This window comes from Acidaminococcus fermentans (assembly GCF_009696675.1).
Lineage (GTDB): Bacteria > Bacillota > Negativicutes > Acidaminococcales > Acidaminococcaceae > Acidaminococcus.
On sequence record NZ_VULN01000003.1, the window covers coordinates 57,672 to 115,221 of the forward strand.

Consider the following 57,550-nt stretch of genomic DNA (forward strand, 5'->3'; position numbering starts at 1 on the left):
ACCACCCGGAATTCTGGCAGGTGGATTACGACTGGACCGGCTTTGAGTGGATCAGCTGCGACGACCGGGACAACAGCGTCATTGCCTTTGTCCGGAAGGGACAGGATCCGGATGCGGAAACCGTTGTGGTGTGCAATTTCACCCCGGTGGTACGCCGGGAGTATCGGATCGGGGCCCCGGAACCGGGGGCCTGGGAAGAAGTGTTCAACAGTGACGCCGAAGAGTTCGGCGGCAGCGGAGTCCGGTGCGGGACGCTCCGGGAGGACGGCCGGGTGCTGGTGGAAACGGAAAAGGTGCCTTTCCACGGCCGGGAACAGTCCCTGGTGCTGACCCTGCCGCCTCTGGGTGTGCTTTATTTGAAAAAAATCAGGAAAACCGAAGGGGACGGAACCAAGAAAGTCAATCTCCCGGGTAAAGAAAGAAGAAGGTGATTCCCATGAAAGTGTTATTGGCAGCTTCAGAAGCCGTGCCCTTCATCAAAACCGGGGGCCTGGCGGATGTAATGGGGGCCCTGCCGGCCAAACTCCGCCGGGAAGGGGTGGAAACAGCCCTGGTGATCCCCAAATACGCCCAGGTGGCGGAAAAATACGGTGGCCGGATGGAACAGGTGTGGCAGGGAACCGTGGATCTGGCCTGGCGCCGGCAGTACGTAGGGGTGGAAAAGATTACCCTGGAAGACGGGGTGCCGGTGTTCTTCATCGACAACGAATATTATTTCAAACGGGAGGGCCTGTACGGGTTCTTCGACGACGGGGAGCGGTTCGCCTATTTCTGCCGGGCGGTGCTGGCCATGCTGCCCCATATCGGGTTCCGGCCGGATATCATCCACAGCAACGACTGGCATACGGGGCTTATGGGAGTGTACCTGAAGGAGGACTTCCAGAAGGATCCCTTCTACCAGGGCATCAAAAGCCTGTTCACCATCCACAACATGAAATACCAGGGCATCTACGGGCCGGAAATCGTGGAGGATGTACTGGGGCTGTCCCGGAGCCTGTTCGACAGTGGGAAAATCGAAAACGGCGGCTGCGTCAACTACCTGAAGGCCGGGATGGAATATGCGGACGCTGTGACCACCGTAAGTCCCTCCTATGCGGAAGAGATCCGGTATCCCTATTTCGGGGAAGGACTGGACGGCTATGTGCGGCTGTGCCAGGGGAAGATCACCGGGATCCTCAACGGCATGGATGAAAAGGCCTATGACCCGGCGGAGGATCCCCGGATCCCCTATGGCTATACGGACAAAGACGTGTTCATCCGGAAGCCCCTGGACAAGGAAGCCCTCCAGAAGGAACTGGGACTGCCGGTGAGCCGGCGAGTGCCGGTGTTTGCCATGATCTCCCGTCTGGTGGAAGCCAAGGGGCTGGATCTTCTGACCTGCATTATGGACGAACTGCTCCAGGAGGACATCCAGCTGGTGATCGTGGGCACCGGGGACAAAGCCTATGAACAGGCCCTTACGGACCTGGCCTCCCGGTATCCGGACAAAGTGTCCGTGAACATCCTGTTCAGCGAGGATCTGGCCCACCGGGTGTATGCCGGGGCGGATTTTTTCCTGATGCCCTCCCGGTACGAAGCCTGCGGCCTGAGCCAGATGATCTCCATGAAATACGGCACCATTCCTGTGGTCCATGCCACCGGAGGCCTGCGGGATTCGGTCCAAAACTTCGAAAAGTTCTCCGGGGAAGGGAACGGCCTGTCCTTTGCCCACTTCAACGCCCATGAGCTGCTGTTCACCATCAAACGGGGGCTCAGCGACTATGAGGAGGACACGGTGTGGGAAAAGCTGGTGCTCAATGCCATGCACAGTGACAACAGCTGGGACAAGTCCGCCCGGGCCTACAAGGCTCTGTATGAAAAAATCGCCGGACCGGAGGAAGCCCCGGCCCCGGCTGTGAAGCTGACCCTGGGAGATGTGGCGGTAAAACTGCCGGAAGAGGCACCGGGGGAAGGGCTGCGGACCAAAGCTGCCGGCACCCGGAAACGGGCCCTCCGGAAAACCGCCGCCCACAAGAAGACGGCCCGGAAGACGCCGGTCCGGAAAGCCGTCCGGAAAAAACCGGAGTTCCGGTAAGGGACTCCGGGAATCCGGCTGGAGCAGAAAAGGACGATTATCGTGGAAATTACAGCCTATCATGATTCTCATCAGACAGCCTGCCGTTTCCCCTTCGGAGCGGTTCCGGGAGGGACTGCCGTAACCCTGCATCTTGTGGTGCAGGGACGGGGGACGGAGGCTGTCTTTCTGCGTCTCTGGGAACAGGAACGGGAAATCCTCCTGCCCATGGACTGCACAGAGAAAGAACAAGAAGCCCCGGAGAGGGCGGAAGCCCGGCAGCCGGGGGAGGAACCGGAAGTCAGGTCCCGCCGGTACGGAATCACCTTCACCGTGCCGGAACGGGGCTGCCTGGTGTGGTATTATTTTCTGATCCGACAGGGAGAGGAAACCTGCTGGTACGGCAACAATGAGGCCCAACAGGGAGGAATGGGCCAGCTGTGGGACCGGGAGCCCCCTTCCTTCCAGATCACCGTCTACGACCGGGACTCGGTGACGCCGGCCTGGCTGAAACAGGCGGTGGTGTACCAGATTTTTCCGGACCGGTTCTGCCGGGGAAAGGTGCCGGCGGACCGGTTCCAGGGAAAGCCGGGAGCCCTGATCCACAGCGCCTGGGAAGGGAATCCCTGCTATGTAAAGGACAAAGAGGGCCAGGTGGCCTACTACGACTTCTACGGAGGCACCTTGGAGGGAATCCTGGAAAAGCTTCCCTATCTGGAAAAACTGGGCGTGAACTGTCTGTACCTGAACCCCATTTTCCAGGCCCGGAGCAACCACCGGTACGATACTGGGGACTACAAGGCCATCGATCCCTTCCTGGGTTCTGAAGAAACCTTCCGGATCCTGTGCCGGGAAGCACGGCACCATGGGATGCGGATCCTCCTGGACGGGGTGTTCAGCCACACCGGGGCCGACAGCCGGTACTTCAACCGGGCCGGGACCTATAAGGGCCTGGGCGCCTGGCAGGGATCCGCTTCTCCCTATTACAAGTGGTACCATTTCCGGGAATATCCGGAAGACTATGGCTGCTGGTGGGGGGACCGGTCCCTGCCGGAAGTGACGGAAACGGAGCCTTCCTACCTGGATTTCATCATCCGGGACAAAGACAGCGTGCTCCATCACTGGCTGAATGCCGGGATCAGCGGCTGGCGGCTGGATGTGGCCGACGAACTGCCCGACGGGTTCCTTACCTGTTTCTACCAGGAACTGAAGGCAAAGGAGCCGGAGGCGGCCCTTATCGGGGAAGTGTGGGAAGACGCCTCCAACAAGGAAAGCTACGGAATCCAGCGCCAGTACCTGTCCGGGGGGAAACTGGACAGCGTGATGAACTATGTGCTCCGGAACCTGATGCTGGATTTTGCCCTGGGGAAAACGGACGCCCAGGGAGCGGACCGCCGGTACTGGCAGCAGGTGGAGAACTATCCCCGGGAGAACCTGTATGCCATGCTGAATCTTTTGGGGAGCCATGATGTGGAGCGGCTCCGGACTCTGTTGGAAGCCCGGTATGAACCGAAAAAGGCCCGGGCGCTCAACGGACTCCTCCGGGCCTGGCAGATGACCCTTCCCGGGGCTCCGGCAGTGTATTACGGAGATGAAGCCGGGCTCACCGGGGGCAGGGACCCGGAGAACCGGAAGCCCTTCCCCTGGGGGAAGGAGGACAAACAGCTGGAAGGCTGCTGTCGGAGCCTGATCCAGCTCCGCCGGTCTCATACTGCCCTGTCCACCGGACGGTTCCAGACCTTCCGGGCCCAGGGAGACGGGTATGTGTATGGAAGGTTCCTGGAAGGGGGCCGGGACGTGTTCGGCCAGCCGGGTGAAAACGGAGTCTTTGTAATCGCCCTGAACCGGGGAGACCAGCCTCTCCAGGCGGAAGTGGATACGGAAGGCCTGGCGTACGGAGAACTGGAACCGGTATGGAACCTGGGGGACTGGCTGGAAGCAACGCAGACGGAAAGAAAACCGGTGCTGGTTACGGGAGGTTCCTTTGTACTGGAACTGCCGCCCTGGAGCGCTGTAGTGTACCGGTGCCGGGAAAAAGCCCCGGAGAAGGCCCCTGGCAGGCCGGTGGAACGGGGAGCCGGGGTGCTCCTCCATCCCACTTCCCTGCCCGGGGAAAACGGCCGGGAGATCCTGGCTTCTGCTCTTCGGTTCCTGGATTTCCTCCAGGCTGCCGGCCAGAAGATCTGGCAGATCCTGCCCCTCAATCCGCCAGGGCTGGGAGATTCTCCCTATTTGTCCCAGTCTGCTTTCGGAGGTCAGGAAGCTCTGTTTGCCGGGGCCTTCCCGCTGCCTCGGAAAGAGGACCCGGAATTTGCCGTATACTGCCGGAAGAACCGGTACTGGCTAGAGGATTATGCCCTGTTCCGGGCTCTCCAGGGCAGGTTTCCCGGGCAGTCTTGGCAGACCTGGCCGGAAGAACTGAAAAACCGGGAGCCGGAGGCCCTGGAGAAAGCCCGCCGGGAGCTGGCAGACCAGATGACCAGGGCCGCCGGAGGGCAGTTCGTGTTCTGGAAAGCCTGGCAGCAGATCCGCCGGGCCGCCCGGGACCGGGGCATCACCCTCCTGGGGGATATGCCTCTCTTTGTGGCACCAGACAGTGCTGATGTGTGGGCTCACCGGGAACTGTTCCAGCTGGACGGGGACGGATATCCCACGGAAGTGGCCGGAGTACCCCCGGATTATTTCAGCCGGACGGGCCAGGTGTGGGGGAACCCTTTGTACAACTGGCAGGCTATGGAAAAGGAAAACTGGCGCTGGTGGCAGGAACGGTTCCAGGTGCTGGCCACAGAGGCAGACTGGGTCCGGATCGACCATTTCCGGGGGTTTGCAGCGGTTTGGGGGGTGAAAGCCGGTGCGCAGGATGCCCGGGAAGGCCGGTGGATCCCGGGGCCGGGAGCGGCTCTTTTTGAAGCCGTGGAGCAGGCCGTGCCGGACCTGGGCTTTGTGGCGGAAGACCTGGGGATCATCACCCGGGATGTGACAGAGCTCCGGGAAAAACTGGGGTTGCCGGGAATGCGGATCCTCCAGTTCCACAGCCGGACCCGTGAGGACGGAATCAGGGATTTTGCCACGGAACCCGGGTGCCTGGCCTATACCGGAACCCATGACAACAACACCCTGGTGGGGTGGCTCCAGGAAGACCTGGAGGAGGATGACTTCCAGAAAATCTGGGCCATGGTAATGCCCCGGGAAGCCGGAGTGTCGGACCGGAAGCGGGCTGCAGAACTGGTGGAGCCCCTGATCCGGTATCTGTACAGCCGGAACGCCCGCTGGACCATCGTCCCTGCCCAGGACCTGCTGGCCCTTCCGGGAAAATACCGGATGAACACCCCGGGCACCCCCACCGGGAACTGGCAGTGGAAGCTGGAAAAAGGCCAGCTGACAGAGAAACTGGCAGAGCGGCTGAGGAAGATGGTAAAGGAATGGGCCCGCTGAGGCGGGCCCATTCTGTCAACAGACAGCTGACAAAAAAACCACCCCCGAAGGGGTGGCTTTTTTGTATGAATCTTACAGATGGAACAGACCCAGCATCAGGCCGCAGGCCAGGGAGATCCAGGACAGAACCCACAGGCGGGGAGCACAGAAGGTGAGCAGTTCTTTGATGGAGATGCCAGCCAGGCCGCAGGCCAGGAAGGTGGTGGCAGCGTGAGGAGTAACCATAACGCCGTAGTTCTTCCCGATCAGCATGGCCATAGCCATGTTGTGAGGATCAACGCCGAACTGCTGGCCAACGCCGATGGCCAGAGGCAGCAGGCCGAAGAAGTAGGAGTCGGTACCCAGCATCATGCCGATGGGTACGGCGAAGAATCCGAACACATCCTGCAGATGGGGCCCCAGAGCTGCGGGAACAATGGCAATCAGCATCTGGGCCATAGCCTTCATCATGCCGGTCTTGGAGAGAACCCCCAGGAACACACCGGATGCCAAGAGGATCATGGGCATGGTCAGAGCGGTGGCAGCGTGCATCTTAATGGCACGAGCCTGGTCTTTGGCGGAATGGAAGTTGGCAACCAGGGCCACGGCCAGACCGAACATGAAAGCACCGTACAGAGGAATCTTGGTGAAGCACAAGAGGCCGATAACGAACAGGGTCAGGATGCCGTTGAACCAGATCATCTTGGGACGGCGCATGAATTCAGCATCTTCAGCGGACAGGTCATCGTCAGCGGATTTGTCTTCGTCGTCGTCAGACAGCTGAGCCGCTTTGCCGGTAGGATTCAGACCAGCTCCACGGCGTTTTTCCATAACCCCCATGTAAGCGGCGAATACCAGCAGGATGATCAGACCAACGCCCTGCAGGGGCAGCAGTTCCTGCCACAGAGCGTTTACGTCAGCATTCAGCACCACGCCGGTACGGGCTACAGGACCGCCCCAGGGCAGCAGGTTCATGATGGACATGGCCGCGCCGATGATGCACACCAGCACCACAGGACGCATGTGGAGCTTTTTGTAGATGGGGAGCATGGCGGGGATGGTGATCAGTAGGGTGGAAGCCAGAGCGCCGTCCAGGTGGGAAATAACAGCGATGCAGGCGGTGGCCACCGTAACCATCACAATGTTGGAACCGGCTTTTTTCACCAGCCAGTTCACCATGGGATCAAACAGACCCATATCACCCATCATGGAGAAGTAAACGATGGAGAAGATGAACAGTACAGCCGTAGACCAGGTCTTGCTCACCCCGGCTTTTACAAAGCCAAAGATTTCCGTAGGGGAGAACCCGCAGATGAGAGCCGCAATCACAGGTACCATCACAAACAGAGGTACCGGGTTGGATTTACCGCGGATCAGAGCGGCCACGATAATCACAACCATCAGGAAACCAACAATGCCCAAGAACATAATGCATTTCCTCCTTTGAATGGATTTTTGCCTCCGGAGCGGGCAGGCATCCGGGAGCGGATGAAAGATGAATCCTTTTCCTTACGCCACCATGGTAACATATGAACTTTCTGAAAACTAATATAAATATGAATATGCGATATATAAGAAAATTCTTATAAAACAGGCCAGAAACAAGGTGCCATGAGGGGCTCGGGGAATGGATATAATTTTCAGACTTTCACAGCAATAAAAACTTCTTGGGAAAACGCGGACCAGTAACAAAAAAACCACCCCCGAAGGGGTGGCTTTTTTTATGAATCTTACAGATGGAACAGACCCAGCATCAGGCCGCAGGCCAGGGAGATCCAGGACAGGACCCACAGGCGCGGTGCGCAGAAGGTGAGCAGTTCTTTGATGGAGATGCCAGCCAGGCCGCAGGCCAGGAAGGTGGTGGCAGCGTGAGGAGTAACCATAACGCCGTAGTTCTTCCCGATCAGCATGGCCATAGCCATGTTGTGAGGATCAACGCCGAACTGCTGACCAACACCGATGGCCAGAGGCAGCAGGCCGAAGAAGTAAGAGTCGGTACCCAGCATCATGCCGATAGGCACGGCGAAGAACCCGAATACATCCTGCAGATGGGGCCCCAGAGCGGTAGGAACGATGGCAATCAGCATCTGAGCCATAGCCTTCATCATACCGGTCTTGGACAGCACACCCAGGAATACGCCGGAAGCCAGCAGGATCATGGGCATGGTCAGAGCGGTGGCAGCGTGCATCTTAATGGCACGAGCCTGGTCTTTGGCGGAATGGAAGTTGGCAACCAGGGCCACAGCCAGACCGAACATGAAAGCACCGTACAGAGGAATCTTGGTGAAGCACAGCAGGCCGATGACGAACAGGGTCAGGATCCCGTTGAACCAGATCATCTTGGGACGGCGCATGAATTCAGCATCTTCAGCGGACAGATCATCGTCAGCGGATTTGTCTTCTTCGTCGTCAGACAGCTGAGCGGCTTTGCCGGTAGGGTTCAGACCAGCTCCACGGCGTTTTTCCATAACGCCCATGTAAGCGGCGAATACCAGCAGGATGATCAGACCAACGCCCTGCAGGGGCAGCAGCTGCTGCCACAGAGCGTTTACGTCAGCATTCAGCACTACGCCGGTACGGGCTACAGGACCGCCCCAGGGCAGCAGGTTCATGATGGACATGGCCGCACCGATGATGCACACCAGCACCACAGGACGCATGTGCAGTTTCTTGTAGATCGGCAGCATGGCGGGGATGGTGATCAGCAGGGTGGAAGCCAGAGCGCCGTCCAGGTGGGAGATAACGGCGATGCAGGCGGTGGCAATGGTAACCATTACGATGTTGGAACCGGCTTTTTTCACCAGCCAGTTTACCATAGGATCGAACAGGCCCATATCACCCATCATGGAGAAGTAAACGATGGAGAAGATGAACAGTACTGCGGTGGACCAGGTCTTGGAAACACCGGCCTTTACGAAATCGAAGATCTGTACAGGAGTGAACCCGCAGATCAGAGCAGCGATGACGGGAACCATCACGAACAGAGGAACCGGGTTGGATTTACCACGGATCAGAGCTGCCACAATGATGACAACCATCAAGAAACCAACAACGCCCAAAAACATAGTGCAATTTCCTCCTTTGGAAATAAAATGGGGTGTTCCCTGGACGGGCAAGTCCGGGAACCGGAAAATAGTGCATAACACTCATACATAGTAACATATGAACATATTGAAAACGAATATAAAAATCGGAATAAATCCCATAAGCATATACTTATAGAAACGGTGCAACCCTAGGCTGTATGCGGGTTTCAGAAGAAAAGCGAAATTGTTTCATTTGAACATAAATAGAGATAATTTAAGAATATTTTAAAAAAGGGGGTGAGGGATCGGAGAATAAAAAAAAGCCATCCCCGAAAGGATGGCTTTTTCACTTATGGAATTAGAATTCCGCTTTCTTAACCTGACGGACTACGTCCATAACGGAACCGTCACGGGCTTCGATGATGCCCACGATCCGGTCGCCGAACTGTACAGGGTCAGGAGTGCCTACCATCTTGTATGCGGTATCCCGCAGTTCTTCGATGGTGCAGATGGGCAGATCGGTGTCTTTTACAGCATCGATGATATCCTGACGGCGGGGGTTGATGGCAATGCCGTAGTCGGTGACAACCACGTCAACGGTTTCACCAGGAGTGGTGACCGTGGTGCATTCGGTGCAGATAGCCGGGATACGGCCCTGGAGCAGCGGAGCGATGACGATGGTGCATTTGGCACCGGCAGCGGTATCCGGATGGCCGCCCTGAGCCCCGGTGATCACGCCGTCAGAACCTACCACAACGTTGACGTTGAAGTGGGTATCCACTTCAAGTGCGCCCAGGATTACATAATCCAGCTTGTTCACATAAGCGCCCTTGTTGAAGGGATCGGCATACTGGGAGGTGGTGATTTCGTAATGGTTGGGGTTGGTTTTGATGTCTTCGATGGAAGCCATGTCAAAATCCTGGGTGTCGGCAATCTTGTCGATCAGGCCTTCATGCTGGAGTTCGCAGATGGCCTGGGCAATACCGCCCATGGCAACCCCGATGTGGATGTTGTCTTTCCGCAGATGTTCTGCCAGGAATTTGGTGGAGGCAATGGAAGCACCGCCTACGCCGGTCTGGTAGATGAACCCGTCTTTGTACCAGGGAGTGTGCACCATGAAGTCAGCGGCATACTTGGCCATCAGGAGCTTTCTCTGGTCGGTGGTGGGTTTGGCAGCACCGGTGGCAATCTTGGTGGGGTCGCCGATGGCGTCCACTTTGACCACATAGTCCACGTTGGTCATGTCGATGGAAGCAGGCACGTTGGGGAAGGGTACCAGGGTATCGGTAACCACAACCACTTTGTCCGCATACTGGGCGTCTACGGCAGCATAGCCCAGCACGCCGCAGTCAGCGCCGTTCTGGCTGCCTACTGCACGGCAGTTCCCCATGTCATCAGCGCTGGGAGCACCGATGAAGGAAATGTCGATGTGGGTTTCGCCGGATTCGATGGCACGGACACGGCCGCCGTGGCTGCGCATGATGGCCAGGCCTTTCAGTTTGCCGTTGGAGATGGCTTCACCGATCTTGCCCCGTACGCCGGAAGCCTGGATGTTGGTGATGGTGCCGTCTTCGATCATGGGAACGATGGCGTTCTGAGCCTTGCCCAGAGAGGTGGCGCAGATGGTCAGGTCTTTGATGCCCATTTTGTGGACAGCTTCCATAACCATGTTCACCACATAGTCCCCTTCACGGAAATGATGGTGGAAGCCCAGGGTCATGCCGTCTTTGATGCCGCATTTCTTCAGGACTTCTTCAATGGAATCCACTACTTTGCTGTAGTTGGGGTCAATCACAGGGGCAACTTTGTGGGTTGCGGCCTGGTATACTTTCTGATGTTTGGCATAGCTGCCGGCAAAAGCGTCTTTCCCGGTCAGCTTCAGGATTTCTTCAGGAATCTCTCTACCTACTGCGTTCTTCATCTTATAAATCCCCCTTGTACACACCGGCAGCCTTGGCCATGGAAATGGTTCTCTTGGCGCCGTCATAGAAGGCGATATCCAGCATCTTGCCGTTCAGCTGGAATACACCGATACCCATGGCTTTCTTGGTATCGATTTCCCGTACCACAGCTTCCGCCCAGCGGATCTGTTTTTCAGTCGGGGTGAACACGTCATGGCAGACAGGGATCTGACGGGGGTTGATGATGGATTTCCCATCGAAGCCCATTTGTTTGATCATTTCCACATCCTTGCGGAAGCCTTCCATGTCGTCCAGGTCGGTGTACACCGTATCGAAGCACATACGGCCGGTGGCACGGGCGGTGATTACCATCTGCTGACGGGCGCCCATCAGTTCCACACCGCTCTTGGAAATGCTGGTCTGCAGGTCACGGGTGTAGTCCCCGCCGGACAGAGCAATCCCGAACAGACGGTCGGAAGAGGTGCAGATGTCATACAGGTTCAGCATCCCTTTGGTGGATTCGATGGCAGCCATGATCAGGGTGCTGCCGATGGGACGGTGGAATTCCTTTTCAGCGGCCAGGATGTGTTCTTCCACAGTCTTGATGTCCTTGCCGGATTCAGTCTTGGCCAGACGGATGGCGTCGCAGCCGCCGGCAACGGAAACACGGATATCTTCTTTCCAGTGAGGAGTTTCCAGACCGTTGATCCGGACCACTCTTTCACAGCCATGATAATCGATTTCTTTCAGGGCATGGAACAGGGAGTACCGGGCAGCATCCTTCTGGTTTTCTGCAACGGCATCTTCCAGGTCCAGCATAATGGAATCGGGTTTGTATACATACGGGTCTTTGACCAGGCTCGGTTTTTGAGCGTTCAGGAACATCATGGATCTTCTCAGACGCTTGAAGTTCGGATTCGTATTGATAACCATCTTACAGCACCTCCCAGGGATTCGGCGTATCAGGATCCTCGTTGACAGAACGGAACACTGCGCCTTCCACGCGTGCTTTTAAAGTGCAGTCCAGAGCGCCCTTGTCCACAACAGAAACCTTTGCATTGGTTACGTCCAGTTTCTTCAGGGTATCCAGGACAACAGCCTTGATCTGCCGTCCATACTGATGGATGACGCTGCTTTCAATGGTGAGCTCAATGCCGTTGGTCCCGGGTTCTACCGTGATCTGGGCATCGGAAGACTCAACAGTGCCAGCCATGGCTGCCTTCTTCAATTCCATTAAAATCACTCCTTCTGAAAATCGTACATTGTACATTATGATGCACTTTGATAGTATCACAGGAAAAATTGGAAATCGAATATAAATAATGATATAATCTGTATAAGTCATTCCTTATCAAACGGCAGAAACTCCCACTCCATGCGGGGTACGGGGATTTGTGCAATTGTGTCAAAATATAAGAAATTAAAACTTCTTTGGAAATAGGGGAATTTTTGGGAAAAAAAAAGGAAACGGAGGGTGTTATGAACCTGAAACATGCGCAGTATATTATGGAAATCATCAAGGAAGGGAGCATCACCAATGCTTCCAAGACCATGCACGTATCCCAGCCGGCCCTGAGCCAGACCATCAAGGCGGTGGAAAAATACCTGGGGGCTCCCATCTTCCTGCGGAACACCAATCCCATTGTGCTCACGGAAGCGGGGAAAAAATACATTGCAGCGGTGAAACAGGTGATCACCATCAGCTCCAATCTGCTCCATGAGGTGGCGGATATCCAATATGAAGGGTACGGCACCCTGCGGCTGGGAATCCCGGTCCAGCGGGCCATGCAGATGCTGCCCGCAGTGATGCCGGTGTTCCGTCAGCGGTATCCCCATATCAAGCTCCAGATCCATGAAGCGGGCAGCAACATTACGGAAAACGAAGTCCTCAACGGGGGCGTGGACCTGGCTGTGCTCACCACCACGCCCACCAACGACGAACTGAAGTATGAACTGGTGGAAACGGAAGACGTGGTGCTGGTAGCCAACAAAATGACCACCCTGGCCCAGCGGGTGAAGCCCGGGACCCCCATCCACATCACCGAAGCCAAGAACGAGGAATTCGTCTCCATTACCGAAGGCCACAATGTACGCCGGGTCCAGGATACCCTGTTCAGCGTCTATGAAATCAAACCCAATGTGATCCTGGAAACCTCCAGCATCGAAGTGGGGAAACGGCTGGTATCCGCCATGGAGGCAGTGTTCATCTGCCCGGATGTGTATCTGGACAATTACTTCTTGTCACAGGACAAGTGTGTGTTGTATCCTTTACTGGGCGTGGCCAACAAACGGTACTGCTATGTATGCTGCCGGAAGGACGCCTATCTCAGCCCCTATGCCCGGGCCTTCATCGAACTGATCCGGACCCTGGGGAAAACAAGGAAGGAACCATGACTCTATGAAAGAACCTGTAATCCATCTGGCCGGCCCGGCTGTGGAAGTGCCGGATATGCTCCTGGCCCGGGACGGCCGTGCTGCCGCCCAGAAAAAACTGCTGGAGCGGTATCACAAGCCGCTGCTGTTCTTCACCCAGAACATCCCGGGGCCGGTGAAGACTTCTGTCCTGATCCATCTGGGGTTCCTGGAGGGAATCCGCCGGTTGGAAAAGGCCCTGGCAGAAGCCGGGATCCCCATCCTGTTCCAGAAGATCATTGACTGGAAAACCGGCTATGAAAAATACTATGTACTGGACGGGGATGCCCTCCGTATCAAGAAAATCGCCTGCACCATGGAAGGACAGGACCGGCTGGGCCGGCTCTATGACATGGATGTGCTGGCAGAAGACGGGCACAAGATTTCCCGGACGGACATCGGGCTCCCCGGCCGGCTGTGCCTGGTGTGCTCCCAGCCGGCCCAGGCCTGCGCCCGGAGCCGGAAGCACAGTGTGCCGGTGCTGGTGCGGAACATCCACCGGATATTGGAAAATTTTCTCATGGACCGGGTGGAACAGGCACTGCGCCAGGGACTCCAGGGAGAAGTGGATGCCACTCCCAAACCGGGGCTGGTGGACCGGGACAATCCGGGCGCTCACCGGGACATGGACTGGCACACCTTTGCCCGGAGTACTGACGCCATTGTGCCCCATCTCCGGCAGATGGCTGAAAAAGGCTGGAACTGGGAAGGGGAGGACGAAGCCCTGTTTGCCGCCCTCCGGCCCATGGGGGCGGCGGCGGAAAAGGCCATGTTCCGGGCTACCGGGAATGTGAACACCCACAAGGGAATCATCTTTTCCCTGGGCCTTGTGACCAGCTTCACCCTCCGTCACCTGGCCCGGACCGGAAAGGTGGAAAGCGAGGCGGTGCTCCGGGAAATCGGAGCGGCGGTGACACCTCTTCTGGAACGGGATTTTGCCAAAATCGACCGGTACCATCCCCACACCCACGGAGAAGTGCTCTATGTGGAACAGGGGTGCCGGGGAATCCGGGGGGAAGCCATGGACGGGTTCCCGGCGGTGGCAAAAATCGCCCTGCCGGCTCTGCGGAAGTTTCGGCAGGAAGGGAGACCGGACAACGAGGCCTATATCCAGACTCTGCTGCTGCTCCTGAGCCAAGTGGAAGACACCAACATCCTGAGCCGGTCCGATGCCGCCACCCTCCGGCAGGCCCAGGAAGAAGCCCGGGCTGTATTGGACCGGGGCGGTGCCTTCACCCCGGAAGGGATCCAGGCGGTGTGGGATCTGAACGCAAGCTTCGTGGAGAAGAACATCAGCCCCGGCGGCTGTGCCGATCTGCTGATCCTGGCCATCTTCCTGGAGAAGATGGAGGGGCTGGGTCCAGCTGACCGTTGACTGCTGACAAAAATGGACCGTGAAAAAATGAGAAATCATTTTTTTACGGCCCATTTTTTTCTTGACAAATTCCCACCAATTAACTATACTTTCCCTATGCAGAGAAATGCATATTGAAATCATAGGAATTACAAATCTGGAAATGGGGAGAAGAAATCATGGGAATTCTGAACATGTGCTGCTGTTGTTGCCGAATGTGCAGCCACAGCGGAACGGGAGGCCGGTAACCGGCATCCGGACAAGTGAAAAGACTGCACAGAAAATCATCCGCAGCGGAGGGACTGGCCCCTGGGAAGCTGCCGCCGATGGAACATGGTTCCGATGGTGCTGCCAGCGGGAAATAGCCCGGCAGATGAGTCTGTGCAGACCCATGGTTGATTTTTTTGCGCGCCATCTGTCGGACAGGTGGCGCATTTTTTACGCCTCCTGAAAAAAATGCAGATGAGGTGGTTCATGATGACAAACGAAAAAACGATTCCGGCGGTCCGTCCCACGGGACTGCTGGGCAGCGAAGACTGGTGGGCGGTATGGCTGGGCCTGTTCATTACCCTGTTGGGCCTGGGGAAGATCTGGGGCTTTGACCTGCTGGGCTGGGCCGCCACTTTCGGGGTGTGGATCGATCCCGCCAAGGCGGTGGGCACCGGATCCAAGGCCTATGCCTGGCTGGGCAGCGCCGGAGCGCTGGCGGCCACCTGGCTGTTCACCCTGGGGGTCACTTCCCTGGGCGCCCATTTCATGAAGGCGGATGTGAAGAAGTTCGCCGGGGGATTCTCCGTGATCTACTGGATCACCATCCTGTCCAACATCCTGGGGAATTACGCCTATCTGGCCGCCACCCCCAACAAACGGGAAGCCTTCCACATCGGCTGGTCCCTGAGCCTGGGGGAACTGGGCTTTGTGTTCGCCCTGCTGGCCGGACTGGTGATCGGCAACTTCTTCCCGGGTCTGGCCCGGTACCTGTCCCATGCGGCCAAACCGGAGTGGTACATTAAAACCGGCATCGTGATCCTGGGGGCCAACATCGGGATCCAGGCCATCAGTGCCCTGGGCCTGGCCAGCACCGTCATCCTCCGGGGGCTGTGCGCTGTGGTGGAAGCCTATCTGATCTACTGGCCGGTGGTGTATTTTGTGGCCCGGAAATTCTTCAAATTCACGCCGGAATGGGCCGCTCCCATGGCTTCCGGCATCTCCATCTGCGGGGTGGCTGCCGCCATTGCCACCGGCAGCGCCATCAAGGCCCGGCAGATCATCCCCACCATCCTGGCGTCGGTGATCATCGTCTTCGTGGCGGTTGAACTGCTGATCCTGCCCTTTGCCGCCGCCTATTTCCTGCCGGGGGATCCCATGGTGGCCGGCTCCTGGCTGGGGCTGGTGGTGAAAAGTGACGGCGGGGCCGTGGCCTCCGGGGCCATTGCCGACAGCCTGATCCGCAGCCGTGCCCTGGAACTGTTCGGGGTCCGGTACCAGGAAGGATGGATCCTCATGGCGGCCACCACTTCCAAAGTGTTCATCGACATTTTCATCGGAGTCTGGTCCTTTATCCTGGCGGTGGTCTGGTCCGTGTACCATCTGAATGATCCCAAGGCTGCTGCCGGCGGCGGAAAGGTATCCAAAAAGGAAATCTGGAACCGGTTCCCCAAATTCATCCTGGGCTTCGTCCTGGCTCTGGTGGGGATCTTCCTGGCGGGCTGGGCCCATCCCTCCATTGTGGCCGGGGCCAAAGCCGGTGCCGGTCAGGCCAACCTGCTCCGGGCGGTGTTCTTCGGCCTGTGCTTCTTCTCCATCGGCCTGGTGACCAATGTGCGGAAGCTGTGGAAAGCCGGCCTGGGCCGGGTGATCGGGGTCTATTCCGTAGCCCTGGCCGGGTTCATCATCTGGGTGGGCCTGGGCATCTCCTACATTTTCTATCACGGCATCCTGCCGCCTACCCTGTAAGATCTTTTTGTGAGAAAGAAGGGATATAATATGGAAAGCGAAATCCTTACCAACGTCCATTCCACCGCCGATCAGTATTATGAAAGACAGGTGGTCCGTCCCACCGGGGCCAAAGTCCATGCCGCCCAACTGGAGGCTGACGAAGAAGAATACTTCCCCCTCCAGCCCATAGAGAAAAAACTCTGCGCCTGGTCCCTGGGAGTGGGACTGACGTTGATGGCCGTGTTCATCGGGGTGTTTGAGAGAATATAAAAAAAGAGCTGTTGCATGCGCAACAGCTCCTTTTTTTATTCCTTCCCAAACACCTGCTCTTTCAATCTCTTCCCTGTCTTGGTGACGGCCAGGCCGCCGCCGGCGGTTTCTCTCAGGGAGGCGGGGAGAGCGCTGCCCACAGCCCGCATGGCTTCTACACATTCATCCACCGGGATACAGGAACGGATCCCGGCCAGGGCCATGTCCGCTGCAGAGAAGGCGATGACCACCCCGCTGGCGTTCCGCTTGATGCAGGGGATTTCCACCAGTCCGGCCACCGGATCACATACCAGGCCCAGCTGGTTGGCAATGGCCATGGCACAGGCGTCCGCCGCCATCTGGGGAGTGCCCCCGGCCAGTTCCACCAGGGCTGCCGCTGCCATGCCGGAAGCACTGCCGCATTCTGCCTGGCAGCCTCCCTGGGCCCCGGCGATGCAGGCGTTCTGGGCGATGACCATACCGAAAGCGCCGGCGGTGAAGATGGACATGATCACATTCTTCCGGTCCATGCCCTTTTCTTCCATCATGGTCAGGAGACAGCCAGGGAGGATGCCGCAGCTGCCGGCGGTGGGGGTGGCCACGATCCGGCCCATGGAGGCATTGCAGCCTGCTACGGACAGGGCCCGGGCAATGGCGTGGTCGATGATGGTGCCGGAGAGGCCGCCGTTGGTCCGGGCGGTGTAGTCGTTCATTTTCCAGCCTTCCCCGCCGGTGAGTCCGGAAGTGGACTTCTGGTCTTTCTTTTCTCCGAATTTCACCGCATCGATCATTACGTCCAGATCGGTGGACATCCGGTCGAATAGTTCTGCCTGGCTTTGTTCCATGGATTCCGCCTGGTCAGCCAGGACCAGTTCGCTGATTTTTTTGCCGCTTTTTTCTGCGGCTTCCACCAGTTCAGCAATGGATGTATAGGTAAACATGGTTTCCTCCTTAAATGGCACGGATCAGGATTACGTTGGTAACGTACTGGACGGAACGGATGGCGTCGATTACATCCGCCGGGGGCATCCCGTCCACTTCGATGGTCATCATGGCAATGCCGCCCTTGACGGGACGGGTGAGCCGGAAGCTGCCGATGTTGATGTCCTTGTGTTTCTGCCACATAATATTGGTTACAGCCGCAATGACCCCCGGCCGGTCGTAATGGGGCACCAGGATGGTATTCCGTTCCCCGGTGAAGTCCACCTTCATGCCGTCCACATAGTCCACCCGGATGTTGCCGCCGCCGATGCTGGCTCCCTGGACCGTGTGCTGGCTGCCGTCAGCACAGGTCACCTGGATCCGGGCGGTGTTGGGATGGGAATTGGGGATCTCCGTGGGGATGTAGGTGTAATGGATGCCTTTTTTGTCCGCAATGGAGAAGATGCTGCGGATCTCTTCAGAATAGCTGTGGTACCCCAGGATCCCGGCCAGCAGGGCCTTGTCCGTGCCGTGGCCTTTGTAGGTTTTGGCGAAGGAACCGGACAGTTCGATTTTAATGTCCTTGGGCTCGCTCTGGAGCAGCTTGTTGGCCACCCGTCCCAGACGGACGGCACCGGCAGTGTGGGAACTGGAAGGACCGATCATCACCGGCCCGATAATATCGAAAATGTTCATGATGAACCTCCTGAAAGTGAAATAAAAAAACGTTCCATTCTCTCTGTCTGACCGGAACCGGACGCAGGGAGCAGGCTGTCAGGGAAATCCGGTAAAACAGGAAGGATTGTCGGATGTTTCCCTGACAGCATACCCATGGTGCCTGAATCTTGTCAAGCAGACAACTGCAGAAGGGGATCAGATGGAGATGGAACGCTTTTGACGGAAATTATTTTTTGATCCAGGTTTTGTAGATTTTGTCCACCACTACGGCGATGGCATTGTCCCCGGATACGTTGCAGGCGGTCCCGAAGGAATCCTGGGTAATGTACAGGGCAACCATCAGGGCGCAGATGGGGCCGTTGGGGTCGCCCTGTTCTTTCCCGAAGATCATCCACAGGAAGGGCAGGGCCGTCATGATGGAACCGCCGGGAGCACCCGGAGAAGCCACCATGGCAACCCTCAGGGTCATGATGAAGGGAATGACCGTGCCCAGGTGGATGGGGATCTGGTACATAAGGCAGACCGCCGTGGCACAAGCAGTAATGGTGATCATGGAACCGCACATATGGATGTTGGCGCACAGAGGGATCACGAAGTTGCGGATCTGTTCGCAGACGCCGTCAGCCTTGGAGCATTCCAGGTTGACCGGAATAGTGGCTGCGGAAGACTGGGTCCCCAGGGCGGTGGTATAGCCCGGGATCTGGTTCTTCATCAGGGTGAAGGGGTTTTTCCCGCTGAAGGAACCGGCAACCATGAACTGTACGAACAACAGAATCAGATGCATGGCGATGACCACCAGGAAAACTTTCCAGAGAACACTCAGGATCACGAAGGTCTTGCCGGAACGGGTCATGTCCACAAAGGTGCCGCAGATGTACAGCGGCAGGAAGGGAACAATGGCATGGGTCAGGACCTGGTCGATGATCTTGGAGAAATCTTTAAAGCAGTTGTACAGGGTATCCCCGATTTCCTTGCCCCGGAGGGAAGACAGGCACAGGCCCACGATGAAGGCCAGCACCACAGCAGAGATGGTGTCCAGGATGGGCGGAATGGAAATGGAGAAGAAGGGCGGCAGGCTCTTGCCGGCAGTCTTGGCCAGTTCTTCCAGCACCCCGGCGCTGATGAAGGACGGGAACAGGGTGTCTGCTACGGTAAAGGAGAAGGTCCCGCCAATCAGGGTGGAACCGTAGGCGATAATGGCGGTAATCAGGAGCAGCTTGCCTGCGCCCTGGCTCAGATCTGCGATGCCCATGGTCACATAGGCCAGAATCATCAAAGGAATGACGAATTTCAGGAAATTGCTGAAGATGCCGGAAAGAGTAACGACGGTACGGCAGACATCTTCCGGCAGATACTGCCCAATAAGGATACCAATGATAATGGCGATGATGATTTTTGGTACAAGACCGAGTTTCATGAAAACTAACCTCCCCTGAACTTGACAAACCGCTTCCCGCCGGCTGGGAAGCTTGCGTTTGACTTTTCTGTTTATTCAGTGTACTATGGTTGTACTCATAAAGCAAATTAATAAACTCGATTTAATCGATGAAAATTTTTAATAACAACAAGGGGCTGTTGACAAAATGGAACTAAGAGAATTAAAAAGCTTTCTGAAAATTATGGAACTGGAAAGTTTCTCCCGGGCGGCGAAGGAACTGGGGTACTCACAGTCCGCCCTCAGTGTACAAATTCATTCTCTGGAAAATGAGCTGGGGGTCCGTCTTTTTGACCGGCTGGGCAAGCAGGTAACTCTGACTCCTCCTGGCAGGCAGCTGGCCCGGCGGGTACTGCCCATTCTCCAGGAGGTGGAGGAACTGGAGAATGTGATGCACAACCGGCCGCCGGCAGAAGCCCTGCGGATCGGCATGATCGAAAGCCTGTGCAAGGCCCACATGCCCCAGGTGATGGATTACGTATGCCGGAACCTGCCCCAGCTCCATATCACCATCACCATCGATTCGCCCAGTGTGCTGCTGGACGCCCTGAACCACAACAAGGTGGATCTGGTGTATGTACTGGACAAGCCTTTATATGATGGAAAATGGGAAAAGGTTTTCCAGAAACAGGAGAATATTGTGTTTGTGTGTTCTGTGGATTCTCCGCTGGCCCGGGAAAAAGACCTGAAACTGGACCAGGTGATCCGCCAACCCTTTTTCCTGACGGAAAAGGCAGACAACTACCGGCTGAGCCTGGACCAGCAGCTGGCGGCCCGGCAGCTGGCCCTGAACCCTATATTGGAAGTCAGCGATACCGGATTCATCCTGGATATGGTCCAGCGGGGACTGGGCCTGTCCTTCCTGCCCCAGTACGTGGTGGAAAACAGCCCCTACCGGGACCGGCTGCAGATCCTCCAGGTGAAGGATTTCCACATGCACATGTACCGGCAGCTGTTCTACCACAAGGACAAATGGCTGACCCAGGCCATGAAAGTGTTCCTCCGGCTGGCACTCCGGGAGAATCCTCCGGACAAAGGGGAGAACCCCCCGGATTTTTCCTGGAATAGGGAGAAGGACTCTTGCACGGACAAGGGGAGTATGATATAATTGTCAAGCGTTAATGTCGGGATATATTAATGCAATTTCAGAAAGAGGTGTTTCATAATGAAAAAGGGTATCCATCCTAACTACGGTGAATGCACCGTGATTTGTGGCTGTGGGAATACATTCAAAACTGGCAGTGTGAAAAAGGAACTGCGGGTGGACGTTTGCTCCAAATGCCATCCTTTCTTCACTGGTAAGCAGCGTGATATGTCTGCCAGAGGCCGGATCGAAAAATTCAACAAACGGTACGGCAAAGACGCAAAATAAAAAATGCGCTTGAACAGGGAGTGACTTGCAGACATTGCAGCACTCCTTTTCTTGTATCCAGGGAGTCATGGTATGACCAAAAAATTAAGTGTCGGTGGCCAGGCGGTCATCGAAGGAGTGATGATGCGGGGACCGGGGAAGATTGCCGTAGCGGTGCGCAAACCCAACGGAGAGATTACCGTGGACCTGAAGCCTGCAGGAAGCATCAGCGACCGGTATCCCATCCTGAAGAAGCCCTTCCTCCGGGGGGTGGTTTCCCTGGTGGAATCCCTGGGGTACGGCATGAAGGCTCTGTCTTTTTCCGCCCAGGTATCCGGGGACGAAGAGGACGGGGAAGAATCCATGAGCAGCCTGGAAATGGCAGGGACCATGGCGGTTTCCATCGGACTGGCGGTGCTGCTGTTCGTGGTGCTGCCCACCGGGGCCATGAAGCTGCTCCAGAACCAGGGAGTGGGGCCCATGGTCCTGAACCTGTGCGAAGGGCTTATGCGGCTGGCCATTTTCCTCCTGTACATCTGGGGGATTTCCCGGCAGAAAGACATCCAGCGGGTGTTCCAGTACCATGGGGCGGAGCACAAGACCATCTATACCTATGAACACGGGCTGCCTCTGCGGGTGGAGAACGTACGGCCCTTTTCCACTCTCCATCCCCGGTGCGGCACCAATTTCCTGATGATTGTCATGCTCATCGGGATCTTCATCTTTGCCTTTCTGGGCTGGCCCAGCCTGTGGGAGCGGATCCTGTCCCGGATCCTCCTGATGCCGGTGGTGGCCGGGATCAGCTACGAAATCATCCGGTTTGCAGGAAAGCATATGGACAAGGCCTGGGTACGGGCCGCCATACTGCCGGGGCTGGCCCTCCAGAAACTGACCACCCGGCAGCCGGACGACGACCAGATCGAAGTGGCCATCGCTTCCCTGAAAGCGGTGCTGCCGCCGGAAGAAATCATTGAATGACGGGGAACGCCTATGTTTGAGAATTTGGATAAACTCCAGGACCTGGAAGACCGGTACCTGGACCTGGAAGCCAAGATCAGCGATCCGGAAGTGATCGCCCGGCAGGAGGAGTGGCTGAAATACACCAAGGCCCATTCCAAACTGACGGAGATCGTCACGGTGTACCGGGACTACAAAAAACTGGTGGACACCTGGAAGGACGATGAAGCCATTGTCAAAGCCAGGGAAGACCAGGAACTCACCGCCATGGCGGAAGAGGAAATGAAGGAACTCCAGCCTCAGCTGGAGGCCTATGAGGAAAAACTGACCCTGCTGCTTTTGCCCAAGGATCCCAACGATGAAAAGAACATCATCATGGAGATCCGGGCGGGAGCCGGGGGAGACGAAGCGGCCCTGTTTGCCGGGGACCTGTTCCGGATGTACACCCGGTATGCAGAACAGAAAGGCTGGAAGGTGGAACTGATGGATTCCAGTCCCACTGGCCTGGGGGGCTTCAAGGAAGTGGTGTTCATGGTGTCCGGCACCGATGTGTACAGCCACATGAAGTTTGAAAGCGGGGTCCACCGGGTCCAGCGGGTGCCGGATACGGAATCCCAGGGCCGGGTCCACACCTCCACGGTGACCGTGGCGGTGATGCCGGAAGCCCAGGAAGTGGATATCGAACTGAACCCGGCGGATATCCGGGTGGATACCTATCGGGCCGGAGGGGCCGGGGGCCAGTACGTGAACAAAACCGAATCCGCCGTCCGGATGACTCACATCCCCACCGGGATCGTGGCCCAGTGCCAGGACGAAAAATCCCAGGCCAAGAACCGGGAAAAGTGCCTGCGGGTGCTCCGGTCCCGGATCCTGGAAGCGGAACAGGAAAAACAGCGGGCGGCCACCGCGGCGGAACGGAAAAGCCAGGTGGGCACCGGAGACCGGAGTGAACGGATCCGGACCTACAACTATCCCCAGGGCCGGGTCACCGACCACCGGATCGGGCTCACCCTCCACAAGCTGCCGGACATCATCAACGGGGACCTGGATGAACTCCTGGATGCCCTGATGATGGCGGAACAGGCCAAGAAACTCCAGCAGGTGAAATAAGATGCAGGAACAAAGAACCGTTTGGACCATATTGAAAATCCTTCAGTGGACTCAGCAGTACTTCAGCTCCAAAGGCGTGGAAAATCCGCGCCTGGATGCGGAAGTGCTGCTTTGTGCTGTGCTGGACAAAAGCCGGATCCAGCTGTACACCAATTTCGATGAGCCCCTGGAAGAACAGGAACTGAAACAGTACCGGAGCTATGTGGCCCGGCGGGCGGCCCGGGAGCCGGTGGCCTATATTCTGGGACACAAAGGGTTCCTCCAGTATGATTTCAAGGTGACCCAGGACACCCTGATTCCCCGTCCGGAAACGGAGCTTCTGGTGGAACAGCTGGTGAGCCTGACCAAAGACCGGGGTCCGTTACGGATCCTGGATCTGGGCTGCGGCAGCGGGGCCATTGTCGATTCCCTGCTGGCAGAACTGCCGGAGGCTCATGGCACCGGGGTGGACATCAGCCCGGGAGCCGTGGAAGTGACCCGGGAAAACGCCCGGAGCCTGGGGGTGGAGGACCGGCTGGATACGGTGGTGTCCAACCTGTATGAAAAGGTCCCGAAGGAACCGAAGTTCCAGGTACTGGTCTCCAACCCGCCCTACATCCCGGAAGGGGATCTGGCCGGGCTCCAGGCGGAAGTCCACCGGGAACCCCGGCGGGCCCTGGATGGGGGCCGGGATGGCCTGGACTTTTACCGGCGGATCCTGAAGGATATCTGGGAGTATCTGGATCCCCAGGGCCTGGCGGCCTTCGAGATCGGCCAGGACCAGGGAGAGGACGTGGCCCGGCTGTGCCGGGAAGCGGGCCTGGATTGTGTGAAAGTACGGAAAGATTACGGGGACAAGGACCGGATGGTCTTTGCCGCCAAAGGGGGTTCTGTCTATGGAAACGCAGTGCTGGAAATTAAAGAACGATGAACCGCTGGATTCCCAGCTGGAACCGGCGGCTGCCCTGCTCCGGCAGGGAGAAGTGGTGGCCTTTCCCACGGAAACCGTGTACGGCCTGGGGGCGGACGGGCTGAACGGAGAGGCCTGCCGGAAAATCTTTGCCGCCAAGGGACGTCCGGCGGACAATCCCCTGATCCTCCACATCAGCGAAATGGAAGAGATCCGGCCCCTTACGTCCGGGCTTTCCCCCATGGCGGAAAAACTCATGGCTGCCTTCTGGCCCGGACCCATGACCCTCATTGTGCCCAAGTCGGAGATCATCCCGGATGTGGTCACTGCCGGTCAGGAGACGGTGGCGGTCCGGTTCCCCAGCAATCCTGTGGCCCGGGCCCTGATCCGGCTTACCGGACGGCCTCTGGCGGCTCCTTCCGCCAACAAATCCGGGAAGCCCAGCCCCACCAACGCCCAGGATGTGCTCCAGGACATGGAGGGCATCATCGGAGGAGTGGTGGACGGAGGCCCCTGTGACATCGGGGTGGAAAGCACCATCATCGACACTACCGGGAAAGAACCGGTGATCCTCCGTCCCGGGGGCATCACCGAAGAGATGATCCAGCAGGTGATGGGGGCCGTGGAACTGGACCCGGGACTGGTGAGCCCGGACCAGAAGCCCAAGGCTCCGGGAATGAAGTACCGCCATTATGCGCCCAAGGCCCCCATGGTGCTCATCGAAGGACCGGATGCGGGAGCAGGGGTGATCCGGGCGGCCATTATGGGGGAAGCCTGGGGACTGAAAGTGGGGGTGCTGGCCCTGGACGAAACGGTCCAACACCTGCCCCATACGCCCCATCTGGTGATCTGTGATGCCGGAAAGGATCTGAAGGATCTGGCAGAGAACCTGTACACGGAACTCCGGGAATTCGACCGGCAGCAGGTGGACATCATCCTGGGAGAAGGGGTCTCCACCCAGGGACTGGGCCTTGCCATCATGAACCGGATGCGGAAAAGCGCCGGTCACAACATCCTGGTCTACGACCGGGGGCTGTACAAAAAACAGAGCGGCCAGGTGCCGGAGTTTTTACAGGGAATGGTAATAGAATAACAGGTGTGTTACAATAAATATGATATGCGGCGAACGCATTTTACTTTGGAGTAGGGAGGCAAAACTTATGAAAATCATGATCGGCTGTGACCACGGCGGTTTTGAATTGAAGGAAGTTTTGAAGAAATATCTGGCGGACAAGGGCTATGAAGTGGAAGATGCAGGGGCTTACACCCCGGACCGGGTGGACTATCCGGACTACGCCAAGAAGGTGGGCGAAGGGGTGGCTGCCGGCAAGGCGGACCAGGGCATCCTGATCTGCGGCACCGGCCTGGGCATGTCCATTGCCGCCAACAAGATCCACGGCATCCGGGCCGCGGTGTGCGGAGACTGCTACAGCGCGGAAAAGGCCCGGGAACACAACAATGCCAATATCCTCTGCCTGGGGGCCCGGGTGCTGGGCACCGGCCTGGCGGAACAGATCGTGGATGCCTATCTGGGGGCTTCCTTCCTGGGCAGCTACCATACCCAACGGGTACAGAAGATCATGGACCTGGAGAAATAAGGTGAGACCATGAATCTGGAGGCACTTGCACAGGAAATCGAGGAAGATGCGGAAGAACTGATCGGTGTGGCCAAGGGCAGAGCCGGTCAGGTACTGGTGGTGGGCTGCAGCAGCAGCGAGGTGCTGGGAAACAAAATCGGCACCGGTGGTTCCATGAAAGTGGCCAAGGTGCTCTACACCACCCTCCGGAAAGTGTGCCGGAAACACAAGATGATCCTGGCCGCCCAGTGCTGCGAACATCTGAACCGGGCCCTGGTGGTGGACCAGAAGGCCATGGAGAAATTCGGCTGGCAGCAGGTGACGGTCCGTCCCATCGAACATGCCGGCGGGGCTTTTGCAGCCACGGCCTACAATGAACTGAAGAACCCGGTGGTGGTGGAAGAAATCCAGGCGGACATGGGGCTGGATATCGGCCAGACCCTGATCGGCATGCACCTGAAACGGGTGGCGGTGCCGGTGCGTCTGTCCCGGAAAAAACTGGGGAATGCGGTACTGACGGCAGCACGGACCCGGCCGCCTCTCATCGGTGGGGAACGGGCTGTGTACAAATAAGCGGAAGACCCTGAAAAGAGCCGATCCGTATCAATCCAGCGAGGAGAAAACGAGATGAACAACCAGAAACTGGGCCTGGCAGATCCCCAGGTGGCGGCGGCCATCGGGGAGGAACTGGGCCGGCAGCGTCACAAAATCGAACTGATTGCTTCGGAAAACTTTGTGTCCCCGGCGGTAATGGAAGCCATGGGGACCGTCCTCACCAACAAGTACGCGGAAGGGTATCCCGGCCACCGGTATTACGGGGGCTGTGAATACGTGGACAAGGTGGAAGAACTGGCCCGTCAGAGAGCCTGTGAGCTGTTCGGGGCGGAACACGCCAATGTGCAGCCTCACTGCGGGGCCAATGCCAACCTGGCCGCCTTCTTTGCCTTTGTCCAGCCGGGAGACACGGTGATGGGCATGAATCTGTCCGAAGGGGGCCATCTGTCCCACGGATCCCCGGTGAACATCTCCGGGAAGTATTTCCACATCGTCCCTTACGGAGTGGATCCTGAAACAGAACGGATCGACTATGACAAGCTGGAAAAAATCGCGGAAGAATGCCGACCCAAAATGATCATCGGCGGGGCCAGTGCCTATCCCCGGATCATCGATTTCGAACGGATGGCGGCCATCGCCCACAAGGTGGGGGCCTTCCTGATGATCGACATGGCACACATTGCCGGTCTGGTGGCGGCAGGACTCCATCCCAGCCCGGTGCCCTATGCGGATGTGGTGACCACCACCACCCACAAGACGCTTCGGGGACCCCGGGGCGGCATGATCCTGTGCCCGGAAAAATACGCCAAACAGATCGACAAGGCGGTGTTCCCCGGCACCCAGGGCGGCCCTCTCATGCACATCATCGCCGCCAAGGCAGTGGCTCTGGGCGAAGCCCTGAAACCGGAATTCAAGGATTACCAGAAACAGATCATCAAAAATGCCGCTGCCCTGGCGGAAGAACTGACCAAACAGGGTCTGCGGCTGGTTTCCGGCGGTACGGACAACCATCTGGTACTGGTGGATACCCGGTCCAAAGGCCTTACCGGCAAGGACGCGGAACACATGCTGGATGCCATCGGCATCACCTGCAACAAGAACACCATCCCCAACGACCCGGCCAGCCCCTTTGTGACCAGCGGCATCCGTCTGGGTGCGCCGGCTGCCACCACCCGGGGATTCCTGGAAGAAGACTTCCGGGAAGTGGCCCGGATCATCGGCCTGGTGCTCAGCAATCCTGGGAAAGAAGAAGCTCAGAAAGAAGCCGCTGCCCGGGTGGCTGCCCTGTGTGAAAAATACCCTCTCTATCCGAATCTGTAATTGGGAAAGGAACCTGAAACCATGCAAATCCATGTTGTGAACCATCCTCTGATCAAAGAAAAAATGACCCACTTGCGTGACAAAAAGACGGCTCCCCGGAATTTCCGCCGGTTGCTGGATGAAATCGCCCAGCTGCTGCTGTTCGAAGTGACCCGGGACCTGCCCATCCGGGAAGTGCCGGTGACCACTCCCATTGCGGAAACCACCGGGTATGCCTTGGACATCACCGGTATCACCGTGGTGCCCATCCTCCGGGCGGGGCTGGGATTCCTGGATGCAGTGCTGGACCTGATCCCGGAAGCACGGGTGGGGCATATCGGCCTGACCCGGGATGAAAAGACTCTGGAGCCCATCAAATATTACTGCAAGATCCCCAAGGACAAGGATGCGGAAATCATCCTCATCGACCCCATGCTGGCCACCGGCGGCAGTGCCGCTGCAGCCCTGTCCATGCTGAAGGCCGATGGCTACAAGCACTTCCGGTTCATGTGCCTGGTGGCCGCTCCGGAAGGGGTGGAACTGGTGAACAAACTGCACCCGGATGTGCCCATCTATACAGCGGCCCTGGATGATCATCTCAATGAGCACGGGTACATTGTGCCCGGGCTGGGGGATGCCGGGGACCGGGTGTTCGGGACGGTGGAATAAGGTATGGACAGACCTGACTGGGACAGTTATTTCATGGAAATCGCGGAAGTGGTTTCCAAACGGTCCACCTGCCTGCGGAGAAAGGTGGGGGCCGTGCTGGTGAAGGACCGGCAGATCCTGGCCACCGGGTACAACGGGACTCCAAAGGGGCTGCCCCACTGTGAAGTGGTGGGATGCCTCCGGGAAAAGCTCCATGTGCCCAGCGGTCAGAACCATGAGCTGTGCCGGGGCATCCATGCAGAGCAGAACGCGGTGATCCAGGCGGCGGTGAACGGGGTATCCACCCTGGGCGCCACCTTGTACTGCACCCATCAGCCCTGTGTGGTGTGTTCCAAGATCCTGATCAACGCCGGGATCAAGCGGATTGTCTACGCCAATCCCTACCCGGACAAACTGGCACAGGAAATGCTCCACGCGGATACTTCCCTGGAGCTGGAAGAGTTTCATAAGAAGTGAAGGGGGGCTTTGCCCCGGTCACTAGTCTCTAGTCTCCAGCCGCGAGACTCACGACTCGAGACCTCAAAAGGGGCTGTTGCACATGCAACAGCCCCTCTTTTATTCTGGAACCTGCCAAACGCAGGTTCCTTCCATTGGCTAGTGACTAGTGACTAGTGACTGATTTTATTGCCCCAAAGGGACAATAAAATCCCCACATTTTCCGTATCATACTCGATTTGCTCGGACCAGCGGCGGGGGGCTTCCAGCAGGTCTCCGGTGCGGGCGGCCTGGAGCAGGATAAACTGGGTGCTCTTTTGGGCGTAACGGGCCAGGATATCCATGCCGTAAGAGGCTTCCTTGTCCAGCTGCCGATAGAAAATGTACTGGTACAGACGGTCGAAGAAGAGCAGGGGAGCATTCTCCGCAAAAGTATGGTACCGGTCCAGGGCCCCCTCCAGGTCCCTTTCAATTTTCTGGAGGTCCCGGGTCCAGGCTTGGTCGATGGGCTCTGTGGCGGAAAGTTCCCGGATCATTACTTCCAGCTCTTTCCGGGTCAGATCCGGAGAAAAATGGAGCTTTGCTTCCGGCAGGTCCTCCAGCCCCATTTCTTCCAGCAGTTCCGGAAAGGTGAAAACATCTCCGGTTTCTTCCTGGGTAAAGTGGAGGGGCCCCGGAAGCGCCGCCATGACCTCGCAGGTCTTCTCACAGCACAGGCCGGTGCCGCAGAGAATGTATTCATACACATAGGTGAAGAACCGGGGATGGACGGTGCAGATATCGCAAAGGGCGTCTTCCCCCAGTTCCTTGATCACCCGGCACAGTCCGTCCGGATCCAGCAGATGGCAGTATCCCTGGGGATTCAGCCGGAAATGCCAGGTGCCGTCTTCCCGGACCATGGACCGGCGCAGGTCGTCCCCCAGCTTTCCGGGCAGTTGCCGGTAGTATTCCGCCGTGTCTTCATCGATGTCGATTTCCCACACCTGGCAGCAGGTATGGCGGCAGGACCCTCCTTTGCAGGCAAAATCGTTGAACCCTTCCGGGATGATGGAAATCATGGAAACCCCTCCTTTTGACATGACATCATTATAACACGGAAGTTTTGCTGAAAAAATTGGAACACTTTCACAGTTTATGGTAAAATATAAGCTAGGTTTGTGTGTGATTTTAGCGTGCGGCTCCTGGGAGAGCTGCAAAAGAAGTTCGAGGGGATTGACCATGATCAAGAGAGAAAAAACCGCAGTGGAAGCAGCCAGACACCCGTACAAGACCCGCAACGGCGGGGCCACGGTCACTGTTTTTGTGCCTTATGACTGCCGGAACCACTGCCCGTTCTGTGTGAATAAAGAAGAGTATGCCGATATGACGGGATTTTCCCTGGAGGCCATCTGTGAAAGCATCCGGAAAATGGATGCCCTGACTCCTTACTGCGACTTTGTCTTTACCGGAGGGGAGCCCCTGGCCAACCTGAAAAGTCTCCAGGTGATGCTGGACCAGGTGTCCGATACCCATAAAGTGTACATCAACACCACCCTGCCGGTAAGCCGGGAACAGAGCGAAGAGGAAGTGCTGGCCTTCCTGGAGAAGAATGCCGGGAAAATCACCTGCCTCAATATCAGCCGGCACATGCAGCACTATGTGGAGGAATCCAATGACGGACTCCTGGCCCGGCTGCCGGTCCGGTTCCGGATCAACTGCGTCCTGTACAAGAAGTATCCCAAGGATCAGCTGATTCCCTTTATGGAACGGTTCCGGAAGGTCCACGCCCCTTCCATCCAGTTCCGGTTCGACTATACGGAGACCACCCCGGAAAACCTGTATGACGAACCCCATGACCAGATTCTCCGGGACCTGAAGCAGGTGGCCTGTTACACCGGTCTGGACGGCTGCCGGATGCGCTGCGGGTTCCATTTCAAATACAAGGATCTGGAGCTGGTGTACCACAAGACCCTGCCCTACAGCACCATTGTGGAAAAGGATCCGGCAGACGGGGAAACCTATGCCATCCTGTACGATATCCTGATCAAGCAGAATGGACGGATCGATTCGGACTGGGATGGCACGGTAATGGATCTGGACGCCTACGCCCGGTGCAAGTTCGAGCCCTACGATCTGAAATGGCTGGAACGGGTGCCCGCCCGTCAGGTGGAAGAAGAGAAAGAAGAACTGTTGGGGGCCCAGCCCTGTACGGCAGTGTGAAAGAGGGGTGTTGCGCAGGCAACACCCCTTTGCTATAATGGGGAAAAATCCAAGAAGCATGGTAGGAAAGGAAGATTGTTATGAAACTTGACCAAGTGCGTGCCAAAATCGATGCCATCGATCCTCAGATCCGGGCTCTTCTCATGGAGCGGCTGGACTGTTCCAAACTGGTGGCGGAAGCCAAACAGGAAGCCGGGGAGACCAACATTTACCGGGCGGACCGGGAACAGGCCATTCTGGAAAAACTCTCCCAGGGCGTGCCGGAAGACCGGCTGCCGGAATACCTGGCGGTGGTCCGGAAGATCATGGAAACCAGCCGGATGTACCAATACGGCATGCTCTTTGACTGGAATCCCCAACTGTTTGCTCAGCTGGCCAAAGACATTGACATCCACTCCGGAGGCACCCGGGTGGTGGTCCGGCTCACCCGTCCGGATCAGCCCAATGCCATGAGCAGTATCCTGAACATGGTGGGGGATTACGGGTACAACATGCAGTACATGGAACTGCTCCATTTCAATAAACCGGAAAAAACCGTCACTTTCGACCTGACCATCCTGGGGGATCTCAGCGAAACCAACATGCAGAAGCTTATGTTCCAGCTGTCCAAGGAAAGCCAGGATTTCCGGATCCTGAAAAACGAATAAGAGGGAATCATGACTAAATCCCAAAAAGATCTGTTCTGGCTGGCGGCTTCCCTGGCCGCCGGCTTTGCCGTAAGACTGCTGCCGGCACCGGCTCCCTTGACCCAGGAGGGGCTGGCGGTGCTGGGCATCTTCCTCACCTCCCTCATGATGTGGATCACCATTTCCATTGACTGGCCCAGTCTGATCACCGTGTTCCTTCTGGGCTTTTTGCCCCATTTCGGGTTCGGGAACACCCTGAAGGGAACCTTCGGGAACACCACCGTGGCCTTCCTGCTGTTCACCTTCATGCTGGTGTATCCCCTGTCCCAGACCCATTTTGTCCGGCGCTGCACGGTGACCTTCATCACCAACGCCATTGCCCGGCGGGGCCCCTGGTCTTTTGTCACCTTCCTGTTCTTTGCGGTGACTTTCATGGGGCTGTTCATTTCTCCTTCCGTGCTGTTTGTGGCCTTCATGCCTTTTCTGGAAGACATTTTCCAGGTGCTGGAGCTGAAGAAGGGGAGCCCTTCTGCCAATATGATCATGCTGGGGACGGCCTTCTGCATCAGCCTGTCCTCTGGGATGACCGCCATCGGCCATGTGTGGCCCACTATGGCCATGGGGTACTATACGGCAGCCACCGGACGGGATGTGAACCAGTTCCAGTACATGGCCATGGGGATCCCCACCGGGGTGCTGCTGGTGATTTTGCTGCTGCTGGTGTTCAAGTTCCTGTACCGGCCGGCGGATATCCAGGCCATCGACCCTCAGAAGGCCATGGGACTCCGGGGCACTGTACCCCGGGCGGACAACCGGGAAAAGATCATCCTGGCCACCATGGCCCTGACGGTGCTCCTGTGGGTGGGGCCCAGCCTGGTAAAAGGCTGGAATCCGGGCCTGTATAAAATGATCAGCAGCTGGACCACTGCCATGCCGCCTCTTCTGGGGTGCATCATCCTGTTCATTGCCCGCCATGAGGGGAAACCCATTATGAACTTCAAAGAAGTGATGACCAAAGGGGTGCTGTGGGCTTCCATCGTCATGACCGGGGCCGCCACCATGCTGGGGTCCGCCCTGACCCACAACGAAATGGGCATCAAGGCCTGGCTCAGCGGCATGCTGGCGCCGGTAGCCAGCGGACTGCCGGTCCTGGGGCTGATTTTGTTCTTCTTTGCCTGGTGTGTACTGGAGACCAACTTTTCCTCCAATATCGTCACTACCACCGTAGTCAGCGCCGTGGCCCTTTCTGTGTGCCAGGCTCTGCCGGCGGGAGTGATTTCCGTAGGGGCGGTAGTGTGTCTCATCGGTTTCGGGGCCGGGATCTGCAACATGACCCCGGCGGGCCAGTCCACCATCAACACCGTGGCCATCGGGTCCGGCTGGACCACCGCCCGGGATATGTTCATCTGGGGAGGCATCTTCGCCCTCCTGGCCATTCTGGTGATGACCTTTGTGGGATATCCCATCGGGAGTGTGGTTCTGGGGTAAGAGGGGGGTGTGAAGAAATTCACACCCCCGGTCACTCGGCCAGTGACCAGTGACCGCTGACCAGTGACAGAAAGGGGCTGTGAAAAAATGATTTCTCATTTTTTCACAGCCCCTTCTTTTTGCTATAATAAACAGTATGGATAAGACAGGAGGTTGGAAAAGATGATCAGATTTTGTCCTCACTGCGGGAAGGAACTGGAGCCCGGGGTACGGTTCTGCCCTTCCTGCGGGAAAGCGGTTCCGGAAATACAGAGCCAGGGAGCAGAGAGCACCCGGCCGTCTGCACCGGCGGGAGGGAACCCTGCCTCTGCCAACAGGAACAGGATCCTGGCAGGAGGGCTTGTCGTCCTGCTGCTCCTGGGCGGAGGAGCCTTTTACTTCCAGCATCAGAAATCCCAGGAAGCGTCCCAGGCAGCAACTATGGCGGCTCAGGAAGCCAAAACGGAAAAGACGGAAAAAACGGCGGAGCCACAGGAAACCAAAGACCCTGTCGGGACCGTCCAGAAAATCCTGGATCAGGAAGGTCTTTCCGGAAAGGTGATGGCCACCTCCTATGGTCATGATCCCAACGGCAGTCTGAGCCTGATCGGGGGCAAGGGACGCCGGCTGCTGGTCATTGATGAAAAAAATCACCAGAAGGCTTTTGTGGATGCCACGTCCAGGCTGTACCAGTTCATCAATCATCGTACCGGGAACCTGCCTCCTGTCACCTTTCAGATGCGGGTCCTCAGCGAGCAGCCAGGCGACGATGAAAAAGCCGGGTATTGGGATGGAACCAGCCATGTAATTCCCGTTTATGCCCAATATTCCTTCGATGGGGAGGGAAAAGTGGTCCCGGGGATGCTGAATACGGGAGCTGGCGCCAGACCGTCCCATTACCATGACTATCTCAAAGAACAGCGCCATGTGGATCTGGCCAATCTGGTCCTTACAGAAATGCAGGCCCTCCACGAAAACGCCGATGCCAATCATGTGCAGCTGTAATCCCTGCAAATTTTCAAGAAAGAGGTTTTGACCCTATGGAATTTTTTCTTTTTGTACTGCTTCTGACCCTGGTTTCTTTTTCCATGGCTGTGCTCTGCTATGGACTGACCATGCGGTTTTTCAACGGATCCAAACTGGCCCGGTACATTCTGACCCCTCTGGCAGTGGTGGGGTGGGACTTCCTGGTGGTAATCCAGGACCAGACCATGCGGTGGGTTTTGGGGCTTCTGCCCATTGCTGCCCTGGCGGCCCTTTTCCTCTACGCCCGGAAAAAGTATGCGGAGGATCCGGAACCGCTGGAACTGGCCCGGAGACAGAACGGCTTTACCCCGGATCGGAAAATGCGCCGGTACCAGAAAAGAAATCAGAAAAAAAGCAAAAAATAAAAGGGATTTTTCGCAAAAAGGCGAATAATATCCATAAAGAGCAAGGAAGGGGATGAATGTATATGTTCCAAAAAATCTTGGTGCCGGTAGATGGATCGGATACGGCGTGGAAGGCCCTGAAAACAGCGGCAGCGCTGGCGTCCAGATTTCAGGGAGAAATCCGGGTATTCACTGTTATGGAACCGTACAACAGCCTCAGCCTGTTCCAGATTACCCTGGATCAAAACCTCATGGACCGCAGCAACCGGGAAATGAAAAAAGCCAGTCTGGCGGTCCTGGATACGGCCAAAGAAAAACTCACGGAATATGGCTTCCATGGCAAGGTTTCCTATGAAGACGGTGAAGGAAATCCGGCAGAACTGATCCTGGAGAAGTCCCGGGAAGACGGCTGTGACTCGGTGGTCATCGGCAGCCGGGGCCTCAGCGGGATCACGGAATTCCTGTTGGGCAGTGTCAGCTCCAAAGTGTCCCAGTATGCGGAAGTACCTGTATTCGTAGTGAAATAAAGGGGGAGATTCTATGTTCAAAAAAATCCTGGTGCCGGTGGATGGTTCCCAGACTTCTTGGAAGGCTCTGGAAACGGGGAAATCCCTGGCGGAAAAATATGACGGCGTCCTGGTGGTCATTACGGTGATGCTGCCCTACGGGGCCGGCGGCCTGCTCCAGATGTCCCTGGACCAGACCCTGATCGATCAGAACAATGCAGCTATGAAAAAAGCCGGTTTTGCCACCCTGGAACTGGCCAAGGAAAAACTCAGCGGCTATAAGGGTGAAGTGGAATATGTGGAAGAAACCGGGAACCCGGCGGAACTGATCCTGGACGCCTGCAAGAGCAAGGGCTGCGATACCATCGTCATCGGCAGCCGGGGCCTCAGCGGAGTGGAGGAATTCCTGTTGGGCAGTGTCAGCAGCAAGGTGTCCCAGTATGCCAAAGTCCCTGTTATGGTAGTGAAATAACCTGACAAAAAAATTGCTGCTTCGGCAGCAATTTTTTTTCGGAAAAAGCAGGAATTTACAATCTTTCGGTGAATATACTCTATAAGAAAGAAAAAATTGTAACGAAAAATGCGTTGGAGGTGGTTGTATGTTTGAAAAAATCTTGGTTCCGGTGGATGGGTCTGAAACGTCCTGGAGAGCCCTGGCGGAAGCCCGGGAACTGGCGGAAGCCTTCAAGGGAGAACTGCTGGTGGTGAACGTAATCCAGCCCTACAACAATTCGGCCATGCTGGTGGTGCCTTTGGATCAGGCAACCATCAGTCAGGGAAATGAAGAACTGACGAAAATCGGCAACAGTGTCCTGGATACAGCCAAAGAAAAGCTGAAGGACTTCAAAGGCAAGGCAGAATTCGACCTGGAAGTGGGCCATCCGTCTGAACGGGTGCTGGCCGTATGCAAGGACAAGAAATGTTCCGCCATCGTCATCGGCAGCCGGGGCCTCAGCGGCATTGCGGAATTCTTCCTGGGCAGCGTCAGCAGCAAGGTGTCCCAGTATGCCGATGTGCCGGTGCTCATTGTGAAATAACCCAAGATTGTTCCGGAAAAGGGGGAATATCTTATGATCAACAAAATCCTGGTTCCTGTAGACGGTTCGAAAATTGCCCTCCGGGCTCTGGATTTTGCCATGGAACTTGGCAGCAAATTCGGATCCCAGATCATTGTGATCAATATTGACGTGCCTTATGACCTGAGCCGGATCAAACCTCCCCGGAAGGACAAAAACGGCAATATCATCCCGCTGGAAGCGGCTGCTCCCACTCCGCTGGAAGAAGCAGAACGGGAAGCCAAGAAAGTTTCCTACAGCACCATCACCTTCAAGAAAGTGGTTGACATCGATCCGGCAGAACGGATTTGTGGGGAAGCCGAGAAGGATGATGTGGACATGATCATCATGGGCAACCGGGGTATGGGTGTACTGGCAGGGTTCTTCCTGGGCAGTGTCAGTACCAAGGTATCCCAGAGCGCTCATTGCCCGGTGACCATCGTAAAGTAAGAAGGAACCGGCCACAACTCCAAACGCGGGAATAAAAAGGGGGTGTTGCACATAAGGTGCAACACCCCCTTTGGTTACAGGTGTGAATTTTTTCACACCCCTTTTTTCTTCAATCTCATTCTGGCCCGTCTGTGGAGCAGGAACAGGGCCAGCAGCAGAAGACCGATGCCGGTGATGAGGGTCAGGACCACGCTGCCCCCGGAGAAACCGGCGGCCAGGTAGGCCATGAAACAGCAGGCGGCCACCAGGCAGGCGTAGGGGATCTGGGTTCCCACATGCTGGATGTGGCTGCATCCGGCCCCGGAAGAGGAGAGGATGGTGGTGTCAGAAATGGGGGAGCAGTGGTCCCCGAACACGGAGCCGGCCAGGGTGGCGGACAGGGTCACGGTCATGATGGTGGGAGTGGCGGACTGGCAGATGAACACCACAATGGGGATGAACAGACCGAAGGTGCCCCAGGCAGTACCGATGGAGAAGGAAAGCCCGGCTGCCACCAGGAATACAATGGCCGGCAGCAGTTCCATGGGTAGATGGCTGGTCTGGACCAGCATGCCAATGTATTTCCCGGTGCCCAGGTAGTTCTGGCACAGGGTGCCGATGGTCCAGGCCAGGGTCAGGATGATGTAGGCAGGGACCATGGTGTTGATCCCGGCACCGATGCTGTCCATGAACTGCCGGAAGCTCAGGAGCCTGCGGGGAACGAACTGGACAAAGGCCACCACCAGGGCCCAGAACCCGCCCAGCACCAGCGCGGCGGAAGAATTGCTGTTGCCGATGGCGGCCTGGAAGGAGAGCCCTTTGGACCAGTAGCCTCCGTTGTACAGCATGGCCAGGATGGTAAAGACGATGAGAGCGGCAATGGGGATCAGCAGGTCATACACGGTGCCTTTGGCAGTCACCGGCTGCTGCTGTTCCCGGGCTTTCTGATCAATGGCGCCCAGTTCTCCTTTGGTTTCCGCCAGGTCTTCCACTGTGGCCATGGGCCCGAATTCCAGGTCCGTAACGGACAGGACGGTGACCATCAGGATGGACAGGATGGCGTACATGTTGTAGGGGATGGTGGCGAAGAAAGCGGACATTTCATTGGGGAAGGCGCCGGTTTCGTACAGGGTGGACCCTACGGCAGCAGCCCAGCTGGAAATGGGGGCGATGATGCACACGGGGGCGGCGGTGGTATCGATGATGTAGGCCAGCTTGGCCCGGGAAATCCGGTACTTGTCCGTTACCGGCTTCATGACCGTACCTACGGTGAGGCAGTTGAAATAGTCATCGATGAAAATCAGGATCCCCAGGATGCTGGTGGCCAGTTCTGCAGCCCGGCGGCTGGTGATTTTTTTGGTGGCCCACTGACCGTAGGCCTGGGAACCGCCGGCCTTGTTCACCACAGCCACCAGGGAGCCCAGCAGGGCCAGGAACAGGATGATGTTGAACTTGTCCGGAGTACCGACGGTTTTGGACATGATCTCAAAGGCGGCGGAGCTCATGTCCACCAGGCCTCCGCCGGAAGCGGCCGCATAAATCAGACCGCCGGACAGGATCCCCAGCATCAGGGAGGAAATCACTTCTTTGGTGATGAGCGCAAGAGAAATGGCAATAATCGGGGGCAGCAGGGACAGGATCCCCACATCTACAGGTTCCATAATTGACTCCTTTTCTTACAGGGTATAGATTGATTTTGGAAAAAATATGTTTTATTTTATCATATTTCTACCGTCATTTCACAAAGACGACGAAATTTGTTGAAAAACTTTCAGACTATGTTATAGTAAAAGAATAAAAATATGAATGAGGGAGATGCTTATGGAGAATTTGTTTGCATGGATCAACTCTGTCCTGAAGTTCGTCGGCCCCCTGTCCGACTTCTTCTGGGACATTCCTACCCAGTTTGCATGGTACAAAAACCTGCCCCTGTTGGGAAGCTTTTCGTTCGCCATTATTGTGCTGGTAGGATCCGGCATCTATTTCACCTGCCGGCTCCACTGTATCCAGCTGACCCATATGGGAACGGCCATCCGGCTGCTGGTCCACCGGCGCAGTGCCGCCACCGGGATCTCGCCGCTGGCGGCCTTTATGCTCAGTTCCGCCATGCGGGTGGGCCCCGGGAACATCCTGGGGGTCACCGGGGCCATTTCCGTAGGGGGACCGGGAGCCCTGTTCTGGATGTGGGTATCTGCGTTCTTCGGCATGGCTACCGCCTTTGTGGAAGGGACCATGGCCCAGCTGTTCAAGGAAAAACGTCAGGGACAGTTTGTAGGGGGACTGCCCTTTTACGGACGGGCTCTTTTCGGAGGCAGCCAGGGTGTGGGCATCTTCCTTTCTCTCCTGTACATCTTCTATGCCCTGGGATGTCTGCCGGCCCAGGGATACAATGTGGTTTCTTCTGTAGGGGCCATCGGGTCCATGGTCAGCGGTACGGAGATTCCCACCAACTCCCTCTTCTATTACGGCACGGCAGCTGTGGTACTGGTCTTTACTGCCCTGCTGGCCTTCGGGGGCATCAAAAAGGTGACAAAGGCCACCAATGCCATGGTTCCGGTGATGGCGGTGGTATACGTGGCCACTACGGTGCTGCTGATTGTGGGCAATGTACGGTCCGTTCCTTACTTTTTTGAAGCGGTGTTTGCGGGAGCCTTCCGGCCGGAAGCCTTTTTCGGCGGGGTGTTCGGTACCGTCCTGGTCCAGGGAGTGAAACGGGGGCTGATGAGCAACGAAGCGGGCCAGGGGACCATTACCATGTCCGCCGCATCCGCCGATGACGAACATCCCTGCGAACAGGGGCTCCTGTCCGCTGCCGGGGTGTTCCTGGACACTCACATCATCTGCACCATGACCGGGTTCATTGTGATCATGGCCCATGCCTGGACCCAGGATCCTGCCGCCTGGAAAGCCGCCGGGAAGCTGCCCAAATATCTCCTTTCCGTGACCCAGCTGACGCCCACTGCCGGGATCAATACGGCGGTGAACCTGGCCCTTACCCTGTGCTTCTGCCTGTTTGCCTACACCTGTCTCATCGGAATGGTGTCCTTTTCGGAAATCGCCGCTGCCCGTCTGAGCAAAAATCCCCAGGTGATCGTCACTGTCCGGTGCCTGTGCCTGCTGGTGGCCGCCTTCGGCATCCTGGTGAACATTGCCGGCTATGACCTGAGCAACCTGTGGGCCTTCTCCGACCTGGCCAACATCATCATGGTCTACTGCAACGTGCCCCTTTTGTACAAGGGATTCCAGTACGTGCTGAAAGCCCAGCGCCACTTTGTCAGCGAAAGCCCTGAACCCTTCGACGGAAAAAAGATCCTGGGCATTGATACCCCCTGTTGGCCGAGAAAATAAGGGGGTGAAAGATTCGCGACCCGCGACCCAAAAATGGGGCTGTTGCTTATGCAACAGCCCCATTTTTTACTTCCCTTCTTTGATCTCCTTCAATGCTTCAGCCATCCGTTTTACCCCTTCCACAATCCGGTCATCAGGCATGTTGGAGTAGTTGATCCGCATGTGCCGGTCGTTCTTGATGTTGGGGTAGAAGAATTCGCCCAGTACACCGGCCACGTTCTTTTCGATGCACTTGTCGAACACCTTCCGGGCGCTGACCCCTTCCGGGAAGGTCAGCCACAGGAACAGGCCCCCTTCCGGATGGGTCCAGGTGGTGCCGTCGGTGAAGGTTTCTTCCATGGTCTTCAGCAGCAGGTCACGGCGGTGCTTGTACAGCTTGTTGATTTCCGCCACATGGTCATCCAAGCTGTATTCATCCATGTACCGGTCGATGATGGCCTGGTCAAAGGCGGAGGTGTGCAGGTCGGCACTCTGTTTTACCTTGACGAATTCCTTCATCAGGGTGGTGGGAGCGGCCAGCCAGCCAATCCGCAGCCCCGGGCAGAAGGTCTTGGAGAAGGTCCCCATGGCCATCACCAGGTCTTTGGTGTCCATGCTCTGGAGGGAGGGGAGGGTTTCCCCTTCATAGCGCAGTTCCCCGTAGGGATTGTCTTCCAGCACCGGGATATTGTATTTGTTGACGATTTCCATGAATTTCTGCCGCCGTTCCAGGCTCCAGCAGATGCCGGTGGGGTTCTGGAAATCCGGGATCACATAGATCAGTTTGGCCCGGGGCGTTTCCGCCAGGATCTTGTCCAGTTCTTCCGGGATCATGCCCTTTTCGTCAGTGGGGACTTCCTTGAACACCGGCTGGTAGGCCTTGAAGGCATTGATGGCAGCCAGGTAGGTGGGGCTTTCCATCAGCACCACATCCCCTTCGTCAAAGAAAATCTTCCCGGCCATGTCCAGGTTCTGCTGGGAGCCGGTGGTGATCAGGATGTTTTCCGCTTTCAGATGGGATTTGTATTTCCGGTTCATCCGGTCGGCAATCTTGGCCCGGAGGGTGGGACGGCCTTCTGTGGTGGCGTACTGGAGCACCTTGTGGCCTTCAGCGGCGCAGACTTCCTGACACACCTTGCCGATTTCTTCCACCGGGAACAGTTCCGGTGCCGGCAGCCCCCCGGCAAAAGAAATCACTTCCGGACGCTGGGTCACTTTCAGGATTTCCCGGACCGCAGAAGCCTGCATCCCGGCCATCCGTTTGGCAAATTTGTATTCCATAATAAAAACCTCCCCCAAAATCAGCTGTCTTTTCAGGACAGTACCAATTTCATTGTATCCTAGAAAATGCTATCACTATTGATTTTTACCGTCAAGAAAATGCATTTAATATATTGTATACAAAAGTCCTAAAGAGTTATTTCTGTACAGTTCTATACAAAAACAGAAGAATAGAAAAAATACAGTAATGTAGTATGGATTTATCAGCAGGCAACGGCCGCTGACCGTTGACGGGAACTGCTGCCCCCGCAACAGCTCCCCCTGTCCCTTTCAAATATGGTATAATAATATGATTAGAATAACACTGAGGATGGTGCGCAATGGACGAAAAATTCCTTCTTATTGACGGCAGCAGTCTGATCCACCGGGCTTTCTTTGCTCTGCCGCCTTTGACCAATAAAAAAGGGGTCAACACCGGGGCGGTGTACGGCCTGTGCAATATGATCCTGAAGCTGCTCCAGGAGATCAAACCCAGCTACATGCTGGTGGCTTTCGACAAATCCCGGAAAACCTTCCGAACGGAAAAATTCCCGGACTATAAGGGCCAGCGGAAGGCTACGCCTCCGGAACTGAAGGAACAGTTCCCTCTGTCCATCCGACTGCTCCAGGCCATGGGGATCCCCACCCTGGAAGTGGACAACTACGAAGCGGATGATATTATCGGCACCCTGTCCAGCGGGGCTCCGGACAGTGTCCAGGTCCGGATCGTCACCGGGGACCGGGATGAATTCCAGCTGATCAAAAACAATGTCCAGGTGCTGTTCACCAAAAAAGGGATTTCCAATATTGCCGTCTATGACGAAAAGGCCTTCGGGGAAGAATACCAGGGACTGGAACCCCGGCAGATCATCGACCTGAAAGGGCTCATGGGGGATACCAGCGACAACATCCCCGGGGTACCGGGAGTGGGCCCCAAAACGGCCCTGAAGCTGATTGCCCAGTACGGCACCGTGGAAAACACCCTGGACCATGCGGAAGAAGTGAAGGGAAAAGCCCTTCAGGAGAAGCTCCGGAACAACCGGGATCAGGCCCTTTTGTCCAAAGACCTGGCCACCATCTGTCTCCAGGTACCCATTGAAAAGGATCCGGCGGCCTATCCTCTCACAGGTCTGACGGAAGAAAGCCGGAAACTGATGCAGGAACTCCAGTTCAAGAACCTGTGGGACCGGTTCGTACCGGTACTGGGCTGCGCAGCAGGCACGGAAGGGGCCAACGATGATCCTCTGTCCCTGTTCGGTCAGCCGGTAGCTGCAGATACCCTGGAAAGGGTGGAAATCAGCGACGATGCCCAGGGAGACAGGCTGGTGGAAGAAATCCGGGCCAAAGGGGACCAGGTGGCCCTGGCCTATGTTCTCCAGGGCAATCTGCCCAGCCAGCGGCTGGAACAGCTGGACCTGGTCTTTGCCGGAAAGCATTATGTCTTCCACCCGGAACAGGCGGGGAAACAGGCGGTGCTGGCACTTCTTGAGAATCCGGATCTGCCCAAGGCGGTGGCAGATCCCAAGGAGCTGTACAAATATATGATGGGACAAGGGAAAGCCCTTCAGGGAGTCACCGACGATCCTTCCCTGGCCGGCTATCTTTATGAACCGGGAGCCAGCAGCTACGGGATCCAGGGTTTGGGAGAAGAATTCCTCTCGGCGGCCAGCGGAGAAGCCGCCCAGGATACAGCGGCCCTGGTGCCGGTGCTCCGGGACAGGCTCCAGGAACGGGGACTTACCCGGCTCTATGAAACCATCGAACTGCCCCTTACGGAAAACCTGGCGGAAATGGAATGGAACGGGATCACCATCGACCAGGCCATGCTGGACGAAGTCACCGAAGAAATGACCAAAAAGGTACAGGCTCTGGAACAGCAGGCTTTTGACCAGGCAGGGGAACAGTTCAACCTGAATTCTCCCAAACAGCTGGGGGCCCTGCTCTTTGAAAAACTGGGGCTGCCCGTTATCAAAAAGACCAAGACCGGCTATTCCACTGATGTGTCGGTACTGGAAGCTCTCCAGGGGGAACATCCCATCATCGAGACTCTGATCAGATATCGGCAGCTGTCCAAACTCCTGTCTACTTATCTCCTGGGTCTCCATCCCCTGATCAACCCGGCCACCGGCCGGATCCACACCCATTTCAACCAGATGGCCACAGTGACCGGCCGGCTGTCCAGCACGGAACCCAACCTTCAGAACATCCCTACCCGGACAGAAGTGGGGAAACGGATGCGGGAAATGTTCGTGCCCGGGAAAGATTACGATCTGCTCATGAGCTGCGATTATTCCCAGGTGGAACTCCGGGTGATGGCCAGCATTGCCCAGGATGAACTGCTGCTGGATTCCTTCCGTCACGGCCAGGATGTCCATGCCCGGACCGCTTCGGAAATCTTCGGGGTGCCTCTGGACCAGGTGACACCCTACATGCGGAGCAAGGCCAAGACTGTGAATTTCGGGATCATCTACGGGATCAGCGATTTCGGCCTGGCCCGGCAGCTGGGGGTGCCCCGGGGAGAGGCGGCCCAGTATATTGAAAGCTATTTTGCCCGGTACACCGGGGTGAAGGATTATATGGAACGGGAAAAACAGAAGGCTCGGGAAATGGGCTATGTGGAGACCCTGTTCGGACGCCGCCGGTACCTGCCGGACATCAACGCCAAGAATTTCAACCGCCGGAGCTTTGCGGAACGGACTGCCATCAACACTCCCATCCAGGGAACGGCGGCGGACATCATCAAGGTGGCCATGCTGAAAGTAGCGGAAAACCTGAAGAAAGCCCAGGTGAAAAGCCGGGTGCTGCTCCAGGTCCACGACGAACTGGTGTTGGAAGTCACGGAAGAAGAAAAGGACCAGGTGGCCCAAATCGTCAAGGACACCATGGAACACGCGGTGGAACTGGCGGTACCCCTGGTGGCGGATGTAGCCACCGGGAAAAACTGGGCTCAGGCCAAGTAAGGAGGAACCATGCCGGAACTGCCGGAAGTGGAACAGGTACGGATCAGCCTGCTTCCTCATATAACAGGAAAAACCATCGAAAAGGTCCGGGTGGATCTGCCCAAAATGATCCTCCATCCGGATCCGGGAACTTTTGTCCAAAAGCTCCAGGGAGCCCGGTTCACCGGAGTGGAGCGCCGGGGAAAATACCTGCGGCTGGACCTGGAAAAAGGGGACTGGCTGCTGATCCATCTCCGGATGACCGGAGCTTTGCTGGCCCTGCCCAAAACCGCTCCGGAACCGCCCCATACCCGGATGGCTTTTTATCTGTCCGGAGACGAAAACCTGTACTTCAGTGACATCCGTACCTTCGGAGTGGCAGCCCTGGTGGGGGAAGATGAATGGAAGGACAAAGGGTACGAAAGCCTGGGACCGGAGCCTCTGGATCCGGTTCTGACTCCGGAGTATCTCCGGGAAAAGGCACGGGGAAAGACCGCCGTAGTGAAAGCCTTCATCCTGGACCAGACCATTATTGCCGGCCTGGGAAACATCTATGCCGATGAGGCCCTGTTTGCTGCCGGGATCTGCCCCACCCGCCGGGTGAACCGGATGACCCGGAAGGACTGGGAAGCTCTGGCTATGGCCATCAAAGGGGTGATCCGCCAGGGGCTGGAACACCATGGTACCACCTTCCGGAACTACCAGGATGCGGACGGGCACATGGGGGACAACAGCCTGTATCTCCAGGTGTACCATCGGAAGGGCCTGCCCTGCAAACACTGCGGTACCCTGCTGAAGCAGATCAAAGTGGCCGGCCGGGGCAGTGTTTACTGTCCCCGGTGCCAGAAATAAGGAGGAACCATGAAGGTAATCGGACTCACCGGAGGCATTGCTTCCGGGAAGAGCACGGTCAGTGCCTATCTGAAAGAAAAGGGAATCCCGGTGTTCGACGCGGATGCGGCCGCCTGGGAAGTGGAAAAGGCCGGATCCCCCTGTCTCCGGCAACTGGTGGAGGTTTTCGGGCCGGCCATCCTGACGGAGAAAGGGGAATTGGACCGGAAGGAAATGGCCCGGCTGGCCTTCCATGACCCGGCGGTGCTCCGGCAGCTGAATGCCATTGTCCACCGGGCCGTGGAGGAAAAACGGGATGCTTTTCTGGCTGCCCACCGGCAGGACCCCGTGGTGATTTTGGATGCCCCTCTCCTCCTGGAATGCGGCTGGGAAAAGGTGACGGATACCGTATGGCTGGTGTATATTCCGGAAGAGGAGCAGATCCGCCGGGCCATGGCCCGGTCCGGCATGACCCGGGAAGAGGTAAAAGACCGGATCCGGAAGCAGCTGTCCCTGGAAGAAAAACGGAAACAGGCCCAGGTGGTGCTGGACAATCGGGGTACCTTGGAAGATTTGTACCGGCAGGTGGACCGGGAACTGGACCGGCTCTCTCTCTGAGTTTGCCGTAATGTTGCAAAGAACAGTTGAAACACCGCCGGCAGATTTGATATGATAGTAGGAAAAAAGAAATGGACGCCTTCCGGAAGAGCAGGGACTTTTCCGGAAGAGCGCGGAAGATAGATTTATTGTGAGGGATTGTTTTGGAACGGAAGAGAAAGACAAAGCGGCCCGGGTGTCTGCCGGTGGTGCTGGTGTTCCTGCTGCTGATGGTGGCTGGGTATTTTGGCTGGAAGACGGATACTGCCCAGCGGAAGTTCGTCTACAACTGGCCTTATGCCCGGGAAATCCATCTGTACAGCGCCCAGTACCGGGTGGATCCCTTCCTGGCGGTGGCTGTGATCAAAAACGAAAGCAACTTCAAACCGGAGGCACAGTCCAAAGCCGGAGCCATGGGACTTATGCAGATCACCCCGGAAACCGGGGCCTGGATCGCCAAATGCACGGATTTTCCCAATTTCCGGGATTCCATGCTGCTGAAGCCGGAGCTGAACATCAAATTCGGCTGCTGGTACCTGGCGGAACTGGAAAGCGAATTCCACGGCAATGAGGTGCTGATGCTGGCCGCCTACAACGCCGGCCGGGGCACGGTGAAGGAATGGATGAAGGATTATGGATGGGATTATGATTTCAACAATCCTGCCCAGATCCCCTTCAGTGATACCAGGGCCTATGTGCAGAAGGTTTTGAACGACAGGGACAACTACCAAAATTTATATAAAAAAACATTAAAAAACTATTGACGAAGATTCCTGATTGTGGTATTATTTCTTTGTTGCCGATTGAGAAACAGACAAGCGGGCATGGCGGAACTGGCAGACGCGCTAGCTTCAGGAGCTAGTGGGGGCAACCCCGTGGAGGTTCAATTCCTCTTGCCCGCACCAAACTTTTCACCTCAGCAATCACACAACTTTGCGGTTGTGGCGGAAAGGCAGACGCGTCAGCTTGAGGGGCTGGTGAGGGAAACCTCATGCGGGTTCAAGTCCCGCCAACCGCACCAACTTTCCAATACCGGGGGAAAAGCGAGAGGGCTCGACAACAAATTTCATATGCGGGCATGGCGGAACTGGCAGACGCGCTAGCTTCAGGAGCTAGTGGGGGCAACCCCGTGGAGGTTCAATTCCTCTTGCCCGCACCATTCAAAGAATGAGCACACTGTGGAAACAGCGTGCTTTTTTTGTTGTTGCATAACGGGACGGGCGTACCCCGGCCCGCTCTTTCTGTTCAAAGGCAAATGGGGCGCATTTGCCTTCCTTCGGCCGCTGACTGTTGACAAAGAGGGGGCGCCTGGCGCCCCCCCTCTACTTATACACTCCCAAAATCCGCTCCGCTTCCTGGGCCATCTTTTCCCTGACCCATTCCGGCCGGGTGATTTCCACCCCCGGGCCCAGGGCCATGATCCACCCCAGGAACTGGGCACTTACGTCCACCTTTACCGTAAGCCGTACCTGATCTGGTCCATCCGGGACCAGCATGATGTTCTGACCGAACCGGTCGATGAAGATCCCCACTTTCTCATTGTGAATCTTCAGCTCCACTTCCGTTTGTTCTCCGTTGAACATGCCGAAATGCACATCGGTGTATTTGGGGATATCCAGCTGGTCATAGGCTTCCTGTCCTTCCCGGGGCTGGCCTTCCAGCAGTTCCAGGTCCGTGATCTTGTCCACCCGGTAGTGGCGGATTTCCCCGGTTTCCGCATAGTAGGCGGCCAGGTAGTAGTTTTCTTCCGACAGGATCAGCAGCCAGGGGCTGACCTGGAACCAGTTCCCGTTGTTCCGGGGCACCAGCTGCTTTTTGGCATTCCACCGGTTGTAGTGGAACCGGACCTGGACATTGGCATTGATGGCCTGGTTGAGCCGGTCCACAGTCAGGTAAACAGTCTCGTTGGGGGTCTTGACCCGTCCGGCGATCACCACTTGGCACTGGAGACTTTTCCCCTGTTCCCGGCTGGCCAGCCCTTCCAGCTTGCCGATGAGCTTGTGGGACTTTTCGTCGGACAGGAACCGGGCCGCCTGGACGGAATCCACCAGCAGCTTCAGCTCGGGGATCTGGAACCGCCGGTTCCCCAGATGATAGGCGCAGTTCCGTCCGTCGTTGGAACAGATGATGTCCAGGCCGTAATTCCGCAGTTCTTCAAAATCCGTATACAGGGTTTTCCGGTCTGCGTTGACGCCTTTTTCATGGAGCTTTTCCGTGATTTCCTGGAGGGTGAGACTGTGGTCGTCGTCAGTTTCCTTTTCGAAGATTTCCTCCAGATAGAGCATTTTCAGTTTCTGGTTGATCCCTTTGGTCATGGCACATCCTCCCTGGGCTTTTTCTTTTATCATACCCTTTCTGGGCAGAAAAGGGAACAGATAAAAGAAGAAAAGAGAGTGGCCATTAGAAAAAATACCGTTTACATTTTTAGCGAACAGCGTATACTATAAGGCGAGAGGCCGAAATATTCAAAATACTTTGAGGGGATGTGAGGAAATTGACAGGCTTACCGTTGATTTTTGCTTTTGTCATTGCCATTATCGTTATGATCATAGCCATTTCCAAATTCCGCATCCATCCTTTCCTGGCAATCCTGGGAGTTTCCGTGATCTTCGGCCTGATCGGCGGGATTCCTCTGGTGAAGCATGGGAAAGTGCTGGGGATTGCTGATGTGGTCAGTGCCGGATTCGCCGGTACCTTTACCAGCATCGGCATTGTGATCATTATGGGGGCCCTGATCGGCACCATTCTGGAAAAAACAGGGGCGGCCCTGAAAATGGCCGACTGTGTGGTCCGTCTGGTAGGGAAGAACAATACCAGTCTGGCCGTACTGATCATGGGGTGGATCGTATCCATTCCCGTGTTCTGTGACAGCGGGTTCGTCATCCTGAACCCCATCCGGAAGGCGCTGGTCCGCCGGACCCACTGCTCTGCCGTAGCCACCGCCGTGGCCATGTCCATGGGGCTGTATATTTCCCACTGCTTCATTCCGCCCACACCGGGGCCCATTGCAGCCGCCAACACCATTTATGAAGGGATGGGCCTGGAACCCAACCTGATCCTGATTATCGGGCTGGGCACCGCGTCCTCCATCCTGCCCATGATCGCCGCGTACTTCTATGCCAACTACATCGGCACCAAAGTGAAATCCAAGGAAGAACGGGCGGAAAGTGCCGACCCGGCTGAAACCCAGCAGACCTATGAAGACCTGATTAAAAGCTATGGCCAGCTGCCCAGTGCGTTCATGAGCTTTGCTCCCATTGTGGTCCCCATCATCCTCATGGGACTGTCCAGTGCCATGGCCATGGCCGGCACCAAAACGGACGTAATCACCTTCCTGGGGACTCCCATCATCGCCATCAGCGTGGGTGTGCTCCTGGGGATCCTGGTGCTGATGCAGAGCACCATTCCGGACAAAATGAAGGCTTTCTACGATATTACCAATGATACCCTGAAAGTGGTGGGACCCATCCTGTTCATCACCGCCGCCGGCGGGGTGTTGGGCAAGGTCATTGCCTCCACCAGCATGGTGGCCTTCATCAAAGCCAATTCCAACACTCTGGCCAACCTGGGGATTTTCTTCCCCTTCCTGCTGTCCGCCATCCTGAAGACGGCCCAGGGCTCTTCCACTGTGGCCATTACCACCACCGCCGGGATCATGGCGCCCTTGATGGGGACCCTGGGACTGGGTACACCCATGATGGCCGCCATGACGGTTATCGCCATCGGCGCCGGTGCCATGACCGTGTCCCATGCCAATGACTCCTATTTCTGGGTGGTCACCAACTTCGGGGACATGGAGGTCCAGGACGGCTACCGGGCCCAGACCATGGGAACCCTGGTAACCGGTATTGCCGCTATGATCAATGTGTATATTTTGTATCTGATTCTGGGGTAAGCAAAAGGGGCTGTTGCATATGCAACAGCCCCTTTTTGAGGTCTCGGGTCTCCAGTTGTGAGTCTCGGGCCATTGGATAGAACCTGTCCTTCAGCCAGGTTCTTTTGAAGGTACAGAACCAGGGTCGTACTGGATATAGAAACGGATATCTCATCGAGAACGGGTCAGATTTAATACGTTCAAAAATTTTCCTGCAAATTTTTCATTCGGCTCGAGACTAGAGACTCGAGACCGAGCCGCTATGCGGCTCATGAGACCTGGGGTGTTGCACAGAACATGCAACATCCCCTTTTGGTCGCGGGTCGCGACCTGCGACCGGGGGTGTGGATTTTTTCTCACACCCCCTTTTTCTGTTTCACCCGTAACAAAAACCTTTTCAAAAATCACAAAAAAATTCCCCTGTTTGCACTATGATATATTGTGGAACTGGAGAAAATCATTTATAATAGGGAAAGGATTTCAGGTGAATATTTTTTGATTACAGTAGAACCGGAAATCCGATCCCTATTCTTATTTCCCCCGGACCCGTTCCCATGCGCAGGGCAGGGATCCGGAGCGGTAAGATACAGCAAGATACAAATTCAGTACACAGGCGTTGAAGGGCCTGTGGGTAGGAGAGGTTAGTATGAGTGAATTATTACGCGTGGAAGGATTGAAAGTTGCCGTTGAAGGTAAGGAAATCCTGAAAGGCCTGGATCTGGTCATCAACAAAGGCGAAACTCATGTGATCATGGGCTCCAACGGTGCCGGCAAATCCACCCTGTTCAACACCATTATGGGCAACCCCAAATACGTTGTGACCGAAGGCCACATTTATTTTGAAGGCAAGGAAATCACCCATGAACCGGTGAATGAAAGAGCCAAGGCCGGGATCTTCATGGCCTTCCAGGCTCCCATCTCCGTCCAGGGGATCACTGTGGAAAACTTCATCCGCAATGCCAAGGGCACCATTTCCGGGGAAAAACAGCGGATCATGCCCTTCCGGAAAAAACTCCATCAGGAAATGGACGCTCTGTCCATGGACCGGAGCTATGCGGAACGGTATGTGAATGACGGCTTTTCCGGCGGGGAACGGAAGAAAAATGAAATTCTCCAGATGTGCATGCTGGAACCGAAACTGACCCTGCTGGATGAAATCGACTCCGGTCTGGACGTGGATGCGGTACGGATCGTTTCCCAGGCTGTAAACAAGTATCATGACGAAAACAACTCCCTGTTGATCATCACCCACCACAGCGAAATCCTCCAGAAGCTCCATCCGGATGTGGTCCATGTGCTGATCAACGGCCGGATCGTCAAGACCGGCGATGCTTCCCTGATCGGGGAAATCGAAGCCAACGGCTACGACGCTTACAAGAAATAACAGGCGGGTGAGCAGAATGACGGAAGAGAAAAAAGATACGCTGGCCCGGGAAACCGCGGCTGACGAACAGAAACTCCAGAAGGAACGGAAGACCATTGACGCCCTGACGGATTTCAGCAATATGTATGATTTCAAGAAGGACTCCAACCACGAATACAAGACGGAAGCCGGCCTGACTCCTGATGTGGTCCGGGAGATTTCTTCCAAGAAGAATGAACCCAAGTGGATGCTGGATGCCCGTCTGAAATCCCTGGATCTGTACTATCAGATCCCCTACCCGGAATGGGGTCCGGACATCAGCGGCCTGGATATGGCCAACATCGTCACTTACGTACGCCCCAATGCCCGGATGAGTGCCAACTGGAACGATCTGCCGGAAGACATCAAGGACACCTTTGACCGTCTGGGAATCCCGGAAGCGGAAAAGACCTCCCTGGCCGGGGTGGGAGCCCAGTATGACTCCGAAGTGGTGTACCACAGCATCCAGGACGAACTGGTAAAGCAGGGTGTCATCTACACCGACTTCGATACGGCTGTGAAAAAATATGAAGACATTGTCCGGAAGCATTTCATGAAGCTGATTCCTCCCACGGACCACAAGTTCGCCGCCCTCCACGGGGCAGTATGGTCCGGCGGATCCTTTGTGTACGTGCCGGAAGGGGTGGACGTGTCCATTCCCCTCCAGAGCTATTTCCGGCTGAACGCACCGGGAGCCGGTCAGTTCGAACATACCATGATCATTGTGGAAAAGGGCGCCAAGGTCCATTTCATCGAAGGCTGCTCCGCCCCCAAGTACAACGTGGCCAACCTCCACGCCGGGGCGGTGGAACTGTTCATCGGGGATGACGCCACCCTGACCTATTCCACCATTGAAAACTGGTCCAAGAACATGTACAACATGAACACCAAACGGGCCATTGTAGGGAAAAACGGTACCATCAACTGGGTCACCGGGTCCTTCGGGTCCCACACCTCCTGCCTGTACCCCATGAGCATCCTCAACGGGGAAGGGGCCCACTGTGAATTCACCGGGGTCACCTTTGCCGGCAAGGGTCAGTACCTGGACACCGGGTCCAAGGTGGTCCACAATGCTCCCCACACCACCAGCAACATTAACTCCAAGTCCATTTCCAAGGACGGCGGGGTGTGCATCTACCGGGGCAGCGTGGTGATCAACGAATGTGCCGAAGGGTCCAAATCCAACGTAAGCTGCGAATCCCTGATGCTGGATGAACAGTCCCAGTCCGATACCATTCCGGCCATTGTGATCAAGAACGACAATGTGGACCTGGGCCATGAAGCCAAGATCGGCCGGATCTCTGACGAAGCCATCTTCTACCTGATGAGCCGGGGCCTTAGTGAGGACGAAGCCCGGGCCATGCTGGTACGGGGCTTTGTGGACCCTGTTTCCAAGGCCCTGCCTCTGGAATATGCTGTAGAAATGAACAATCTGATCAATCTGGAACTGAAAGGTTCCATGTAAAAGGGAGGCGGAGATTATGACCAAAGAACAATTCAATGAACTTCCGCGTCCCACCTTCCGGTGGATGAAAGTGAACCATCTGGAACTGGATCCCCTGGCGGCCCAGGACCTGAAACCGGTGGAACTGGCGGTGCGCCAGGAAGGGAACGTCCAGGTGGAAACCTATGAGGGAAACCGGCTGCCGGATCTGGGAGATTTCCAGGGAGCCAGCCGGGAAGCCCTGGCAGAAGCCCAAAAAGGCGGCAATGTGAACTGCAGCGTTACGGTGGCCGATGGGGAAGAAGCCTCTGTATGGGTCACCTACACAGTCACCGAGGATGTGCCCCGCCTGGTGGGCCAGCTGAAGATCCAGGCCGGGAAGAACAGCCGTCTCCATGTGTATGAACTGTTTGACGGTGACGGAGAAAACGGGCTGGTGAACCTGCTCCAGTTTGTGGAAGCCGGAGACGGCGCCCAGGTTACCATCAGCAAGGTCCAAATCCATGGGGAGAAGGTCCGGCACATCGACCAGCGGCTGACCCGGGAAGGGAAAGAATCCCAGGTGAAGTTCGTCAGCGCCGAAGTGGGGGGCCATCAGAACCTGGTGTATGTCCGCACGGACCTGGATCATGATGAAGCCCGGTTCAAGAGCGCTTCCATGTATCTGGGCAGCGATGATCAGCTGTTCGACTACTCCTACTGGGTGCCCAACAAGGGCTGCAAGACCGATACGGATATCCTGACCACCGGGGCCCTTATGGGCACCAGCAGGAAATATTTCCGGGGGACCATCGACTTCCTCCGGGGCGGCAAGAAGGCGGTGGGCAACGAATCTGACGTGTGCCTGCTGCTGAACAAAGGCGTCCACTCCATTTCCGTGCCTCTGCTGTTGTGCAAGGAGGACGATGTGGTGGGCAACCATGCTTCCAGTTCCGGCCAGATCGACCAGGACATGCTGTTCTATCTCATGAGCCGGGGCTTCAATGAAGCCGGGGCCCAGCTGATCATCGTGGAAAGCAACATCCGTCCTGTCATCGACCAGCTGGGAGATGAAACACTGGAAAACAAGGCGCTCCAGGCTGTACGGACGAAGATGCAGTTCTGCCACCAGAAAGGAAATTGCCATGATAAATGTACGCAGAGATTTCCCCATCTTGACTAAAGTCCACAATGGACATCCTCTGGTGTACCTGGACAATGCAGCCACCACCCAGAAGCCCTATCAGGTGATCCACGCCATGGTGGATCTGCTGGAACATCACAACGGGAACCCTCACCGGGGGGCCCATGTGCTGTCCATCGAAGCCGGGGAACTGTATGATCAGGCCCGGGAAGCAGTCCGGAAGTTCATCAACGCCAAGCACTTCGAAGAAGTGATCTTTGTGCGGAACTCCACCGAAGGGCTGAACCTGATTGCCCGGAGCTACGGGGAAACCCATCTGAAACCGGGGGATAAAGTGGTGATCCCCATTTCCGAACACCATTCCAACCTGGTGCCCTGGCAGAGAGCCTGCCGGAAGACCGGAGCGGAACTGGTTTACATGTACCTGGATGAAACCGGGCACTTTACGGAAGAGGATCTGGCCAAGATCGATGAACGGACCAAGATTGTTTCCTTTGCTGCGGTGAGCAACGTGCTGGGCATGGTGCGGCCGGTGAAGGAAGTGGTGGAACGGGCCCACAAAGTGGGGGCCATTGCCATTGTGGACGGGGCTCAGTCCACTCCTCACATGAAGACCGATGTCCAGGATCTGGACTGCGACTTTTATGTATTCTCCGGCCACAAGATGCTGGGTTCCACCGGCACCGGTGTGGTGTACGGGAAAAAGGCTCTGCTGGAAGAAATGGAACCTTTCCTGCTGGGTGGGGACATGATCGAATACGTCCAGGAACAGACCACCAGCTTCAATGAACTGCCCTACAAGTTCGAAGCCGGGTCCCAGAACGTGGAAGGAGCCGTGGCCCTCCATGCGGCCATCGACTACCTGGATGACATCGGCATGGATAAGGTGGAAGAACACGAACGGGAGCTGACCGACCGGTGCCTGGCAGGGATGCTGAAAATGCCCCACATCCACATTATCGGCAGCACCGATCCCAAGGAAAAGACAGGGGTGATCTCCTTCACCATCGACGGGGTCCATCCCCACGATGCGGCTACCATCCTGGACAGCTTCGGCATTGCCATCCGCAGCGGCCACCACTGTGCCCAGCCTCTGGGAGCTCATCTCCATGTGGAAGCTTCCAACCGGGTCAGCTTCTATATCTACAATACCCTGGAAGAAGTGGATTACTTCCTGTCCAAACTGCCGGAAGTCCGGAAAGTCATGGGCTTCAAAGATTGATGGAAACAGGTGAATGATAATGGAAGACATGAACCAACTGTACTCTGACATTATTCTGGAGCACAACCAGGACCAGGCCAACAAACATGAGCTGGATCCCCACAATCTCCAGGAACACGGCCACAACCCCAGCTGCGGGGATGACATTACCCTCCAGGCGGATATCCAGGACGGGATCATCAAAGATGCCGCCTACACCGGCCACGGCTGCGCCATCAGCCAGGCCTCCACGGATATCATGATCGACCTGATCCGGGGGAAATCCGTCAAGGAAGCCCTCCGTCTGGTGGATCTGTTCCTGGCCATGATCAAGCGGGAAGAAACCGATGACGGGAAACTGGAAGAACTGGACGACGCCATCGCCCTGAAAAATATCTCCAACATGCCCGCCCGGGTAAAATGCGCCGTCCTGGCCTGGCATACCCTGAAGGATGCTTTGGAGAAGGAAGAGAATAAATAAGGTGCTGTTTCGCAGCACAATGGCCCTGTCAATGGTCAATTGCCAGAGAAAAGAACCCGCCTTGTTGGACGGGTTCTTTTTTATTTGGCAATCCATAGGATATTTGATGAGGAAACAAGTATTCTTTGAAAAGGTTGGTATACCATATTCAAAAATTTGCTTTGGCAAATTTTATCATTTAGCCATTGACAATTGACTGTTGACAATTGACAAAAGAGGGCAAAGCCCTCTTTTTTATAGCTTTTTCCCCGCTGGTGTAGTATAATCTACCCATAATGTCAAGAGTGAAACATAAGGAGGATGCAGAGGATGCATAGTTTTAGCACGGATTTTGGAGGTCGGACCCTTACCATTGAAACGGGGAAGATTGCCAAACAGGCCAATGGCGCTGTTCTGGTCCGCTACGGCGAAACGGCTGTAGTGGTGGCTGTGACGGGTACCGATACCCCCAGGGAAGGGGTGGATTTCTTCCCGCTGACAGTGGATTTCGAAGAAAAGATGTACGCAGTGGGCAAGATCCCCGGCGGGTTCCTGCGGAGAGAAGGGCGGCCGGCAGAAACGGCCATCCTCACGTCCCGGCTCATCGACCGGCCCATTCGGCCTATGTTCCCGGACGGCTACCACAACGATGTACAGATCGTGTGCACGGCAGTTTCCGTGGATCCGGACAATGCCCCGGACATTCCGGCCATGATCGGCGCTTCCTGTGCCCTGTCCATTTCTGATATCCCCTTTGAAGGCCCCATCGCCGGGGTCCGGGTAGGCCTCATCGATGGCCAGTTCATTGTGGAACCCACTGTGGAACAGGCCAAGGTCAGCGAACTGAACCTGGCAGTGGCCGGTACCAAAGACGCCATCCTGATGGTGGAAGCCGGCGCCAAGGAAGTTTCTGAAGAAGTGATGCTGGATGCCATCTGGTTTGCGCACGGCGAAATCAAGAAACTGGTGGAATTCCAGGAAAAGATCCAGGCCGAAGTGGGCAAGCCCAAAATGGACTTCGAAGTCTACACTCCCCCCGCAGAACTGGCCCAGGAAATCGAAGCCTATGGGGAACCCAAGATCCACGATGCCCTGATGGATCCGGACAAGCTGCACCGGGACAAAATGGTCAGCGAAGCCAAGGAGGAAATCCTGGCCCACTTTACGGAACTGTATCCGGACAATGAAATCGATATTGCCCATGTGGTGGCCAAACTGGTGAAACGGGTGTTCCGGCACATCATCACCGTGGACAAGATCCGTCCGGACGGCCGTGCCCTGGATGAAGTCCGTCCCATCAGCTGTGAAGTGGGGCTCCTGGCCCGTCCTCACGGCTGCAGCCTGTTCACCCGGGGACAGACCCAGGTGCTCAACTGCCTGGCCCTGGCTCCGCTCCGGGAAGCCCAGAACCTGGAAACCCTGGCCGGGGACATCCAGAAACGGTACATCCACCATTACAACTTCCCGCCTTACAGTGTGGGCGAAACCAAACCTCTGCGCAGCCCGGGCCGTCGGGAAATCGGTCACGGGGCGCTGGCGGAACGGGCTCTCCTGCCGGTGATTCCTTCGGAAGAGGAATTCCCCTATACCATCCGGCTGGTTTCTGAAGTGCTGGAATCCAACGGTTCTTCCTCCATGGCCAGCACCTGTGCCAGCACCCTGTCCCTGATGGATGCCGGCGTGCCCATTAAAGCTCCGGTATCCGGGGTGGCCATGGGCCTGGTGAAGGAAGGAGAAAACTTCACCATCCTTACCGATATCCAGGGCCTGGAAGACGCCAACGGGGATATGGACTTCAAGGTAGCTGGTACCTCCAAGGGTATCACCGCCATCCAGATGGACATCAAGGTGGACGGCCTGACCAAAGACATCCTCCAGGCGGCCCTGGCCCAGGCCAAGAAAGGCCGTGCCTTCATCCTGGGCAAGATGCTGGAATGCATCTCCGAACCCCGGAAGCAGCTGAAGAAATACGCACCCAAGATCACCACCATTAAGGTGAACCCGGAGAAGATCAAAGACATCATCGGACCTGGGGGCAAGGTGATCAAGAAGATCGTGGAAGATACCGGTGCCCAGATCGACATCAACGATGACGGTACCGTGTACATTGCCGCCGCCGACAGCGCATCCGCCGATGCGGCCATCAAGACCATCCAGGACATCACGGCAGAACCGGAAGTGGGCAAGGTGTACACCGGCAAAGTCACCCGGATCATGAACTTCGGGGCCTTTGTGGAATTCATGCCCGGCCGGGAAGGGCTGGTGCACATTTCCCAGCTGGCCAAGGAACGGGTGGAAAAAGTGGAAGATGTAGTCAGCGTAGGCGACGAAATCGTCGTGAAGCTGGTGGAAATCGACTCCAAAGGACGGCTGAACCTGTCCCGGAAAGCCTGCTTGAAATAAGAAAAAAGGGTGCTGCTGTGCAGCACCCCTTTTTTCATGTTACAATAATATGGTACACACAGGAAACAAGGAGATCATACTATGGGATTGTTTTTCAGAAAGACGAAAGTGACCTTGCTGGCTCCTTTGACCGGGGAACTGGTGTCCCTGGATCAGGTGCCGGACAAGGCTTTTGCCCAGAAAATGCTGGGAGACGGGGTGGCGGTACGGCCGGAAGAAGGACGGCTGGCAGCCCCCTGTGACGGAACCATTTCCTATGTGCCGGATACGGCCCATGCCATTGCCCTCACGGAAGGCCACGGACTGGAAATCCTGCTCCATGTGGGACTCAATACGGTGGCCCAGAATGGGGCGGGCTTCAAGGCCCTGGTTAAAACCGGGGACAAGGTAAAGGCCGGCCAGCCTCTGATCGAATTCGACCGGGAGAAACTGGGAAGCTGCGGCTGCAATCTGACTACCCCCATGGTGATCACCAATGGGGATAAGGTGGGGAAGATGGAAAAGGCACAGTCAGGACCGGTGGCGGCCGGTAAGGACATTGTCCTGACCATTACCCTGAACTGAGGGGGAAGGAACCATGAAAGTAAACGGCAGCGGCGGAAGTTTTGTGGAACAGGTCTACAACCTGGCACCGGCAGTGGCCTGGGAACTGGGGCTTCAGGTATGCCGGGAAATGGAAGTGGAAATCGAAAAACAGGATGATGCCGGGATGCTGCTGAACGGCTCCCTGGTGTCGGAAGAAAAATCCTTCCTGTTCGGGAAACCCAAACGGAAGGAAATCGTTTTTGCCGTACAGCCTTTGGAACAGGGCTGC

Annotated in this window: 53 protein-coding genes and 3 tRNA genes (2 of these 56 only partly in view); 44 read left to right on the plus strand and 12 right to left on the minus strand. The window is 56.5% G+C overall.

What is annotated here, in order from left to right:
* The 3 genes in view from glgB to malQ are tightly spaced (at most 42 nt apart) and all read left to right on the plus strand, a layout consistent with a single transcriptional unit that may run on beyond the window.
* Positions 1-431: the end of a 1,4-alpha-glucan branching protein GlgB gene (gene glgB / locus FX155_RS02570; protein ID WP_154487724.1), read on the plus strand. The gene continues 1,537 nt to the left of window position 1, outside the view; only the last 431 of its 1,968 coding nucleotides appear in the window; the start codon falls outside the window, past its left edge; it ends in the stop codon at positions 429-431.
* 5 nt (positions 432-436) lie between these two features.
* Complete coding sequence (gene glgA, locus FX155_RS02575; protein ID WP_154487725.1) at positions 437-2,074, plus strand: glycogen synthase GlgA; 1,638 nt, start codon at positions 437-439, stop codon at positions 2,072-2,074.
* A gap of 42 nt (positions 2,075-2,116) precedes the next feature.
* Entirely contained in the window at positions 2,117-5,488 is a 3,372-nt protein-coding gene (malQ, locus tag FX155_RS02580) for a 4-alpha-glucanotransferase (RefSeq protein ID WP_326831105.1), read from the plus strand.
* A 72-nt stretch (positions 5,489-5,560) separates the two neighbouring features.
* On the opposite strand, the gene FX155_RS02585 is transcribed toward malQ, so the two are convergent.
* The 5 genes from FX155_RS02585 to citD all read right to left on the minus strand — a co-directional run bounded on the left by FX155_RS02585 (position 5,561) and on the right by citD (position 11,628).
* A complete protein-coding gene (locus FX155_RS02585; protein ID WP_154487727.1) occupies positions 5,561-6,895 on the minus strand; it encodes a CitMHS family transporter in 1,335 nt (444 codons plus the stop codon).
* Positions 6,896-7,197: 302 nt separating this feature from the next.
* The gene (locus tag FX155_RS02590) at positions 7,198-8,532 is read right to left on the minus strand and encodes a CitMHS family transporter (protein ID WP_154487728.1); all 1,335 of its coding nucleotides are present in this window, start codon (positions 8,530-8,532) and stop codon (positions 7,198-7,200) included.
* Positions 8,533-8,851: 319 nt separating this feature from the next.
* Positions 8,852-10,414, minus strand: a complete 1,563-nt coding sequence (gene citF, locus FX155_RS02595; RefSeq protein ID WP_022486946.1) for a citrate lyase subunit alpha — start codon at positions 10,412-10,414, stop codon at positions 8,852-8,854.
* A gap of 1 nt (position 10,415) precedes the next feature.
* Positions 10,416-11,327 carry an aldolase/citrate lyase family protein gene (locus FX155_RS02600; protein ID WP_022486945.1) on the minus strand — a complete coding sequence of 304 codons (912 nt, stop codon included), beginning with the start codon at positions 11,325-11,327 and terminating at the stop codon, positions 10,416-10,418.
* A 1-nt stretch (position 11,328) separates the two neighbouring features.
* Positions 11,329-11,628, minus strand: a complete 300-nt coding sequence (gene citD, locus FX155_RS02605) for a citrate lyase acyl carrier protein (RefSeq protein ID WP_022486944.1) — start codon at positions 11,626-11,628, stop codon at positions 11,329-11,331.
* A gap of 245 nt (positions 11,629-11,873) precedes the next feature.
* Between citD and FX155_RS02610 the strand changes: the two genes are divergently transcribed.
* From FX155_RS02610 to FX155_RS02625, 4 genes are all read left to right on the plus strand, one after another.
* Positions 11,874-12,788, plus strand: a complete 915-nt coding sequence (locus FX155_RS02610) for a LysR family transcriptional regulator (protein WP_022486943.1) — start codon at positions 11,874-11,876, stop codon at positions 12,786-12,788.
* A gap of 4 nt (positions 12,789-12,792) precedes the next feature.
* A complete protein-coding gene (gene citG, locus FX155_RS02615) occupies positions 12,793-14,181 on the plus strand; it encodes a triphosphoribosyl-dephospho-CoA synthase CitG (RefSeq protein WP_154487729.1) in 1,389 nt (462 codons plus the stop codon).
* 456 nt (positions 14,182-14,637) lie between these two features.
* On the plus strand, positions 14,638-16,116 hold the full coding sequence (locus FX155_RS02620) for a putative sulfate exporter family transporter (protein ID WP_154487780.1): 1,479 nt from the start codon (positions 14,638-14,640) through the stop codon (positions 16,114-16,116).
* Between the two features lie 30 nt (positions 16,117-16,146).
* A complete protein-coding gene (locus FX155_RS02625) occupies positions 16,147-16,368 on the plus strand; it encodes a hypothetical protein (protein ID WP_022486940.1) in 222 nt (73 codons plus the stop codon).
* 35 nt (positions 16,369-16,403) lie between these two features.
* Here FX155_RS02625 and sdaAA read toward each other — a convergent pair whose 3' ends face one another.
* The 3 genes from sdaAA to FX155_RS02640 form a co-directional block, all read right to left on the minus strand.
* Positions 16,404-17,288, minus strand: a complete 885-nt coding sequence (gene sdaAA, locus FX155_RS02630) for an L-serine ammonia-lyase, iron-sulfur-dependent, subunit alpha (protein WP_022486939.1) — start codon at positions 17,286-17,288, stop codon at positions 16,404-16,406.
* A 10-nt stretch (positions 17,289-17,298) separates the two neighbouring features.
* On the minus strand, positions 17,299-17,964 hold the full coding sequence (gene sdaAB, locus FX155_RS02635) for an L-serine ammonia-lyase, iron-sulfur-dependent subunit beta (RefSeq protein WP_022486938.1): 666 nt from the start codon (positions 17,962-17,964) through the stop codon (positions 17,299-17,301).
* Between the two features lie 208 nt (positions 17,965-18,172).
* Positions 18,173-19,363, minus strand: a complete 1,191-nt coding sequence (locus FX155_RS02640) for a dicarboxylate/amino acid:cation symporter (RefSeq protein WP_154487730.1) — start codon at positions 19,361-19,363, stop codon at positions 18,173-18,175.
* Positions 19,364-19,529: 166 nt separating this feature from the next.
* On the opposite strand from FX155_RS02640, the gene FX155_RS02645 reads away from it, so the two are divergent.
* The 11 genes from FX155_RS02645 to FX155_RS02695 all read left to right on the plus strand — a co-directional run bounded on the left by FX155_RS02645 (position 19,530) and on the right by FX155_RS02695 (position 28,244).
* Positions 19,530-20,489 (plus strand): LysR family transcriptional regulator, encoded by a 960-nt coding sequence (locus tag FX155_RS02645; RefSeq protein WP_022486936.1) that lies wholly within the window; start codon positions 19,530-19,532, stop codon positions 20,487-20,489.
* 57 nt (positions 20,490-20,546) lie between these two features.
* Complete coding sequence (rpmE, locus tag FX155_RS02650; protein WP_012937812.1) at positions 20,547-20,753, plus strand: 50S ribosomal protein L31; 207 nt, start codon at positions 20,547-20,549, stop codon at positions 20,751-20,753.
* A 72-nt stretch (positions 20,754-20,825) separates the two neighbouring features.
* Positions 20,826-21,710, plus strand: coding sequence for a DUF1385 domain-containing protein (locus tag FX155_RS02655; RefSeq protein ID WP_022486935.1), 885 nt, complete (start codon positions 20,826-20,828; stop codon positions 21,708-21,710).
* Positions 21,711-21,722: 12 nt separating this feature from the next.
* Complete coding sequence (gene prfA / locus FX155_RS02660; protein ID WP_022486934.1) at positions 21,723-22,799, plus strand: peptide chain release factor 1; 1,077 nt, start codon at positions 21,723-21,725, stop codon at positions 22,797-22,799.
* Between the two features lies 1 nt (position 22,800).
* Positions 22,801-23,709 carry a peptide chain release factor N(5)-glutamine methyltransferase gene (gene prmC / locus FX155_RS02665; RefSeq protein ID WP_022486933.1) on the plus strand — a complete coding sequence of 303 codons (909 nt, stop codon included), beginning with the start codon at positions 22,801-22,803 and terminating at the stop codon, positions 23,707-23,709.
* On the plus strand, positions 23,675-24,781 hold the full coding sequence (locus FX155_RS02670) for an L-threonylcarbamoyladenylate synthase (protein ID WP_022486932.1): 1,107 nt from the start codon (positions 23,675-23,677) through the stop codon (positions 24,779-24,781). The genes prmC and FX155_RS02670 overlap by 35 nt, the downstream gene beginning before the upstream one ends.
* A gap of 67 nt (positions 24,782-24,848) precedes the next feature.
* Positions 24,849-25,286 carry a ribose 5-phosphate isomerase B gene (rpiB, locus tag FX155_RS02675; RefSeq protein WP_022486931.1) on the plus strand — a complete coding sequence of 146 codons (438 nt, stop codon included), beginning with the start codon at positions 24,849-24,851 and terminating at the stop codon, positions 25,284-25,286.
* Between the two features lie 9 nt (positions 25,287-25,295).
* A complete protein-coding gene (locus tag FX155_RS02680; RefSeq protein WP_022486930.1) occupies positions 25,296-25,838 on the plus strand; it encodes a TIGR01440 family protein in 543 nt (180 codons plus the stop codon).
* A 54-nt stretch (positions 25,839-25,892) separates the two neighbouring features.
* Positions 25,893-27,140, plus strand: a complete 1,248-nt coding sequence (gene glyA / locus FX155_RS02685; protein WP_022486929.1) for a serine hydroxymethyltransferase — start codon at positions 25,893-25,895, stop codon at positions 27,138-27,140.
* Positions 27,141-27,161: 21 nt separating this feature from the next.
* Positions 27,162-27,788, plus strand: coding sequence for a uracil phosphoribosyltransferase (upp, locus tag FX155_RS02690; RefSeq protein WP_022486928.1), 627 nt, complete (start codon positions 27,162-27,164; stop codon positions 27,786-27,788).
* Positions 27,789-27,791: 3 nt separating this feature from the next.
* Positions 27,792-28,244: a deoxycytidylate deaminase gene (locus tag FX155_RS02695; protein WP_154487731.1), complete on the plus strand. Its 453-nt coding sequence runs from the start codon at positions 27,792-27,794 to the stop codon at positions 28,242-28,244.
* Positions 28,245-28,396: 152 nt separating this feature from the next.
* On the opposite strand, the gene fliB is transcribed toward FX155_RS02695, so the two are convergent.
* Positions 28,397-29,281 (minus strand): flagellin lysine-N-methylase, encoded by an 885-nt coding sequence (gene fliB, locus FX155_RS02700; RefSeq protein WP_154487732.1) that lies wholly within the window; start codon positions 29,279-29,281, stop codon positions 28,397-28,399.
* 160 nt (positions 29,282-29,441) lie between these two features.
* On the opposite strand from fliB, the gene FX155_RS02705 reads away from it, so the two are divergent.
* The 9 genes from FX155_RS02705 (at position 29,442) to FX155_RS02745 (ending at position 35,896) form a co-directional block, all read left to right on the plus strand.
* Positions 29,442-30,422 (plus strand): 4Fe-4S cluster-binding domain-containing protein, encoded by a 981-nt coding sequence (locus FX155_RS02705; RefSeq protein WP_022486925.1) that lies wholly within the window; start codon positions 29,442-29,444, stop codon positions 30,420-30,422.
* An 80-nt stretch (positions 30,423-30,502) separates the two neighbouring features.
* A complete protein-coding gene (locus tag FX155_RS02710) occupies positions 30,503-31,069 on the plus strand; it encodes a chorismate mutase (RefSeq protein ID WP_154487733.1) in 567 nt (188 codons plus the stop codon).
* 9 nt (positions 31,070-31,078) lie between these two features.
* On the plus strand, positions 31,079-32,536 hold the full coding sequence (locus FX155_RS02715) for an SLC13 family permease (RefSeq protein ID WP_022486923.1): 1,458 nt from the start codon (positions 31,079-31,081) through the stop codon (positions 32,534-32,536).
* 162 nt (positions 32,537-32,698) lie between these two features.
* The gene (locus FX155_RS02720) at positions 32,699-33,520 is read left to right on the plus strand and encodes a zinc ribbon domain-containing protein (protein WP_022486922.1); all 822 of its coding nucleotides are present in this window, start codon (positions 32,699-32,701) and stop codon (positions 33,518-33,520) included.
* Positions 33,521-33,555: 35 nt separating this feature from the next.
* Entirely contained in the window at positions 33,556-33,906 is a 351-nt protein-coding gene (locus FX155_RS02725) for a hypothetical protein (protein WP_022486921.1), read from the plus strand.
* A gap of 62 nt (positions 33,907-33,968) precedes the next feature.
* The gene (locus FX155_RS02730) at positions 33,969-34,412 is read left to right on the plus strand and encodes a universal stress protein (protein ID WP_154487734.1); all 444 of its coding nucleotides are present in this window, start codon (positions 33,969-33,971) and stop codon (positions 34,410-34,412) included.
* 13 nt (positions 34,413-34,425) lie between these two features.
* Entirely contained in the window at positions 34,426-34,863 is a 438-nt protein-coding gene (locus FX155_RS02735) for a universal stress protein (protein ID WP_022486919.1), read from the plus strand.
* A 127-nt stretch (positions 34,864-34,990) separates the two neighbouring features.
* Positions 34,991-35,428: a universal stress protein gene (locus tag FX155_RS02740; protein ID WP_022486918.1), complete on the plus strand. Its 438-nt coding sequence runs from the start codon at positions 34,991-34,993 to the stop codon at positions 35,426-35,428.
* Positions 35,429-35,461: 33 nt separating this feature from the next.
* Positions 35,462-35,896: a universal stress protein gene (locus tag FX155_RS02745; RefSeq protein WP_154487735.1), complete on the plus strand. Its 435-nt coding sequence runs from the start codon at positions 35,462-35,464 to the stop codon at positions 35,894-35,896.
* A gap of 92 nt (positions 35,897-35,988) precedes the next feature.
* Here FX155_RS02745 and FX155_RS02750 read toward each other — a convergent pair whose 3' ends face one another.
* On the minus strand, positions 35,989-37,536 hold the full coding sequence (locus tag FX155_RS02750; protein ID WP_022486917.1) for a Na+/H+ antiporter NhaC family protein: 1,548 nt from the start codon (positions 37,534-37,536) through the stop codon (positions 35,989-35,991).
* Positions 37,537-37,696: 160 nt separating this feature from the next.
* Between FX155_RS02750 and FX155_RS02755 the strand changes: the two genes are divergently transcribed.
* Entirely contained in the window at positions 37,697-39,223 is a 1,527-nt protein-coding gene (locus FX155_RS02755; protein WP_022486916.1) for an alanine/glycine:cation symporter family protein, read from the plus strand.
* 66 nt (positions 39,224-39,289) lie between these two features.
* Here FX155_RS02755 and FX155_RS02760 read toward each other — a convergent pair whose 3' ends face one another.
* Positions 39,290-40,483 (minus strand): PLP-dependent aminotransferase family protein, encoded by a 1,194-nt coding sequence (locus FX155_RS02760; protein ID WP_022486915.1) that lies wholly within the window; start codon positions 40,481-40,483, stop codon positions 39,290-39,292.
* Between the two features lie 320 nt (positions 40,484-40,803).
* On the opposite strand from FX155_RS02760, the gene polA reads away from it, so the two are divergent.
* The 7 genes from polA to FX155_RS02795 all read left to right on the plus strand — a co-directional run bounded on the left by polA (position 40,804) and on the right by FX155_RS02795 (position 45,988).
* Positions 40,804-43,422 carry a DNA polymerase I gene (gene polA, locus FX155_RS02765; protein ID WP_154487736.1) on the plus strand — a complete coding sequence of 873 codons (2,619 nt, stop codon included), beginning with the start codon at positions 40,804-40,806 and terminating at the stop codon, positions 43,420-43,422.
* A 9-nt stretch (positions 43,423-43,431) separates the two neighbouring features.
* The gene (gene mutM, locus FX155_RS02770) at positions 43,432-44,253 is read left to right on the plus strand and encodes a bifunctional DNA-formamidopyrimidine glycosylase/DNA-(apurinic or apyrimidinic site) lyase (protein ID WP_154487737.1); all 822 of its coding nucleotides are present in this window, start codon (positions 43,432-43,434) and stop codon (positions 44,251-44,253) included.
* Positions 44,254-44,262: 9 nt separating this feature from the next.
* Positions 44,263-44,850: a dephospho-CoA kinase gene (gene coaE / locus FX155_RS02775; RefSeq protein ID WP_022486912.1), complete on the plus strand. Its 588-nt coding sequence runs from the start codon at positions 44,263-44,265 to the stop codon at positions 44,848-44,850.
* A 143-nt stretch (positions 44,851-44,993) separates the two neighbouring features.
* Positions 44,994-45,593 (plus strand): lytic transglycosylase domain-containing protein, encoded by a 600-nt coding sequence (locus tag FX155_RS02780; protein ID WP_022486911.1) that lies wholly within the window; start codon positions 44,994-44,996, stop codon positions 45,591-45,593.
* Between the two features lie 54 nt (positions 45,594-45,647).
* Positions 45,648-45,734, plus strand: a tRNA-Leu gene (locus FX155_RS02785).
* 30 nt (positions 45,735-45,764) lie between these two features.
* Positions 45,765-45,850: transfer RNA gene (locus tag FX155_RS02790), tRNA-Leu, on the plus strand.
* A 51-nt stretch (positions 45,851-45,901) separates the two neighbouring features.
* A tRNA-Leu gene (locus FX155_RS02795) sits at positions 45,902-45,988 on the plus strand.
* A gap of 163 nt (positions 45,989-46,151) precedes the next feature.
* Here FX155_RS02795 and FX155_RS02800 read toward each other — a convergent pair.
* Positions 46,152-47,144: a helix-turn-helix transcriptional regulator gene (locus FX155_RS02800; RefSeq protein WP_022486607.1), complete on the minus strand. Its 993-nt coding sequence runs from the start codon at positions 47,142-47,144 to the stop codon at positions 46,152-46,154.
* Between the two features lie 179 nt (positions 47,145-47,323).
* Here FX155_RS02800 and FX155_RS02805 point away from each other — a divergent pair, with 179 nt between their 5' ends.
* The 9 genes from FX155_RS02805 to FX155_RS02845 form a co-directional block, all read left to right on the plus strand.
* On the plus strand, positions 47,324-48,724 hold the full coding sequence (locus FX155_RS02805) for a GntP family permease (RefSeq protein ID WP_154487738.1): 1,401 nt from the start codon (positions 47,324-47,326) through the stop codon (positions 48,722-48,724).
* A 625-nt stretch (positions 48,725-49,349) separates the two neighbouring features.
* Positions 49,350-50,087, plus strand: coding sequence for a Fe-S cluster assembly ATPase SufC (gene sufC / locus FX155_RS02810; protein WP_012937842.1), 738 nt, complete (start codon positions 49,350-49,352; stop codon positions 50,085-50,087).
* A 121-nt stretch (positions 50,088-50,208) separates the two neighbouring features.
* Entirely contained in the window at positions 50,209-51,570 is a 1,362-nt protein-coding gene (gene sufB / locus FX155_RS02815) for a Fe-S cluster assembly protein SufB (RefSeq protein WP_195839602.1), read from the plus strand.
* A gap of 16 nt (positions 51,571-51,586) precedes the next feature.
* Positions 51,587-52,711: a SufD family Fe-S cluster assembly protein gene (locus FX155_RS02820; RefSeq protein ID WP_022488094.1), complete on the plus strand. Its 1,125-nt coding sequence runs from the start codon at positions 51,587-51,589 to the stop codon at positions 52,709-52,711.
* On the plus strand, positions 52,674-53,894 hold the full coding sequence (locus FX155_RS02825; RefSeq protein ID WP_022488095.1) for an aminotransferase class V-fold PLP-dependent enzyme: 1,221 nt from the start codon (positions 52,674-52,676) through the stop codon (positions 53,892-53,894). Before FX155_RS02820 ends, FX155_RS02825 begins: the two co-directional genes overlap by 38 nt.
* Positions 53,895-53,913: 19 nt before the next feature.
* Positions 53,914-54,354: a Fe-S cluster assembly sulfur transfer protein SufU gene (gene sufU / locus FX155_RS02830; RefSeq protein WP_022488096.1), complete on the plus strand. Its 441-nt coding sequence runs from the start codon at positions 53,914-53,916 to the stop codon at positions 54,352-54,354.
* A 309-nt stretch (positions 54,355-54,663) separates the two neighbouring features.
* On the plus strand, positions 54,664-56,736 hold the full coding sequence (locus tag FX155_RS02835) for a polyribonucleotide nucleotidyltransferase (RefSeq protein ID WP_022488097.1): 2,073 nt from the start codon (positions 54,664-54,666) through the stop codon (positions 56,734-56,736).
* A gap of 81 nt (positions 56,737-56,817) precedes the next feature.
* Positions 56,818-57,300 (plus strand): PTS sugar transporter subunit IIA, encoded by a 483-nt coding sequence (locus FX155_RS02840; RefSeq protein ID WP_022488098.1) that lies wholly within the window; start codon positions 56,818-56,820, stop codon positions 57,298-57,300.
* Between the two features lie 13 nt (positions 57,301-57,313).
* Positions 57,314-57,550 carry the 5' portion of a zinc-ribbon domain-containing protein gene (locus tag FX155_RS02845; RefSeq protein WP_154487740.1) on the plus strand. It continues 195 nt past the right edge of the window, so 237 of the gene's 432 nt are visible here — the first part of the coding sequence; its start codon is at positions 57,314-57,316; its stop codon lies off the right edge, out of view.

Coding starts and splice junctions, on each gene's coding strand:
- glgA (WP_154487725.1), top strand. CDS start 437: ATGAAAGTGTTATTGGCAGCTTCAGAAGCCGTGCCCTTCATCAAAACC.
- FX155_RS02585 (WP_154487727.1), bottom strand. CDS start 6,895: ATGTTCTTGGGCATTGTTGGTTTCCTGATGGTTGTGATTATCGTGGCC.
- FX155_RS02590 (WP_154487728.1), bottom strand. CDS start 8,532: ATGTTTTTGGGCGTTGTTGGTTTCTTGATGGTTGTCATCATTGTGGCA.
- citF (WP_022486946.1), bottom strand. CDS start 10,414: ATGAAGAACGCAGTAGGTAGAGAGATTCCTGAAGAAATCCTGAAGCTG.
- FX155_RS02600 (WP_022486945.1), bottom strand. CDS start 11,327: ATGGTTATCAATACGAATCCGAACTTCAAGCGTCTGAGAAGATCCATG.
- citD (WP_022486944.1), bottom strand. CDS start 11,628: ATGGAATTGAAGAAGGCAGCCATGGCTGGCACTGTTGAGTCTTCCGAT.
- FX155_RS02610 (WP_022486943.1), top strand. CDS start 11,874: ATGAACCTGAAACATGCGCAGTATATTATGGAAATCATCAAGGAAGGG.
- citG (WP_154487729.1), top strand. CDS start 12,793: ATGAAAGAACCTGTAATCCATCTGGCCGGCCCGGCTGTGGAAGTGCCG.
- FX155_RS02620 (WP_154487780.1), top strand. CDS start 14,638: ATGACAAACGAAAAAACGATTCCGGCGGTCCGTCCCACGGGACTGCTG.
- FX155_RS02625 (WP_022486940.1), top strand. CDS start 16,147: ATGGAAAGCGAAATCCTTACCAACGTCCATTCCACCGCCGATCAGTAT.
- sdaAA (WP_022486939.1), bottom strand. CDS start 17,288: ATGTTTACCTATACATCCATTGCTGAACTGGTGGAAGCCGCAGAAAAA.
- sdaAB (WP_022486938.1), bottom strand. CDS start 17,964: ATGAACATTTTCGATATTATCGGGCCGGTGATGATCGGTCCTTCCAGT.
- FX155_RS02640 (WP_154487730.1), bottom strand. CDS start 19,363: ATGAAACTCGGTCTTGTACCAAAAATCATCATCGCCATTATCATTGGT.
- FX155_RS02645 (WP_022486936.1), top strand. CDS start 19,530: ATGGAACTAAGAGAATTAAAAAGCTTTCTGAAAATTATGGAACTGGAA.
- rpmE (WP_012937812.1), top strand. CDS start 20,547: ATGAAAAAGGGTATCCATCCTAACTACGGTGAATGCACCGTGATTTGT.
- FX155_RS02655 (WP_022486935.1), top strand. CDS start 20,826: ATGACCAAAAAATTAAGTGTCGGTGGCCAGGCGGTCATCGAAGGAGTG.
- prfA (WP_022486934.1), top strand. CDS start 21,723: ATGTTTGAGAATTTGGATAAACTCCAGGACCTGGAAGACCGGTACCTG.
- prmC (WP_022486933.1), top strand. CDS start 22,801: ATGCAGGAACAAAGAACCGTTTGGACCATATTGAAAATCCTTCAGTGG.
- FX155_RS02670 (WP_022486932.1), top strand. CDS start 23,675: ATGGAAACGCAGTGCTGGAAATTAAAGAACGATGAACCGCTGGATTCC.
- rpiB (WP_022486931.1), top strand. CDS start 24,849: ATGAAAATCATGATCGGCTGTGACCACGGCGGTTTTGAATTGAAGGAA.
- FX155_RS02680 (WP_022486930.1), top strand. CDS start 25,296: ATGAATCTGGAGGCACTTGCACAGGAAATCGAGGAAGATGCGGAAGAA.
- glyA (WP_022486929.1), top strand. CDS start 25,893: ATGAACAACCAGAAACTGGGCCTGGCAGATCCCCAGGTGGCGGCGGCC.
- upp (WP_022486928.1), top strand. CDS start 27,162: ATGCAAATCCATGTTGTGAACCATCCTCTGATCAAAGAAAAAATGACC.
- FX155_RS02695 (WP_154487731.1), top strand. CDS start 27,792: ATGGACAGACCTGACTGGGACAGTTATTTCATGGAAATCGCGGAAGTG.
- fliB (WP_154487732.1), bottom strand. CDS start 29,281: ATGATTTCCATCATCCCGGAAGGGTTCAACGATTTTGCCTGCAAAGGA.
- FX155_RS02705 (WP_022486925.1), top strand. CDS start 29,442: ATGATCAAGAGAGAAAAAACCGCAGTGGAAGCAGCCAGACACCCGTAC.
- FX155_RS02710 (WP_154487733.1), top strand. CDS start 30,503: ATGAAACTTGACCAAGTGCGTGCCAAAATCGATGCCATCGATCCTCAG.
- FX155_RS02715 (WP_022486923.1), top strand. CDS start 31,079: ATGACTAAATCCCAAAAAGATCTGTTCTGGCTGGCGGCTTCCCTGGCC.
- FX155_RS02720 (WP_022486922.1), top strand. CDS start 32,699: ATGATCAGATTTTGTCCTCACTGCGGGAAGGAACTGGAGCCCGGGGTA.
- FX155_RS02725 (WP_022486921.1), top strand. CDS start 33,556: ATGGAATTTTTTCTTTTTGTACTGCTTCTGACCCTGGTTTCTTTTTCC.
- FX155_RS02730 (WP_154487734.1), top strand. CDS start 33,969: ATGTTCCAAAAAATCTTGGTGCCGGTAGATGGATCGGATACGGCGTGG.
- FX155_RS02735 (WP_022486919.1), top strand. CDS start 34,426: ATGTTCAAAAAAATCCTGGTGCCGGTGGATGGTTCCCAGACTTCTTGG.
- FX155_RS02740 (WP_022486918.1), top strand. CDS start 34,991: ATGTTTGAAAAAATCTTGGTTCCGGTGGATGGGTCTGAAACGTCCTGG.
- FX155_RS02745 (WP_154487735.1), top strand. CDS start 35,462: ATGATCAACAAAATCCTGGTTCCTGTAGACGGTTCGAAAATTGCCCTC.
- FX155_RS02750 (WP_022486917.1), bottom strand. CDS start 37,536: ATGGAACCTGTAGATGTGGGGATCCTGTCCCTGCTGCCCCCGATTATT.
- FX155_RS02755 (WP_022486916.1), top strand. CDS start 37,697: ATGGAGAATTTGTTTGCATGGATCAACTCTGTCCTGAAGTTCGTCGGC.
- FX155_RS02760 (WP_022486915.1), bottom strand. CDS start 40,483: ATGGAATACAAATTTGCCAAACGGATGGCCGGGATGCAGGCTTCTGCG.
- polA (WP_154487736.1), top strand. CDS start 40,804: ATGGACGAAAAATTCCTTCTTATTGACGGCAGCAGTCTGATCCACCGG.
- mutM (WP_154487737.1), top strand. CDS start 43,432: ATGCCGGAACTGCCGGAAGTGGAACAGGTACGGATCAGCCTGCTTCCT.
- coaE (WP_022486912.1), top strand. CDS start 44,263: ATGAAGGTAATCGGACTCACCGGAGGCATTGCTTCCGGGAAGAGCACG.
- FX155_RS02800 (WP_022486607.1), bottom strand. CDS start 47,144: ATGACCAAAGGGATCAACCAGAAACTGAAAATGCTCTATCTGGAGGAA.
- sufC (WP_012937842.1), top strand. CDS start 49,350: ATGAGTGAATTATTACGCGTGGAAGGATTGAAAGTTGCCGTTGAAGGT.
- sufB (WP_195839602.1), top strand. CDS start 50,209: ATGTATGATTTCAAGAAGGACTCCAACCACGAATACAAGACGGAAGCC.
- FX155_RS02820 (WP_022488094.1), top strand. CDS start 51,587: ATGACCAAAGAACAATTCAATGAACTTCCGCGTCCCACCTTCCGGTGG.
- FX155_RS02825 (WP_022488095.1), top strand. CDS start 52,674: ATGATAAATGTACGCAGAGATTTCCCCATCTTGACTAAAGTCCACAAT.
- sufU (WP_022488096.1), top strand. CDS start 53,914: ATGGAAGACATGAACCAACTGTACTCTGACATTATTCTGGAGCACAAC.
- FX155_RS02835 (WP_022488097.1), top strand. CDS start 54,664: ATGCATAGTTTTAGCACGGATTTTGGAGGTCGGACCCTTACCATTGAA.
- FX155_RS02840 (WP_022488098.1), top strand. CDS start 56,818: ATGGGATTGTTTTTCAGAAAGACGAAAGTGACCTTGCTGGCTCCTTTG.